This is a genomic window from Caulobacter sp. LjRoot300 (assembly GCF_964253875.1).
In the GTDB taxonomy this organism is placed as follows: Bacteria; Pseudomonadota; Alphaproteobacteria; order Caulobacterales; family Caulobacteraceae; genus Caulobacter.
The window spans coordinates 392,686-444,439 of the sequence record NZ_CAXUSA020000001.1; the positions used below are offsets into that span (position 1 = coordinate 392,686).

65 protein-coding genes (2 of these 65 running past the window's edge) are annotated in these 51,754 nt (G+C 68.5%); 12 read left to right on the forward strand and 53 right to left on the reverse strand.

The features are described 5' to 3' along the window. A protein-coding gene (locus ACSQ2G_RS01840; RefSeq protein WP_436027811.1) for a phytoene desaturase crosses the window boundary here: on the forward strand, positions 1-1,459 show its 3' portion. Its footprint begins 41 nt before the window's first position; the window shows 1,459 of its 1,500 coding nt (coding positions 42-1,500); the start codon falls outside the window, past its left edge; the stop codon is at positions 1,457-1,459. Next, complete coding sequence (locus ACSQ2G_RS01845) at positions 1,456-2,385, forward strand: phytoene/squalene synthase family protein (protein WP_436027813.1); 930 nt, start codon at positions 1,456-1,458, stop codon at positions 2,383-2,385. The genes ACSQ2G_RS01840 and ACSQ2G_RS01845 overlap by 4 nt, the downstream gene beginning before the upstream one ends. Positions 2,386-2,511: 126 nt before the next feature. Here ACSQ2G_RS01845 and ACSQ2G_RS01850 read toward each other — a convergent pair whose 3' ends face one another. From ACSQ2G_RS01850 to ACSQ2G_RS01875, 6 genes are all read right to left on the reverse strand, one after another. After that, a complete protein-coding gene (locus tag ACSQ2G_RS01850) occupies positions 2,512-2,952 on the reverse strand; it encodes a hypothetical protein (protein ID WP_436027815.1) in 441 nt (146 codons plus the stop codon). A 147-nt stretch (positions 2,953-3,099) separates the two neighbouring features. Then, positions 3,100-3,573, reverse strand: a complete 474-nt coding sequence (locus ACSQ2G_RS01855; RefSeq protein WP_436027817.1) for a sterol desaturase family protein — start codon at positions 3,571-3,573, stop codon at positions 3,100-3,102. 11 nt (positions 3,574-3,584) lie between these two features. Further along, positions 3,585-4,787 carry an ABC transporter permease gene (locus ACSQ2G_RS01860; RefSeq protein ID WP_436027819.1) on the reverse strand — a complete coding sequence of 401 codons (1,203 nt, stop codon included), beginning with the start codon at positions 4,785-4,787 and terminating at the stop codon, positions 3,585-3,587. Continuing rightward, on the reverse strand, positions 4,784-5,740 hold the full coding sequence (locus tag ACSQ2G_RS01865; RefSeq protein WP_436027820.1) for an ABC transporter ATP-binding protein: 957 nt from the start codon (positions 5,738-5,740) through the stop codon (positions 4,784-4,786). The genes ACSQ2G_RS01860 and ACSQ2G_RS01865 overlap by 4 nt, the downstream gene beginning before the upstream one ends. Then, positions 5,737-6,642 (reverse strand): polyprenyl synthetase family protein, encoded by a 906-nt coding sequence (locus ACSQ2G_RS01870; RefSeq protein WP_436027822.1) that lies wholly within the window; start codon positions 6,640-6,642, stop codon positions 5,737-5,739. Before ACSQ2G_RS01870 ends, ACSQ2G_RS01865 begins: the two co-directional genes overlap by 4 nt. Positions 6,643-6,759: 117 nt before the next feature. Beyond that, positions 6,760-7,152, reverse strand: coding sequence for a hypothetical protein (locus ACSQ2G_RS01875; RefSeq protein WP_436027823.1), 393 nt, complete (start codon positions 7,150-7,152; stop codon positions 6,760-6,762). 256 nt (positions 7,153-7,408) lie between these two features. On the opposite strand from ACSQ2G_RS01875, the gene ACSQ2G_RS01880 reads away from it, so the two are divergent. Beyond that, positions 7,409-8,254, forward strand: coding sequence for an RsiV family protein (locus ACSQ2G_RS01880; RefSeq protein ID WP_436027825.1), 846 nt, complete (start codon positions 7,409-7,411; stop codon positions 8,252-8,254). A gap of 28 nt (positions 8,255-8,282) precedes the next feature. Here the strand turns inward: ACSQ2G_RS01880 and ACSQ2G_RS01885 are convergent, their stop codons facing one another. From ACSQ2G_RS01885 to ACSQ2G_RS01895, 3 genes are all read right to left on the reverse strand, one after another. After that, the gene (locus ACSQ2G_RS01885) at positions 8,283-9,815 is read right to left on the reverse strand and encodes an acyl-CoA carboxylase subunit beta (RefSeq protein ID WP_436027827.1); all 1,533 of its coding nucleotides are present in this window, start codon (positions 9,813-9,815) and stop codon (positions 8,283-8,285) included. Between the two features lie 118 nt (positions 9,816-9,933). Next, entirely contained in the window at positions 9,934-10,260 is a 327-nt protein-coding gene (locus ACSQ2G_RS01890) for a YnfA family protein (RefSeq protein WP_436027829.1), read from the reverse strand. 8 nt (positions 10,261-10,268) lie between these two features. Next, on the reverse strand, positions 10,269-10,994 hold the full coding sequence (locus tag ACSQ2G_RS01895) for an ATP12 family chaperone protein (RefSeq protein WP_436027831.1): 726 nt from the start codon (positions 10,992-10,994) through the stop codon (positions 10,269-10,271). Between the two features lie 107 nt (positions 10,995-11,101). Here ACSQ2G_RS01895 and ACSQ2G_RS01900 point away from each other — a divergent pair, with 107 nt between their 5' ends. Together ACSQ2G_RS01900 and ACSQ2G_RS01905 are read left to right on the forward strand one after the other, a co-directional pair. Further along, positions 11,102-12,484, forward strand: coding sequence for a DUF1800 domain-containing protein (locus ACSQ2G_RS01900; protein ID WP_436027832.1), 1,383 nt, complete (start codon positions 11,102-11,104; stop codon positions 12,482-12,484). After that, positions 12,481-13,800: a DUF1501 domain-containing protein gene (locus ACSQ2G_RS01905; RefSeq protein ID WP_436027834.1), complete on the forward strand. Its 1,320-nt coding sequence runs from the start codon at positions 12,481-12,483 to the stop codon at positions 13,798-13,800. The genes ACSQ2G_RS01900 and ACSQ2G_RS01905 overlap by 4 nt, the downstream gene beginning before the upstream one ends. Before the next feature lie 33 nt (positions 13,801-13,833). Here ACSQ2G_RS01905 and ACSQ2G_RS01910 read toward each other — a convergent pair whose 3' ends face one another. Together ACSQ2G_RS01910 and crcB are read right to left on the reverse strand one after the other, a co-directional pair. Beyond that, positions 13,834-14,823 carry an RluA family pseudouridine synthase gene (locus ACSQ2G_RS01910; RefSeq protein WP_436027836.1) on the reverse strand — a complete coding sequence of 330 codons (990 nt, stop codon included), beginning with the start codon at positions 14,821-14,823 and terminating at the stop codon, positions 13,834-13,836. Further along, positions 14,820-15,206, reverse strand: coding sequence for a fluoride efflux transporter CrcB (gene crcB, locus ACSQ2G_RS01915; protein WP_436027838.1), 387 nt, complete (start codon positions 15,204-15,206; stop codon positions 14,820-14,822). Before crcB ends, ACSQ2G_RS01910 begins: the two co-directional genes overlap by 4 nt. A 278-nt stretch (positions 15,207-15,484) precedes the next feature. Here crcB and ACSQ2G_RS01920 point away from each other — a divergent pair, with 278 nt between their 5' ends. Beyond that, complete coding sequence (locus tag ACSQ2G_RS01920) at positions 15,485-16,729, forward strand: hypothetical protein (protein WP_436027840.1); 1,245 nt, start codon at positions 15,485-15,487, stop codon at positions 16,727-16,729. Here ACSQ2G_RS01920 and ACSQ2G_RS01925 read toward each other — a convergent pair. The 4 genes from ACSQ2G_RS01925 to ACSQ2G_RS01940 are packed head-to-tail and all read right to left on the reverse strand — an operon-like array spanning position 16,726 to position 20,160. Further along, positions 16,726-17,238, reverse strand: a complete 513-nt coding sequence (locus ACSQ2G_RS01925; RefSeq protein ID WP_436027841.1) for a CC0125/CC1285 family lipoprotein — start codon at positions 17,236-17,238, stop codon at positions 16,726-16,728. The two genes, ACSQ2G_RS01920 and ACSQ2G_RS01925, sit on opposite strands and share 4 nt — an antisense overlap. A gap of 20 nt (positions 17,239-17,258) precedes the next feature. Then, positions 17,259-18,092 carry an RluA family pseudouridine synthase gene (locus tag ACSQ2G_RS01930; protein WP_436027842.1) on the reverse strand — a complete coding sequence of 278 codons (834 nt, stop codon included), beginning with the start codon at positions 18,090-18,092 and terminating at the stop codon, positions 17,259-17,261. Next, on the reverse strand, positions 18,089-18,862 hold the full coding sequence (locus ACSQ2G_RS01935) for a hypothetical protein (RefSeq protein ID WP_436027843.1): 774 nt from the start codon (positions 18,860-18,862) through the stop codon (positions 18,089-18,091). The genes ACSQ2G_RS01930 and ACSQ2G_RS01935 overlap by 4 nt, the downstream gene beginning before the upstream one ends. Beyond that, entirely contained in the window at positions 18,859-20,160 is a 1,302-nt protein-coding gene (locus tag ACSQ2G_RS01940; RefSeq protein WP_436027844.1) for a replication-associated recombination protein A, read from the reverse strand. The genes ACSQ2G_RS01935 and ACSQ2G_RS01940 overlap by 4 nt, the downstream gene beginning before the upstream one ends. A 34-nt stretch (positions 20,161-20,194) precedes the next feature. Here ACSQ2G_RS01940 and ACSQ2G_RS01945 point away from each other — a divergent pair, with 34 nt between their 5' ends. Both ACSQ2G_RS01945 and ACSQ2G_RS01950 read left to right on the forward strand, forming a co-directional pair. Then, positions 20,195-20,611, forward strand: coding sequence for a VOC family protein (locus ACSQ2G_RS01945; protein ID WP_436027845.1), 417 nt, complete (start codon positions 20,195-20,197; stop codon positions 20,609-20,611). Positions 20,612-20,802: 191 nt separating this feature from the next. Next, complete coding sequence (locus ACSQ2G_RS01950) at positions 20,803-21,903, forward strand: alpha/beta hydrolase (protein WP_436027846.1); 1,101 nt, start codon at positions 20,803-20,805, stop codon at positions 21,901-21,903. A 141-nt stretch (positions 21,904-22,044) separates the two neighbouring features. Here ACSQ2G_RS01950 and ACSQ2G_RS01955 read toward each other — a convergent pair whose 3' ends face one another. The 6 genes from ACSQ2G_RS01955 to ACSQ2G_RS01980 all read right to left on the reverse strand — a co-directional run bounded on the left by ACSQ2G_RS01955 (position 22,045) and on the right by ACSQ2G_RS01980 (position 26,783). Beyond that, entirely contained in the window at positions 22,045-22,467 is a 423-nt protein-coding gene (locus tag ACSQ2G_RS01955; protein ID WP_436027848.1) for a GFA family protein, read from the reverse strand. Positions 22,468-22,567: 100 nt separating this feature from the next. Then, entirely contained in the window at positions 22,568-23,989 is a 1,422-nt protein-coding gene (locus ACSQ2G_RS01960) for a Do family serine endopeptidase (RefSeq protein WP_436027850.1), read from the reverse strand. Between the two features lie 120 nt (positions 23,990-24,109). Continuing rightward, on the reverse strand, positions 24,110-25,357 hold the full coding sequence (locus ACSQ2G_RS01965) for a TCR/Tet family MFS transporter (protein ID WP_436027852.1): 1,248 nt from the start codon (positions 25,355-25,357) through the stop codon (positions 24,110-24,112). A gap of 115 nt (positions 25,358-25,472) precedes the next feature. Then, on the reverse strand, positions 25,473-25,967 hold the full coding sequence (locus tag ACSQ2G_RS01970; RefSeq protein ID WP_436027854.1) for an SRPBCC domain-containing protein: 495 nt from the start codon (positions 25,965-25,967) through the stop codon (positions 25,473-25,475). Continuing rightward, on the reverse strand, positions 25,964-26,293 hold the full coding sequence (locus tag ACSQ2G_RS01975) for an ArsR/SmtB family transcription factor (protein ID WP_436027856.1): 330 nt from the start codon (positions 26,291-26,293) through the stop codon (positions 25,964-25,966). Before ACSQ2G_RS01975 ends, ACSQ2G_RS01970 begins: the two co-directional genes overlap by 4 nt. A gap of 37 nt (positions 26,294-26,330) precedes the next feature. Then, complete coding sequence (locus ACSQ2G_RS01980) at positions 26,331-26,783, reverse strand: VOC family protein (RefSeq protein WP_436027858.1); 453 nt, start codon at positions 26,781-26,783, stop codon at positions 26,331-26,333. Positions 26,784-26,904: 121 nt separating this feature from the next. Here ACSQ2G_RS01980 and ACSQ2G_RS01985 point away from each other — a divergent pair, with 121 nt between their 5' ends. Continuing rightward, positions 26,905-27,315, forward strand: coding sequence for a hypothetical protein (locus ACSQ2G_RS01985; RefSeq protein ID WP_436027860.1), 411 nt, complete (start codon positions 26,905-26,907; stop codon positions 27,313-27,315). A gap of 4 nt (positions 27,316-27,319) precedes the next feature. Here the strand turns inward: ACSQ2G_RS01985 and ACSQ2G_RS01990 are convergent, their stop codons facing one another. Continuing rightward, complete coding sequence (locus tag ACSQ2G_RS01990) at positions 27,320-28,570, reverse strand: ectonucleotide pyrophosphatase/phosphodiesterase (RefSeq protein WP_436027861.1); 1,251 nt, start codon at positions 28,568-28,570, stop codon at positions 27,320-27,322. 159 nt (positions 28,571-28,729) lie between these two features. Here ACSQ2G_RS01990 and ACSQ2G_RS01995 point away from each other — a divergent pair, with 159 nt between their 5' ends. Together ACSQ2G_RS01995 and ACSQ2G_RS02000 are read left to right on the forward strand one after the other, a co-directional pair. Next, positions 28,730-29,635: an ABC transporter ATP-binding protein gene (locus ACSQ2G_RS01995; RefSeq protein WP_436027863.1), complete on the forward strand. Its 906-nt coding sequence runs from the start codon at positions 28,730-28,732 to the stop codon at positions 29,633-29,635. Then, positions 29,625-30,440, forward strand: coding sequence for an ABC transporter permease (locus ACSQ2G_RS02000; protein WP_436027864.1), 816 nt, complete (start codon positions 29,625-29,627; stop codon positions 30,438-30,440). Before ACSQ2G_RS01995 ends, ACSQ2G_RS02000 begins: the two co-directional genes overlap by 11 nt. Positions 30,441-30,463: 23 nt before the next feature. Here ACSQ2G_RS02000 and ACSQ2G_RS02005 read toward each other — a convergent pair whose 3' ends face one another. From ACSQ2G_RS02005 to rpsJ, 28 genes are all read right to left on the reverse strand, one after another. Then, the gene (locus tag ACSQ2G_RS02005; protein WP_436027866.1) at positions 30,464-32,266 is read right to left on the reverse strand and encodes a methyl-accepting chemotaxis protein; all 1,803 of its coding nucleotides are present in this window, start codon (positions 32,264-32,266) and stop codon (positions 30,464-30,466) included. 167 nt (positions 32,267-32,433) lie between these two features. Further along, positions 32,434-32,847: a 50S ribosomal protein L17 gene (rplQ, locus tag ACSQ2G_RS02010; RefSeq protein ID WP_056437811.1), complete on the reverse strand. Its 414-nt coding sequence runs from the start codon at positions 32,845-32,847 to the stop codon at positions 32,434-32,436. A 198-nt stretch (positions 32,848-33,045) separates the two neighbouring features. Next, the gene (locus tag ACSQ2G_RS02015) at positions 33,046-34,062 is read right to left on the reverse strand and encodes a DNA-directed RNA polymerase subunit alpha (protein WP_056437814.1); all 1,017 of its coding nucleotides are present in this window, start codon (positions 34,060-34,062) and stop codon (positions 33,046-33,048) included. Between the two features lie 75 nt (positions 34,063-34,137). Beyond that, positions 34,138-34,527 (reverse strand): 30S ribosomal protein S11, encoded by a 390-nt coding sequence (gene rpsK, locus ACSQ2G_RS02020; RefSeq protein ID WP_007662706.1) that lies wholly within the window; start codon positions 34,525-34,527, stop codon positions 34,138-34,140. A gap of 12 nt (positions 34,528-34,539) precedes the next feature. Further along, positions 34,540-34,908, reverse strand: coding sequence for a 30S ribosomal protein S13 (gene rpsM / locus ACSQ2G_RS02025; protein WP_012285684.1), 369 nt, complete (start codon positions 34,906-34,908; stop codon positions 34,540-34,542). 174 nt (positions 34,909-35,082) lie between these two features. Further along, entirely contained in the window at positions 35,083-35,652 is a 570-nt protein-coding gene (locus ACSQ2G_RS02030; protein ID WP_310086970.1) for an adenylate kinase, read from the reverse strand. Between the two features lie 132 nt (positions 35,653-35,784). Beyond that, complete coding sequence (gene secY, locus ACSQ2G_RS02035; RefSeq protein ID WP_028041099.1) at positions 35,785-37,143, reverse strand: preprotein translocase subunit SecY; 1,359 nt, start codon at positions 37,141-37,143, stop codon at positions 35,785-35,787. Between the two features lie 282 nt (positions 37,144-37,425). After that, positions 37,426-37,911 (reverse strand): 50S ribosomal protein L15, encoded by a 486-nt coding sequence (gene rplO / locus ACSQ2G_RS02040; RefSeq protein WP_056759339.1) that lies wholly within the window; start codon positions 37,909-37,911, stop codon positions 37,426-37,428. A gap of 127 nt (positions 37,912-38,038) precedes the next feature. Then, entirely contained in the window at positions 38,039-38,227 is a 189-nt protein-coding gene (gene rpmD / locus ACSQ2G_RS02045; RefSeq protein WP_028041101.1) for a 50S ribosomal protein L30, read from the reverse strand. A 3-nt stretch (positions 38,228-38,230) separates the two neighbouring features. Further along, a complete protein-coding gene (rpsE, locus tag ACSQ2G_RS02050; RefSeq protein WP_018113050.1) occupies positions 38,231-38,836 on the reverse strand; it encodes a 30S ribosomal protein S5 in 606 nt (201 codons plus the stop codon). Between the two features lie 10 nt (positions 38,837-38,846). Continuing rightward, positions 38,847-39,203 (reverse strand): 50S ribosomal protein L18, encoded by a 357-nt coding sequence (gene rplR / locus ACSQ2G_RS02055; RefSeq protein WP_028041103.1) that lies wholly within the window; start codon positions 39,201-39,203, stop codon positions 38,847-38,849. A gap of 3 nt (positions 39,204-39,206) precedes the next feature. Next, entirely contained in the window at positions 39,207-39,740 is a 534-nt protein-coding gene (gene rplF / locus ACSQ2G_RS02060; RefSeq protein ID WP_310086977.1) for a 50S ribosomal protein L6, read from the reverse strand. 19 nt (positions 39,741-39,759) lie between these two features. After that, positions 39,760-40,158, reverse strand: coding sequence for a 30S ribosomal protein S8 (gene rpsH / locus ACSQ2G_RS02065; protein ID WP_007662733.1), 399 nt, complete (start codon positions 40,156-40,158; stop codon positions 39,760-39,762). A gap of 10 nt (positions 40,159-40,168) precedes the next feature. Further along, complete coding sequence (gene rpsN, locus ACSQ2G_RS02070; protein ID WP_018061186.1) at positions 40,169-40,474, reverse strand: 30S ribosomal protein S14; 306 nt, start codon at positions 40,472-40,474, stop codon at positions 40,169-40,171. A gap of 21 nt (positions 40,475-40,495) precedes the next feature. Then, positions 40,496-41,053, reverse strand: a complete 558-nt coding sequence (gene rplE / locus ACSQ2G_RS02075; RefSeq protein ID WP_310086980.1) for a 50S ribosomal protein L5 — start codon at positions 41,051-41,053, stop codon at positions 40,496-40,498. Next, positions 41,046-41,360 (reverse strand): 50S ribosomal protein L24, encoded by a 315-nt coding sequence (rplX, locus tag ACSQ2G_RS02080; RefSeq protein WP_056759341.1) that lies wholly within the window; start codon positions 41,358-41,360, stop codon positions 41,046-41,048. Before rplX ends, rplE begins: the two co-directional genes overlap by 8 nt. Beyond that, positions 41,360-41,728 (reverse strand): 50S ribosomal protein L14, encoded by a 369-nt coding sequence (gene rplN, locus ACSQ2G_RS02085; RefSeq protein WP_007662742.1) that lies wholly within the window; start codon positions 41,726-41,728, stop codon positions 41,360-41,362. Before rplN ends, rplX begins: the two co-directional genes overlap by 1 nt. Positions 41,729-41,745: 17 nt before the next feature. Next, positions 41,746-41,985, reverse strand: a complete 240-nt coding sequence (gene rpsQ / locus ACSQ2G_RS02090; RefSeq protein ID WP_436027871.1) for a 30S ribosomal protein S17 — start codon at positions 41,983-41,985, stop codon at positions 41,746-41,748. Between the two features lie 10 nt (positions 41,986-41,995). After that, entirely contained in the window at positions 41,996-42,190 is a 195-nt protein-coding gene (gene rpmC, locus ACSQ2G_RS02095; RefSeq protein ID WP_012285673.1) for a 50S ribosomal protein L29, read from the reverse strand. Beyond that, the gene (gene rplP / locus ACSQ2G_RS02100) at positions 42,187-42,627 is read right to left on the reverse strand and encodes a 50S ribosomal protein L16 (RefSeq protein WP_012285672.1); all 441 of its coding nucleotides are present in this window, start codon (positions 42,625-42,627) and stop codon (positions 42,187-42,189) included. Before rplP ends, rpmC begins: the two co-directional genes overlap by 4 nt. A gap of 12 nt (positions 42,628-42,639) precedes the next feature. After that, positions 42,640-43,389 carry a 30S ribosomal protein S3 gene (gene rpsC / locus ACSQ2G_RS02105; RefSeq protein ID WP_028041108.1) on the reverse strand — a complete coding sequence of 250 codons (750 nt, stop codon included), beginning with the start codon at positions 43,387-43,389 and terminating at the stop codon, positions 42,640-42,642. Then, positions 43,389-43,769 carry a 50S ribosomal protein L22 gene (gene rplV / locus ACSQ2G_RS02110; protein ID WP_012285670.1) on the reverse strand — a complete coding sequence of 127 codons (381 nt, stop codon included), beginning with the start codon at positions 43,767-43,769 and terminating at the stop codon, positions 43,389-43,391. The genes rpsC and rplV overlap by 1 nt, the downstream gene beginning before the upstream one ends. A gap of 3 nt (positions 43,770-43,772) precedes the next feature. Next, positions 43,773-44,051 carry a 30S ribosomal protein S19 gene (rpsS, locus tag ACSQ2G_RS02115; RefSeq protein WP_012285669.1) on the reverse strand — a complete coding sequence of 93 codons (279 nt, stop codon included), beginning with the start codon at positions 44,049-44,051 and terminating at the stop codon, positions 43,773-43,775. Positions 44,052-44,054: 3 nt separating this feature from the next. Then, entirely contained in the window at positions 44,055-44,891 is an 837-nt protein-coding gene (gene rplB / locus ACSQ2G_RS02120) for a 50S ribosomal protein L2 (protein ID WP_028041110.1), read from the reverse strand. Between the two features lie 4 nt (positions 44,892-44,895). Further along, the gene (locus ACSQ2G_RS02125) at positions 44,896-45,192 is read right to left on the reverse strand and encodes a 50S ribosomal protein L23 (RefSeq protein WP_007662755.1); all 297 of its coding nucleotides are present in this window, start codon (positions 45,190-45,192) and stop codon (positions 44,896-44,898) included. Next, the gene (gene rplD, locus ACSQ2G_RS02130; protein WP_056759343.1) at positions 45,192-45,830 is read right to left on the reverse strand and encodes a 50S ribosomal protein L4; all 639 of its coding nucleotides are present in this window, start codon (positions 45,828-45,830) and stop codon (positions 45,192-45,194) included. The genes ACSQ2G_RS02125 and rplD overlap by 1 nt, the downstream gene beginning before the upstream one ends. Continuing rightward, a complete protein-coding gene (gene rplC / locus ACSQ2G_RS02135) occupies positions 45,830-46,597 on the reverse strand; it encodes a 50S ribosomal protein L3 (RefSeq protein WP_436027876.1) in 768 nt (255 codons plus the stop codon). The genes rplD and rplC overlap by 1 nt, the downstream gene beginning before the upstream one ends. Before the next feature lie 14 nt (positions 46,598-46,611). After that, positions 46,612-46,920, reverse strand: coding sequence for a 30S ribosomal protein S10 (gene rpsJ / locus ACSQ2G_RS02140; RefSeq protein WP_004616952.1), 309 nt, complete (start codon positions 46,918-46,920; stop codon positions 46,612-46,614). Between the two features lie 667 nt (positions 46,921-47,587). Here rpsJ and ACSQ2G_RS02145 point away from each other — a divergent pair. Further along, complete coding sequence (locus ACSQ2G_RS02145; RefSeq protein WP_436027878.1) at positions 47,588-48,352, forward strand: hypothetical protein; 765 nt, start codon at positions 47,588-47,590, stop codon at positions 48,350-48,352. Between the two features lie 105 nt (positions 48,353-48,457). Here ACSQ2G_RS02145 and ACSQ2G_RS02150 read toward each other — a convergent pair whose 3' ends face one another. From ACSQ2G_RS02150 to ACSQ2G_RS02160, 3 genes are all read right to left on the reverse strand, one after another. Then, a complete protein-coding gene (locus ACSQ2G_RS02150; protein ID WP_436027880.1) occupies positions 48,458-49,456 on the reverse strand; it encodes a glycoside hydrolase family 43 in 999 nt (332 codons plus the stop codon). 82 nt (positions 49,457-49,538) lie between these two features. Next, positions 49,539-50,378, reverse strand: coding sequence for a GIN domain-containing protein (locus tag ACSQ2G_RS02155; RefSeq protein ID WP_436027882.1), 840 nt, complete (start codon positions 50,376-50,378; stop codon positions 49,539-49,541). Between the two features lie 137 nt (positions 50,379-50,515). Beyond that, a protein-coding gene (locus ACSQ2G_RS02160; protein WP_436027884.1) for an FdhF/YdeP family oxidoreductase crosses the window boundary here: on the reverse strand, positions 50,516-51,754 show its 3' portion. It continues 1,056 nt past the right edge of the window; the window shows 1,239 of its 2,295 coding nt (coding positions 1,057-2,295); its start codon lies off the right edge, out of view; its stop codon occupies positions 50,516-50,518.

A 51,754-nucleotide genomic window follows, 5' to 3' on the forward strand; every position in this document is an offset into this window, starting at 1 on the left:
GGGATTTGGCGGCCTGGCCCTGGCGATCCGCCTGCAGTCCTCGGGCTTCGACGTCACCGTCTTCGAGGGCCGCGAGAAGCCGGGCGGCCGGGCCTATGTCTGGCATGACGAGGGCTTCACCTTCGACGCCGGCCCGACCGTGATCACCGACCCTGACTGCGTGAAGGAGCTGTTCGCGCTGAGCGGCCGCAAGATCGAGGACTATGTCGAGCTGCTGCCGGTCGATCCCTTTTATCGCCTGGTCTGGGAGGACGGCGACGTCTTCGACTACGTCAACGACCAGGAGAAGCTGGACGCCCAGATCGCCGCCCGCAACCCCGCCGACGTCGAGGGCTACCGCCGCTTCCATGCCTATTCCGAGGAGCTGTACCAGAAGGGCTATGTCGAGCTGGGCGCCGTGCCGTTCCTCGACTTCGGCGCCATGCTGTCCAACGCCCCTGCCCTGATGAAGCTGCAGGCCTGGCGCAGCGTCTATGACAAGGTCGCCGGCTTCGTGAAGGACGAGCACGTGCGCCAGGCGCTGTCGTTTCACAGCCTGCTGGTCGGCGGCAGCCCGTTCGCCACCTCGTCGATCTACGCCCTGATCCATGCGCTGGAGCGGCGCGGCGGCGTCTGGTTTCCGCGCGGCGGCACCCACGCCCTGATCCGGGCGCTGGTGAAATTGTTCCAGGATCTGGGAGGGACGATCCATCTGTCGGCGCCGATCCAGAAGATCACCACCAAGGCCGGTCGGGTCACCGGGGTGATCCGCGCCGACGGCCAGTTCGAGGCCTTCGACACGGTCGCCTCCAACGCCGACGTCATGCACACCTACCGCGCCCTGCTGGCCGACGATCCGCGCGGCCGCAAGGTCGGCAAGGCCCTGGAGGCCAAGCGCTGGAGCCCGTCGCTGTTCGTGGTCTATTTCGGGCTGAAGACCACCCATCCCGAGATCCGCCACCACACCATCTGCTTCGGCAACCGCTATCGCGAACTGATCGGCGAGATCTACGGCAAGGACGGCCTGGCCGACGACTTCTCGCTCTATCTGCACCACCCCACCGCCAGCGATCCGTCGATGGCCCCGGACGGCTGCTCGGCCTTCTACGCCCTGTCGCCGGTGCCCAATCTGAAGACCGCCAACATCGACTGGGCGGTCGAGGGGCCGAAATACCGCGACAAGATCCTGGCCTATCTGGAAAAGCACTACATCCCCGGCCTGACCGCCGACATGGTCACCTGCCGCTTCATCACCCCGGACGACTTCGTGACCGACCTCAACGCCTGGCAGGGCGCGGCCTTCTCGCTGGAGCCGATCCTGACCCAGAGCGCCTTCTTCCGCACCCACAACCGCGACGACGTCATTCCCAACCTCTATTTCGTCGGGGCCGGGACCCACCCGGGCGCCGGCATCCCCGGCGTGGTCGGCTCGGCCAAGGCGACGGCGGGGCTGATGATCGACGACTACGTCCCCGCATGAGCGCGCTGGAGCAACAGAGCCGCGAGGCGATCCAAAAGGGCAGCAAGAGCTTCGCAGCGGCCGCGGCCCTGTTCGACGCCCAGACCCGGGCCGACGCCGAGATGCTGTACGCCTGGTGCCGCCATTGCGACGACGTGATCGACGGCCAGACCCTGGGCCACGGCATGAGCCCGGTGGCCGACGCCCCGGCCAGACTAGAGGCGCTGTACGCCCAGACCCGAGCCGCCCTGGCCGGCGAGACCCCGACCGATCCGGTGTTCGCCGCCTTCCAGACCGTGGCCCTGCGGCGAGGCATTCCCGAACGCTACGCGCTCGACATGATCGACGGCTTCGCCATGGACGTGGCCGGCCGGTGCTACACCACCCTGGACGAGCTCCTGGAATACTGCTGGGGCGTGGCCGGCGTGGTCGGGACGATGATGGCCCTGGTCATGGGCGTGAAGCCGCACGCCCTGCCCACCCTGCGCCGCGCCCAGGACCTGGGCCTGGCCTTCCAGCTGACCAACATCGCCCGCGACATCGTCGAGGACGCCCGCAACGGCCGGGTCTATGTTCCCGGCGACTGGCTGGCCGAGCTGGGCGTGCCCAAGGACGCCGTGGCCGATCCGGCCCACCGCGGAGCCGTGGCGGCGCTGGCGCGACGCCTGGTCGACGCGGCCGAGCCCTACTACGCGTCCGCCCGCTGGGGCCTGCGCGACCTGCCGGTCCGCTGCGCCTGGGCGATCGGCGCGGCGCGCGGGGTCTATCGGCAGATCGGGCTGGACGTCGTCAAGGCCGGTTCCGGCGCCTGGGACGAGCGGGTGGTGGTCAGCGGCCGGATGAAGGCCTGGCGGGCGCTGGAAGGCGGCGTCGTGGCCCTGCGCTCGGCGACGCTGGACCGTTGGGGCGCGCCGCCCGAACGGCCGGCGATGTGGTCGCGGATATAGGTCCTCCCCCTGTGGGGGAGGTGTCGGCGCAGCCGACGGAGAGGGGCGTAATCGGCCGGTTCCGCAAACTCCCCCCACCGGCCTTCGGCCGCCTCCCCCATAGGGGGAGGATCTGGAACGGCGGCCCTACCGCAACACCCCGCGCCGGGTCATCCACCAAGCATACCCGACGAAGAACGCCAGCAGCGCCGCTATCACCGCGCTGGTGATCGCCATCTGCTGGCCCATGATCTTGCCGCCGTCGGTCAGCAGATAGGTGTAGGCCAGGCTCAGCAGGAAGGCCGCCAGCGACACCGCCAGCACCGGCCAGGCCAGCCGGTGGCGCAGCAGGATCAGCACCGAGCCCGCCAAGGCGCCGAACACCCCGACGGCCCAGTCCACCGTCATCCAGGCCGGCATCTGCTGGTAGTGGTCGATCTGCTCGGGGGTCATGCCGGCGCTGGCCATGTAGGCCGCGCCCCGCGTCATGCTCATCACGAAGTCGAAAACGCCGATGCTGTTGAACAGCACGGCGACGACGCCCACCAGCCATAGATGCCAAGGCGTCTTGATCGTTCTCTCGGTCATCGCCCCCTCCCCAGGAGCGCCGACGGACATGTTGCGCTTGTCTTGCCTAGAGCCGGTCGCGCGATATAAGAATCACGCGACCGGCTCTAGCTTTTTGTTTTCGCATCGTTTTGCGGAAAACCGGCTGCCACTTTTCCGCACGATGCCCTAGGCGTCGACACCCCGCGCCCGCAGCTTCGCCTTCAGCTCCCGCACCGGCCGGGCCAGCAGGAATCCGAACGACACCGCCCCTTCCTTGGTGTGCACCGCGTGGTGGATCCGGTGGGCCTGGATCAGCTGCTTCCAGTAGCGCGACTTGCCCACCGGCACCCTGAACCGCCGGTGCACCATGCCGTCGTGGAACACGAAATAGATCGCGCCGTACGCCGTGATCCCCAGCCCGATCGGCAGCAGCCACGGAACCCCGTTGGCGCCGAAATAGATGGCCACGATGGCCGGCGCGGCGAACACCACCGCGAACAGGTCGTTGAGTTCGAAGATCCCGGTGCGCGGCTCGTGGTGCGAGCGATGCCAGGCCCACAGCCAGCCGTGCATCACGTAGCGGTGCATGACCCAGGCGAAGCCCTCCATGAAGGCCAGGGCCGCCAGGAACAGGGCCAGGTGCAGACCAAGGGTCGCCATCGTCTTCCCGTCTATCGCCGGATGCGGCGCGCCAGCACGTGCGCCAGCGCCAGGCCGGCCAGGCCGGCGGCGGTCAGCACGCACCAGGCCTTATACACCGCCCCGACCCCGGCGTCGCGCCAGAGGATCGCCTGGTAGGCCTCGATGGCCCAGGCGTGCGGGGTGAACCAGCCCACCGCCTGCAGCCACGGCGGCATCAGGAAGCGCGGCACCATGCTGCCGCCGATCGCCGCCAGGACCAGGATCACGAAGGTCGACAGCATCTGGGCCTGCTCGCGCGTGCGGCACACCGACACCAGCCCCAGGGCCACGCCCGCCGCGCAGGCGCTGGCCGCCAGGGTGGTCGGCAGCCACAGGCCCGCGCGCTGGATCGCCGTCACGCCGTAGACGACCTGGGCGGTGGCGAAGATCAGCAGGGCCTGCACGGTCCCCTGCCCGACCAGGAACAGGAATTTGCCGCTGACCACTGGCCCCATGCCCGCCGTGCCGGCCAGCAGGCGGTCGGCCACGCCCGTGCTCTGTTCGTCCATCAGGCCCAGCGCCCCCTGCATGGCCGAGAACAGGGCGAACAGGATCATCACCGCCCCGGCGTAATAGGCGATCACCCCGCCGCCGACCTTGGCGTCCTTGACCGCCTCGCGTTCGAAGAAGCCGCCGTCGTCGTGGGTCGGGTCCTGGCGCATCAGGGCCGCGGCGCTGTCGGCGTTCTCGACCTGCTCGTCGGTGAAGCCGCCCAGGGCGGGCTCCAGCTGGGTGATCGTCCGGCGCAGGGTGACGTCCGGCAGGGCGTCGGCCAGCACCTGCTGCACGCGGGCCTGGGCCAGGGGCGCGGCCACCGCGCGGCTGGGATCGGCGACGATCAGGAACGGCTTGTCGGCCGAGGCCGGGTCGGCGCGGATCACCAGGCCGGCGTCGGCCTGGCCGGCCTTGACCCGCCGCCGCACCTCAGCCGCCGTCGGCGCGATCTCGGCGCGGACCTCGGCCGAGCGAACCAGCGCCGCCGCCAGCCGGGCCGAATCCGCCGTACGGGCCGTGTCGGCCACCGCCAGCTTCAGCTGGATGGCGTCGCCCGTCGTCCCGGCGAACACCGAGGCGAAGATCAGGAACACCAGCGGCGGCAGCAGGAAAGTCATCAGCAGGGCGCCGCGGTCGCGCCACAGGTCCAGCGCCATCACCCGCACCATGGCGGCGATCTTCCAGGCCGACCGCCTCACGCCGCCTGCTTCCGGTCGGCGACCAGGGCGAACAGGTTGGCCAGCGAGGGTTCGCGCACCCGGATCTCGCGCGGGATCAGCCCCGCCTGGCGCAGGCGCTTGTCCAGCCGGCCCGCCGCCGCATAGCCGTCGGCGTCCAGCCGCGTCCAGACGGTCGGCCGGTGGGTGGGCTCCAGCCCCTCGGCGGTCAGGTGGACCTCGTCATCGGCGGCGACCGCCTCGGCCAGATGGACCAGGATCTCCATCCGGGCGCCGAACGCCTCGGCGACCAGGGTCCGGGGCGCGCCCTCCAGCACCAGTTCGCCCTCGCGCAGGAAGCCCACCCGGTCGGCCAGGGCTCCGGCCTGGTCCAGGTCGTGGGTGGTCATAAGCACCGCCACGCCCAGGTCGCGCAGCCCGCGGATCACGGCGTCCAACGCCTCGCGGGCGTCCTGGTCGACCCCGACCGTCGGCTCGTCGAGGATCAGCAGGCTGGGCTGGTGGACGATGGCGGCGGCGATGTTGGCCCGGCGCTGATAGCCGCCCGACAGATGCCTGACCTGGACCTGGGCGCGATCGGTCGTGCGGGTCAGGGCCAGGGCGCGGGCCACGGCCGACGCCAGGCCGGCGCGCGGCACATCGGCCAGCACCGCGAAGGTCTCGACGTTCTCGGCCACCGTCAGGTTCGGATAGAGGGCGATCTCCTGCGGGACCAGGCCCAGTCCGGCGCGGGCGGCGGGGATCCGGGCGGGGTCGCGGCCGTTCAGCCGCACCGCGCCGCCGTCGGGCCGAATGCGGCCGCAGATCGCGCGGATCAGGGTGGTCTTGCCGGCCCCGTTCGGACCCAGCAGGGCGTAGATCTCGCCGGGGCGCAGCGCCAGGTCGACACCGCGCAGCACGGGCTGGCCGCCATAGGCGTGGACCACGCCGCCGACCGTCACGATGGGGGCCGGCGAAACCGTTTCGGCGGTCACGCCGCCGCCTTGCGGCGGGCGAACAGCTCGCCGACATAGCGGCCCAGCAGGTCGCCGCAGCCGACCTGGGCCAGGGCGGCGGAGGCCTTGGCCAGGTGCTCCTCCATGACTTGGCGGGCGCCCGCCGGACCCAGGGTCGAGACCACGGTGGCCATGGCCGCGTCCTTGCCGACGTCCTTGCCGGCCGCCTCGGGCGAGCCCTGGACGTCGATCAGGTCGTCGCGGATCTGGAAGGCCAGGCCGACATGGCGGGCGAAGACGCCCATCGCCTCGACCGCCGCCTCGGGAGCCCCCACGGTCGCCTGGGCCACCAGCGCCCCGCCCTGGGCGGCGGCGATGATCAGCACGCCGGTCTTTTCGTGGTTCAGCCGGTCCAGCGCCGCGGGGTCGCGCAGCTGGTCGCGGTCGAACAGGTCGCGGGCCTGGCCGGCGATCAGGCCGGAGAACCCCACGGCCTGGGCCGCGCGGCCGGCCAGATCGGCGCGCAACGGCGCCGGCAAACCCTGGTCGGCGGCGATCACCGCATAGGCCTGGTTCAGCAGCCCGACCCCGGCCAGGATCGCCGTGGCCTCGTCGAAGGCCCGGTGGATGGTCGGCAGGCCCCGGCGCAGACCCGCGTCGTCCATCGACGGCAGGTCGTCCAGGATCAGCGAAGCGGCGTGGATCATCTCGAACGCGCAGGCCGCGTCCAGCGCCGCCCCTTCGGGCGCGCCCAACTCGGCGGCGGCCAGCAGGGTCATCATCGGGCGGAAGCGCTTGCCCGGAGCCAGCAGCGAATAGCGCACCGCCTCGACCAGGCGGTCGGGCGCCGAGCCCACGGCCGGCGCCAGTTCGGCCAGCCGCCGGTCCACCCCGGCGCGCAGGGCCTCGACTCTCTGCAAAAATGCGGCGTGGTCGTCCATTTCGCGGGTCGCGACCTGCTGTCCACCCCGACGCGGGCGGGGGCATTTGAAGTGCGCCCCCGGCGGGCGTCAACCGAAAGCTCCGCGCCCGGCCCCGGATGGCGCCATCGGCGTCGGTCAGCCCCGGCAGAAGCCGAAGAAGCGCTTGATGTCCGCCCGTTCGGCCGGCGTGCGCGCGTCCTGTGGATAGGCCTTGTCCTCGACCTGGCTGATCAGGCCAGTCTTTTCGAACGCGGCCAGCACCGGATCGGCCAGGGGGATTCGCCCGATCGCGTCCAGGCCGTCGGTGATCTCGGAGGCCGTCAGCGTGGCGGCGTACCGTCCCTGGGCCTTGCCGGACCGAAAGCGCACCGTCCCGGACCCCGGCTTGCCGTCGGCCAGGTTGGTGAAGAAGCCGACGCTCGTCGTGTTGCGGCGGCACGAGAAGATGATGCCGACCACGTCGCTGTCGGGAAGGCCGTAGGCCAGTCGCTGCTCGGCGTCGGGTGTGGCGAACGCGTTCCATTTCATGCCAACCGGCGCCGTCGCCGGTTCCTGCGCCGGACCCAGGGTCGAGCAAGCGCCCAGCAACACGGCGCTCGTCGCCAGCAACAACCATGATCCCCGCTGCTTCATGCTCCGTCCCTCGCCTGGTCCGCCGTCGATCTAACCCTGTTCGCGCCGGATGGCGACGGGGGCCGGGCCAGGCAAAGCGCGCATGGACGGCTCGGGTTGTGCCAGGCAGGGTGGAGCCAGCCGGCGAGGGCGGCGTTCAGGAGGGATGTCCATGCTGTCCATGAAAGCCTTCGCCGTCCTCGGCCTGGTCGTCGCGCTGGCGGCCTGCGAGCGCAAACCCGCCACGCCGCCGAAGGCGCCCGTCGAAGCGTCCGTCACCACGCCGAAGGCCGCGGCGCCCGCGCCGATGGCGCGGCCCCTGAGCTTCGACCAGTCCGACGAGGCGGCCAAGGTCGCCCTGCGCCTGCCGGCCGAGATCGCCAGCCATCCCGCCCTGCACGCCCTGCTCTACGACCGCGAAACCGCCGGCCTGAAAACCTTCGCCGCCAAGGCCGCGGCCGACCGCAAGGCTTCGGACGGCAAGTTCCCCTGGCGGCCCTACGCCCGTCAGAGCCAGTGGTTCCTGGCCGCCGACAGCGCGCCGCTGGTGGGCCTGCGCGCCCTGTGGTTCGAGGACACCGGCGGCGCCCACCCCAACCACGGCGGCTCGGCCCTGATCTGGGACGGCGCCGCCAACCGCGAGATCCAGCCCAACGCGCTGTTCCGGCCGGACGCCGATATGGCCATCCTCGACAAAGCGATCTGCGACGCCGTGGTCCAGGCCAAGACCCATCGCGCCGGCGCCACGCCCCTCAACGACATGTTCGCCTGCCCCAAGTGGAACCAGACGGTGCTGGTCCTGGCCCCCTCGACGATTTCCGGCAGGATCGGCGGGCTGACGGCGCTGATCGACCCCTATGTGGTCGGCCCCTATTCCGAGGGCGACTACGAGGTCGTCGTCCCGGCTTCGACGTTCCAGGCCTTGCTGGCCCCAGCCTATGCCGGCGCGTTCGGCGGCGCCCCCAAGTCGCCGGGCAATCCGGACGGCACGCTGAGCGTGAGGATGGACCTGAAGTAAGGCCAAGCCTCTCCCGCCAGACGAGGCCTCACAGCGGGATGTTGTCGTGCTTCTTCCACGGGTTGGACAGCTGCTTGCCCTTGAGGCTCTTCAGCGCGCGCACGATGCGCTTGCGGGTGCCGTGGGGCATGATGACGTCGTCGATATAGCCGCGGGAGGCGGCTACGAACGGGTTGGCGAAGCGGTCCTTGTACTCGGCCTCGCGGGCGGCCAGGGCCTGCGGGTCCTTGGCCTCCTGGCGGAAGATGATCTCCACCGCCCCCTTGGCGCCCATGACCGCGATCTCGGCGGTGGGCCAGGCGTAGTTGAAATCGCCGCGCAGGTGCTTGGAGCTCATCACGTCATAGGCCCCGCCATAGGCCTTGCGGGTGATCAGGGTGATCTTCGGAACCGTGGCCTCGGCGTAGGCGAACAGCAGCTTGGCGCCGTGCTTGATCAGCCCGCCGTACTCCTGCTTGGTGCCGGGCATGAAGCCGGGCACGTCCACCAGGGTGATGATCGGGATGTTGAAGGCGTCGCAGAACCGCACGAAGCGGGCGGCCTTGCGCGAGGAGTCGATGTCCAACACCCCGGCCAGCACCTGGGGCTGGTTGGCGACGACGCCGACGCTGGTCCCGTCCATGCGGGCGAAACCGCAGACGATGTTCCTGGCCCACTCGCTGGAGATCTCGAAGAAGTCGGCCTCGTCGACGATCTTCAGGATCAGCTCCTTGATGTCGTAGGGCTTGCCCGGATCGGAGGGGATCAGGCTGTCGAGGCTGGGCTCGGCGCGATAGGGATCGTCGAAGCTCTGGCGCTCGGGGGCGGGCTGGCGGTTGGACGCGGGCAGGAAGTCGACCAGCCGGCGCACCTGGGTCAGGGCCTCCAGGTCGTTGTCGAACGCCCCCTCGGCCACGCCCGACTTGGCCGCATGCACCCGCGCCCCGCCCAGCTCCTCGGCTGTGACCACCTCGTTGGTGACGGTCTTGACCACGTCCGGCCCGGTCACGAACATGTAGCTGGTGTCGCGGACCATGAAGATGAAGTCGGTCATGGCCGGCGAATAGACGTCGCCGCCGGCGCAGGGGCCCATGATCACGCTGATCTGCGGGATCACGCCCGACGCCATGACGTTCTCCAGGAAGATGTCGGCATAGCCGGCCAGGCTGTCGACGCCCTCCTGGATGCGCGCTCCGCCCGCGTCGAACAGGCCGATGATCGGCGCGCCCACCTTCATGGCCTGGCGCTGGACCTTGACGATCTTGGCCGCGTGCGCCCCGCTCAGCGAGCCGCCGAACACCGTGAAGTCCTTGGAGAAGACGTAGACGACCTTGCCGTTGATCGTGCCCCAGCCGGTGACCACCCCGTCGCCGGGCACCTTCTGCTCGGCCATGCCGAACTCGGTGCCCCGGTGCTCGACGAACATGTCGAACTCCTCGAACGAGCCTTCGTCCAACAGCAGGTCGATCCGTTCCCGCGCCGTCAGCTTGCCCTTGGCGTGCTGGGCCGCCACCCGCCCCTCGCCGCCGCCGGCCCGGGCGTGATCGCGACGACGATCCAGTTCCTCGAGAATATGCTGCACGCGGACGCTCCCCTGCTCTTTCACTGGGCGGTTTTTCCACCTTATGGGCCGAGCCCTAATGGCGCGAGCTTTCCGTGGCAAGGCTCCCTTGGACGCCCTGAGCGCGTTCGACCTTCACCTAGGCGGCGCGCGGACCGCAGAGAATGATTCCGGCCCCGAGCAGGCACACGGCCGCCCCGGCCAGATCCCAGCGGTCCGGCCGCAGGCCTTCCACCACCCGCATCCAGACCAGGGAGGCCGCGATATAGAGACCGCCATAGGCCGCGAAGGTCCGCCCCGCCGCCGGGCTGTCGACCCGGGTCAGCAGCCAGGCGAACACGGCCAAGACCACGATCCCGACCACCGCCCACCGCATCGATTGGCCCTGCTTGAGCCAGCGCCAGAAGGCGTAGCACCCGCCGATCTCGCAGGCGGCGGCCAGGACGTAGAGGACCAGGGTTCTCATCGCGCCCCTCAGCGCCGCAGCGCGGCGAACCAGCGCTCCAGCACCTGGGCCTCGACCGCCAGGGCCTCGGCGCGGGCGGCGGCCTCTGCGTCCTGTCCCCAGGTCTGCGCCTGGAAGATCTCCTCCAGCCGCGACAGGTCCAGGGCCTTGCGGCCGGTGACCTTGCCCGCGCGCAGGGCCAGGGCCAGGACCGTCGAGCCGAACAGGCCCGCGCCGTAGGCGACGCCGGCCAGGGCGAAGTCGTCCAGGGTCAGGGCCAGGGCCTCGACGGTGGCCAGGGCGGCCGGCGGTTGCGGCGTGTGGATCACGCCTGAGGCTGGCTTGAGGTGAACGTCCAGTTCGGCCCTGGCCCAGTCCAGCAGGGCGCCCCAGTCGCGCTTCTGAAGCTCGACCAGGGGCGTGGGATGGTCGGCCCAGTAGCACAGCAGGTCCGAACCGGCGTAGGCCGCGACCTCGGCCGCCACCTCGGCGCGGGTTTCGCGGATCCGGTCGATGGCGGTGAAGGCCAGGCGGGTGGCGGGCATGGCGGTGGAATCGATCACCCCGACCTGGGCCTCCCATTCGGCCGCGACCAGTTGGGCGAGGGCTTGGTTCGGCAGGACCAGGGGCGACTTGGCCGGCGACTTGGGCGTGCGGCCGTCCAGCAGCACGGCGAAACCACCGTCCACGGCCCCCGCCGTGGCGATCTTGTAGAAGCGGCGGGGACGTTGCAGCAGATCGGGCTTGTCGACCAAGGCGGAACTTCTTTTCAGTCCAGACATCAAAACATCGGTTTCAGGCCGTTGAATGAGCAATCAACGCGCCCAAGGCAAGAGCGGGCGATGCAAGGGAGAGTAGCGGCGTGAGCCTGCCTTCCAACGACATGATGGCGGCCATCGCCGCGACCCGGTTCGGCCTGGGCGCGCGCCCCGGCGAGATCGACGCGGCGCGGGACGACCCGCGCGGCTTCCTGACCGCCCAGATCCGCTCCGAAGGCGCCGACCAGCCGCAGGGCGGCGAAGGCTCGGCCCAGCGCCTGGCCGAGGTCGCCGACTATCAGATGCAGAAGCGCGACGCCAAGGCGATGGGGGATCCCAAGAGCCCGCCGGTCAAAGACCTCCAGAAGGACCTGCGCGACCAGGCCGGCGACGACTTCCTGGCCCGGGCCCGGCTGGCCGCCACGACCGACGCCGCGTTCCGCGAGCGCTGGGCCCTGTTCTGGGCCAACCATTTCACCGTCTCGTCCACCAGCCTGGCCGTCACCTCGGTGGCCGGACCGTTCGAGCAGGAGGCCATCCGACCGCACGTCTTCGGCCGGTTCGAGGACCTGCTGATCGCCTCCTCCACCCATCCGGCCATGCTGCTCTATCTCGACCAGGCCCAATCGGTCGGTCCCGACAGCAGGGCCGCGGCCTACCAGCGCAAGAACGGCAAGAAGGCCGGCGGGCTGAACGAGAACCTGGCCCGCGAAATCATGGAGCTGCACACGGTGGGGGTCGACGCCGGCTACAGGCAGGCCGACGTCACTGAGTTCGCCCGGGCCATGACCGGCTTCAGCGTCGGCCGGCCGCAGGATCCGGTCCCGCACCAGTTCCTGTTCCGCGACAACGCCCACGAGCCCGGCGCGCGGACGGTGATGGGCCGGCGCTATCCGCAGGAGGGGCAGGCCCAGGCCCTGGCGGTGATGCGCGACCTGGCCGCCAGCCCTCATACCGCCCACCACGTCTCGATCAAGCTGGCCGCCCACTTCGTCAGCGACACGCCGCCGCCAGCCCTAGTGGCCCGGCTGCAAAAGACCTATCTCGACAGCGGCGGTCGTCTGGACGAGCTGGCCCGCGCCCTGGTCGCCGCCCCGGAGGCCTGGGAGCCCGCGGCCGCCAAGTTCAAGACCCCCTACGAGTTCGCCATCTCGACCTGGCGGGCCGTGGACGCCCAACCGTCGGGGATCGACAAGCTGGCGCCGGTGCTGACCGGGCTGGGCCAGAAGCCGTTCTCGGCCCCCTCCCCCAAGGGCTGGGCCGACGAGGCTCAGGTCTGGTGCGCGCCCGACGCCCTGATCAAGCGTCTGAGGTTCAGCGAGGGCTTCGCCGCCGTGGTCGCCGACCGCCTGGATCCCAACCTGCTGGCCCAGACCGCCCTGGGCGCGCGCCTGAGCCCGTCGGTCGCCAAGGCCGTGGCCCGGGCCGAGACCCGCCGCGAGGCCATGGCCCTGCTGTTGATGAGCCCGGAGTTCCAACGCCGATGAACGCCCCGATTTCGCGTCGCTCGCTCCTGGCCCAGGCCGCCGGCCTGGGCGTTTCCGTCAGCTTCCTGGGCGGCTCGGCCTTCGCCGCCGAAGACGGGCCGATGGCCAGACGCAAGATGGTGGTGGTCATCTGCCGGGGCGGCATGGATGGCCTGACCGTCAGCCCGCCGGTCGGCGATCCCGACTACGCGGCCCTGCGCGGCGCGGTGGCGGTGACACCGGACCAGGCCCTGAAGCTGGACGGGACCTTCGGCCTGCACCCGGCCCTGGAGTCGGTGCATGCCCTGGCGCTGAAGGGCCAGGCCCGCATCGCCCCGGCCATCGCCAGTCCCGACCGGGCCCGCTCGCACTTCGAGGCCCAGGACGTGCTGGAGACCGGCGCGGCCCAGGTCTACGGCGTCAATACCGGCTGGTTGAACCGCACGCTGGAGGTCATGGGGCCGTCGAAGGTCGAGGGCCTGTCGGTGGGCGCCACCGCGCCGCTGATCCTGCGCGGCAAGGTCCAGGCCGCCAGCTGGTCGCCGGGCAAGGGCGTCGACGAGACCGCCCGCCTACCCACCCTGCTGCAGGACATCTACAAGGCCGACCCGCTGATGGGTCCGGCCTTCGCACGCGGCCTGGAGACCGAGGCCATGGCCCAGGCGGCGATGACCGCGCTCAATCCCACGCCCACGCCGGTGTCGGCCGACGCCGCATCGATGGCGCCCAAGGCGATGTGGAAAAACGCGGTGAACACCTCCGGGACGCCGCAGGTCATGGCGCCGCCGGCCGTGGCCCCCGGCGCCCAAGCCATCGCCGGCCAGCGCCAGGCGCGCGAGGCGGCGCGCAAGCTGGGCTCGACCCTGGCCGGGTTCATGGTCCAGCCGGGCGGGCCGCGCATCGCCGCCATCTCGCTGGACGGCTGGGACACCCACGCCGGCCAGGTCGGCCAGCTCAACAGCCGCCTGTCCTATCTGGACGCCGTGCTCGACGGGCTGAACACCGGCCTCGGCGACGAATGGCGCAACACCGTCGTGGTGGCCGCCACCGAGTTCGGCCGCACCGCCCGGGTCAACGGCACGGGCGGCACCGACCACGGCACCGGCTCGACCGCCCTGGTCCTCGGCGGCGGCCTCAAGCCGGGCGGGATCATCGGCGACTGGCCCAGCCTGAAGCAGGAGGCCCTGTTCGAGAACCGCGACGTGCGCCCCACCCTCGACATGCGCGGCCTGTTCAAGGGCGTGCTGGCCGATCACATGGGCGTCGACCGCGGGGCCCTGGAGACCAGGGTCTTCCCCGACAGCGCCGACGCCAAGCCCGTGACGGGCCTGGTCTGATCGTTCTTCCTCCGGCGCCGAGCCGAGGCCGCCTCAGCGACGCCGGGTCTGGCGCCGCGCGAACGGGTCGTATTCGGCCTCGTCCTCCGAGAAGCCGAACTTGGCGAAGCCGGCCTTCATCTCGGGGCTGAGCGGGGCCTCGATGGCCAGGGTGCCGACCGTCGGGTGCGGCAGGATGATCGAGCGGGCGTGCAGCTGCAGCTTCAGGCCTTCCGACAGCGGCGTGGACTTGTCGTCGCTGTACTTGGGGTCGCCCAGGATCGGGTGGCCGATGGCCTTCATGTGGGCGCGCAGCTGGTGGGTGCGGCCGGTGTGCGGGCGCAGGGCCATCCAGGTGACGCGCGGCCCGGCCCGGCTGATCGAGACGTACTCGGTCTCGGCCGGCTGGGCGTCCTGATCCTTCGGCTCGGCCGGCACCACCAGTTCGCGGTCGCCGACGCCCCGCTTGGCCAGATGCAGCTCGATCACCCCCTCGGTGGGGTGCGGATTGCCGGCGACGATGGCCCAGTAGGTCTTCTGGGCCCGGCGTTTGGCGAAGGCGCCGGACAGCCGCGCGGCGGCGCCGGGGGTCTTGCCCAGCAGCAGCACGCCGGAGGTGTCGCGGTCCAGGCGGTGGACCAGCTTGGGGCGGTCCACGCCCTCGCCCCAGGCGCTCAGCAGCTTGTCGATGTGGTGGGTGGTCTTGGTCCCGCCCTGCACGGCCAGGCCCGCCGGCTTGTTCAGGGCCAGGACTTCCTCGTCCTCGTACAGCACCAGCGACTTGGCGAAGGCGATGTCGCGCGGCGACAGCTTGCCCTTGTCGGCCGGATCGGGCGCGTCGGGCAACGGCGGCACGCGGATCTGGCTGCCGGCCGCCAGCTTGGTGTCGGCCTTGGCGCGCGAACCATCGACCCGCACCTGGCCGGAGCGGAACAGCTTGTTCAGCTGAATATGGTTCAGGTGCGGCCAGCGGCGCTTGAACCAGCGGTCCAGGCGGACGCCGTCTTCACCGGCGTCCACATAGATCGTACGTACTTCTTTCATGCCGAAAAGATCCTGCGGGCGATCAAGAGGCCCGCGAAAACGGCCGTCACGGACAGGATCACGCTGGCGGTCGTATAGGTAAAGGCCTGGGCGTAGGCGCGCTTCTCGATCATCAGCGCGGTCTCCAGCGAAAAGGCCGAAAAGGTGGTGAAGCCGCCCATGACGCCGACACCGAGCATGACGCGCCATTGCTCCTGGTTGGCGTCGCCACGATGGGCCAGCCAGCCGACCAGCATCCCCATCAGCAGGCCGCCCGCCAGGTTGACGATGAAGGTGCCGTACGGCCAGTTCGACCCGAACAGGCGCAAGGCCTGGATTCCCACGAGATAGCGAGCGACGGAGCCCAAGGCGCCGCCGGCGGCGACAAGGAGGAGTTTGGTCATCGCGCCCTTATGCGCCGCGCGGCCGCGAACGCCAAGCCGCGCCGCAAACCGGTTTCGCCAGCAAGTTCAGCGAAGGGTTAACGCCGATCCGCCGTCATCATGGTTTACGCTGCCCCGGAGGGCCTTAAAGCGGCCTTCGAATGTCGGCAAAAGGCCCGGAAAATGGGCATCTTAACGTTTGAGCGCGTTACGGTAACCTCGTTTGCACACCGTGTTCCTGCACCGACCATTAAGGCTGTAAAATGCATCCTATGGGCTCCTCCCGCGCCAAGGCGAACATGCCCTTCGATTCGATGCATAGTGACGACCGAAACGAGCATCTGGCTCTCAGCGGCCCCGTACTCCAGCGCCTGGCGGGGTCGGAGCTGATCGCCCGCGGCTCGGTGAACGTCATCAGCGTCAAGGCCATCCGCCGCTGGGCCGGCGACTGGTGGGACAAGAAGCGCGTCGACGTCTGGACCTATGTCGAGCGCAAGCTGGCCGAGCACCTGGACCGCAGCGACCTGCGGGCCCGGATCGGCGAGGAAGACTTCCTGATCGCCATGAACAACGACCACGGCTTGGCGGCCCAGGCGACCAGCGTGCGGATCCTGGAAGACGTGCTGACCCACCTGCTGGGCGCGGCCGAGCCCACCGACCTGGGCGTGCGGTCGGTGATCGGCCTGGAGGCCGGCGGCCTGGTCTGCCGGCCAGTGGACGCGGCCGTGGTGCTGGCCGCGCGGGCCCGTCGCGACTCGACCCGCTCGCCCATCCGCTTCGACATCGATCCGCTGGAAGAGACCCGACGCACGCCCGTGGCCTTCACCACCGCCGGCGGCGCGGCCCTGCGCGTCGATTTCACGCTCGAGCACGTGATCAGCCTCAAGCGCAACATCGCCACCGCCGTGCGCATCGAGCCGGTGGTCACCCACCTGGGCTCGGGCAAGCAGATCAGCGCCCGCGCCGTCTCGCGCCTGCCCGACCGCGACGCCGCCTTCATCGACGAGGCGGCCCTGAAGTACGCCGCCGTCTTCGCCCGCGCCTCGCAGGGCCACGACCGGCCCGACCTGATCGTGCCGGCCTCGTTCCGCACCCTGGGCACCCAGCGCGGCCGCGACATGCTGACCGGCACCTCCGGCCTGTCCCTGGCGCTGCTGCGCGGCGGGGTGATGATGGAGTTGGTCGACGTCACGCGCGGCACGCCCGCCGGCCGCCTGCTGGAAGTGGTCGGCCTGCTCAAGGCCCTGACCCGGGGCGTCATCGCCCGCGTGCCGCCCGAGAAGGAAGCGCTGCGGGTGCTGCGCGACGCCCGCCTGCACGGCCTGACCCTGGACGCCAGCGACCTGGCCGGCCCGGCCGAGAAGATCGCCGCCGACATCATGGCCTTCGGACGCGACGCCCGGGGCCTGGCCCCGATGGTCGCCCTGCAGGGCCTGCCGGCCGAGGGCTACTTCGCCGCCGCCGAGACCGCCGGCCTGACCCACGCGGCCCTGCGCGCGGCCTATCCGGTCGCGGCGACCGGGACGAAGAAGGCGGCGGGCTAAACCGCCGCCCGTCCCTGCCCCACCGTGCGGACGATGGCGCGGGCGTCGTAGACGTCGGCCCCGCTCGGCGGCTTGCCCTTGCCGAACACCACCTCCATCGAGCTGCTGACCGCCGGGCCCGGGCCCAGGTTGAAGCTGGTGCCGACGCCCAGCCCTACCCCGCTGCGCCGGCCATAGCTGCCCGAGCCGCCGCCGATCGACAGGCTCGAGCCGCCGCCCGACCCGGTCTGCTGGGTCACGCGGTCGGCCACCCGGAACCAGTCGTAGCCATCGCGCAGGGCCAGCTCGGCCGAGCGCAGCAGGGCGTAATCGGAGACCTGGTTGACCGGCGCGCCGGGATTGCCCTGGAAAGTGACGCGGTAGCGGCCGGCCTCCAGGCGATACTCCGAATAGCCGGCCCCGCGCGGCCCCGTCTGCGGCGCGTAGAGCGTCGGCGTGGTGGCGCAGGCGGCCAGCAGGACGGCGGAAAAGGCGAGTGCGATCAACCCCTTGGTCTTGTGGCGCTTCATGGCGAATTCTCCTGCCAGGCTTAACGGCTTTCCGGGCGCCCCTGTTCCGGAACGGCCCGGTCGGGAAGCTCAAGGCCCAGCTTATCCAAAACCGCGCGCATGTCGTCAGGGATCGGCGCGCTGATCCGCCGCTCGCCGCCTTCGGGATGCGGGAAGACCAGCTGGACGGCGTGCAGCATCAGGCGCGGCACGGGCGCTCCGCCCAGCATCAGCGCCCCGCCATAGCGGCTGTCGCCGGCGATCGGCCGGCCGATCGAGGCCATGTGGACCCGCAGCTGGTGCATGCGGCCGGTGTCTGGCGAGAGCTCGACCAGGGCCGCGCCCTGCGTCGAGGCCAGGGTGCGATAACGGCTACGGGCGGCCTCGGCGTCGGGATGGTCGGCCGCGCAGACCCGCATATAGGCCTCGCGGCCGATCGACTCTCGGCGCAGGGGCGCGTCGATCTGGCCGCCGCGCGGCTCGGGCGCGCCTGGCGTGACCACGGCCAGGTAGGTCTTGCGGAACCGCTTGCCCATCAGGGCCTTGCCGAGGAAGGTAGCGGCCGGCTTGGTGCGGGCGGTCAGGATCACGCCCGAAGTGTCGCGGTCCAGGCGATGGATCAAGCGCGGCCGCGGGCGGTCGCGCCGGGCCAGGGCCCACAGCAGGTCGTCCAGCGTATGGGCCCGGATGCGCCCGCCCTGGCTGGACAGGCCGGCCGGCTTGTTCAGCACGAAGACGCTGTCGTCCTCGTGGATCACCAGCGACTTGGTGAATTCGATCTCTTCGGGGGTCAGGGCGACCGGTGTGTCGGACGCCTTGGGCTTGGCGACGCCGGGCGGGCGCCTGTCGGGTTTGCCGGGGGGCGGACGGCTCATGCGGCCTCTCCTTTCGGCGCGATCCACAGCGCCCGGCCATTCAGGAACAGCCACAGCAGCATCAGCCCCGCCGGAGCCAGGGCCCAGCCGCCGCGCGAGGCGAAACTGGTCAGCAGGAACACCGCGAAGGCCAATGGCAGGGCGTAGACCGCGTTGGCGACGATCGACGGCCAGTGCGGCGGTCGGGTGAAGACCAGCAGCGGCCCGCTGGCCCGGCGGCGGAAGATCAGCGGCGGCAGGACCAACAGCAGGGTGATCGTCGCGATCGGGATCATCGCCACCAGCGCCCCGGCCAGCGGGATCTCCAGGGCGTCGGACCATTCGGGCAACTGCTCGCGGTAGAACCGGTGCAGCGGGTCGGCCGCCAGCCCGGCCAGGGTGGCGATCAGGGCCAACAGTGTAACGCCCAGCACGACCCACGCGCTCTTCTGGGTCCGCAGCAGCCGCGCCCCGAACCGCATCGCCAGACCGGCGACGACGGCCGTGCAAACGCCAAGGCTGAAGCAGGCGTAGGCCAGGTCGGCGTACAGCCATTTGCGGGTCGCGTACTGGCTCTGCAGCGCCCCGAACCGAAGGGTGGCCGCCTTGAACGCCTCGGCGTCGGGCTGGCCGAAATAGAGCGTGGCGCGCAGCTTCCGCAGGTCGGCGAAATAGGCGCTGGAGTCCGTATGCCAGGGCGTCGCCGCCGCCAGCCACAGCAGCACCGCCCCGGCCAGCAGCAGGACCAGGGCGATCGCGGCGGTCACGCGGACCGCGGGGGTAAGCTTCACTTGCCGTCTCTCCGCAGGCGGTTCCAGGCGTCCAGCCGTTCCTTGACCTTGGCCTCGGCCCCGACCGGCTTGGGGTCGTAGAGGGTCGGACGCTCGATGCCGTCGGGGAAATAGTTCTGGCCCGACACCCCGCCTTCGACGTCGTGGTCGTAGGCGTAGCCGTCGCCATAGCCCAGCGATTTCATCAGCTTGGTCGGGGCGTTGAGGATGTGGGCCGGCGGCGTCAGGCTGCCGGTCTCCTTGGCCAGCCGGCGGGCGGCCTTGTAGGCGTTGTAGACGGCGTTGGACTTGGGCGCGCTGGCCATGTGCACCACCGCCTGGGCCAGGGCCAGCTCGCCCTCGGGGCTGCCCAGGAAGTCGTAGGCGTCCTTGGCGGCCGTGGTCAGCAGCAGGCTCAGGGGATCGGCCGCGCCGATGTCCTCGCTGGCCATGCGCACCAGGCGCCGGGCGATGAACAGCGGGTCCTCGCCGCCCTCCAGCATCCGCGCCAGCCAGTAGAGCGCCGCGTCCGGATCGCTGCCGCGCACCGATTTGTGCAGGGCCGAGATCAGGTTGTAGTGCTCCTCGCGGTTCTTGTCGTAGGCCGGGCGGCGCTTCTGCAGGAACTGGCCCAGCTGGGCGGGGTTCAGCGGCGTGTCCGTGCCGATGGCCAGCAGGGTCTCGGTCAGGGTCAGCAGGTAGCGGCCGTCGCCGTCGGCCATCGCGATCAGGGTCGAGCGGGCGTCGCCGTCCAGCGGCAGCTTGCGGTTCTCGGCGGCCTCGGCCTTGACCAGCAGGGCCTCCAGCGCGTCCTCGTCCAGCCGCTTGAGCACGAAGACCTGGCAGCGCGACAGCAAGGCGCCGTTCAGCTCGAAGGACGGGTTTTCGGTGGTGGCCCCCACCAGGGTGACGATCCCCTCCTCCACGAACGGCAGGAAGCCGTCCTGCTGGGCGCGGTTGAAGCGGTGGATCTCGTCGACGAACAGCAGGGTGCTCTGGCCGGCCGAACGGCGCACGCGGGCCTGCTCGAAGGCCTTCTTCAGGTCGGCGACGCCGGAGAACACCGCCGAGATCTGCATGAACTCGTAGCCGCCGGCCTTGGCCAGTAGCCGGGCGATGGTGGTCTTGCCGGTGCCGGGCGGCCCCCACAGGATCATCGAGGCCAGGCGGCGGGCGGTCGCCATCCGGCCGATCGGGCCGTCGGGGCCCAGCAAGTGCTCCTGGCCCACCACCTCGTCGAGGTTCTGGGGTCGCAGGCGGTCGGCCAGCGGCGACGGCGCGTGGGGCGTCAGGCCAGCGGCTTGGAAAAGATCGGACATGGGGTAGGTTTACTTAATCGTGGGAGGAACCACCATGACCAACGAAGGCGATCCCGCCCGGGGTCCGACCAGCGGCGTCACCCCCTATCTTTCCGTCGTCGGCGGCAAGGCGGCCGTGGACTTCTACAAGCGGGCGTTCGCCGCCGAGGAGGTGTTCCGCAACACCGCCGACGACGGCGAGCGCCTGCTGCATTCGCGGCTGCTGATCAACGGCGACTGGGTAATGCTGTCGGACCACTTCAGCGAAATGGCGCACGGCGACTATGTTCCACCCTCGGCCGTCACGCTGCACCTGGAAGTCGATGACGCCGACGCCTGGTGGAACCGGGCCGTCGAGGCCGGGGCGACGGTGCGCTTCCCGCTGGCCGACCAGTTCTGGGGCGACCGCTACGGCCAGCTCGTCGACCCGTTCGGCCACACATGGTCGGTGGCGTCGAAGATCAAGGGTTAGGGGCGTATCTACATTCTACGCTCCGGGAGTCGAACCGCCCGCGACCTAATCTCTCTCAACTGTCATTCCTGCCCTTGGCCAGCGCTCCACACCATATAATCGTCGGGTTAGCGCCACCTTTCAGACACTGGAGGCCTCCAGCTTCACCTTAGGATGCGGGAGGGGCTATGCACCGGACTTTGGCGACATGCTTGTCGATCGTCGTTGCCGCGCTGGCGTCAACGGCGGTCGCCGATCCCCTGACGGTCGTCTCGGAAGCGCCCATAACCCAGCAGGGCGCAACGAGGTTCGTCGTCCACTCTGACCGCCTGGGGCGAGACTACGAGGTTACCGTCCAACTCCCTGAGGCCAAGGTCTTCCTGCCCGGCCAGAAGCTCGCAGCGATATATGCGCTGGACGGCGGCTACGGGCTGGCCGGGTCGAACAGCGTCTTTCTCGGCGGGCGGGCCATGATGGCGCCGGCGATCGTCGTCAGCCTGCGCCTCGCCCCCGGCCAGCCGTCCTCCCGCAACCAGGACTTCACGCACCATCCCTTCACCGTGGACGGGAAAACCTTGGGCGGCGGCGGCGCGGTCTTCGAGGCGTTTCTGCTTCAGGACCTGAAACCGTTCATCGAGGCGAAGTACCCGGCCGATCCTGCGAGCGCCGTGCTGTTTGGTCATTCGCTGGGCGGCGTGTTCGCCGCCAACGTCTTCGCGGACAATCCCAACGCCTTCGCCGGCTATATCATCGGCAGCGTGGTGGTTCCGCGAGATCCCGGCCTCGTGGACCGGATCGCCAAGGCAACAGCCAGGGCGCATGGCCAGAGGGTCTTCCTGGCCGTCGGCGGCGCAGAGGATTCCACGGTCTCCGAGAAGCGCTTCATGGGGCAGGGCTTCACCGCCTTGACCGCTGCGTTCAAGGCAAGTCCGGGCGTCACATTGCAAGCCAAGTCCTATGCGGGCGAGAACCATCTCTCCTACTATCCGAACCTGATGCTCGACGGCTTCCGCTTCGTGTTGCCGCCCACCGTACCGGTCGACTTGCCTTACGTGCCGTTGTCGCAAAGCGCGCTTGCGCGCTACGTCGGGGCATATGCACTGCCGGATGGCCGCACCCTGACCGTCAAGCCAGGGTTCGACAATCTTTTGGCGGCCCAGGTCGATGACCAGCCATCAGTCTATTGGCTGCCGAACGGCACGGACCGCTTCTACGCCTTTACGGGCGACCTCGACGTCACCTTCGACCCGAGCGGACTGACTCTGACCGGGCGCGGCGCGAAAGTCCGTGCGGAGCGCAAGCCGGCGCAGTAGGCGTCTCCGGGGCTTCAAATTGCCAAGGCCAACAACTGTCGGTCTCGCGTGACCATGCCCTTGTGGCGGGAACACCCGATTCAACCGACGATGAAGAGCCTTGGCGATCAGGCTTGAATGTCGACGCGCCCCAAGCGCCGCCTACTCCGCCATCGCCTCGCCGGAACCGCCGAACTCGGCCGGGAAGTCCTTCAGCTTGGGCAGGCCGTCGCGCATCGGCAGCACGGTTTCGGCGTAGTTCACGTGCACGCCCGGCGCGAAGGCCAGGGTCGGGAGCGTGGCGGCGAACACGTCGACCAGTCCCAGGGTTGGATGATCGGTCATCAGGTGGCCGCCGCACTTGGCGCAGTATCGCCGCTGGCTGAACGCGGTCTTCTGGTAGGTCGCCAGCTCGTCGGAGCCCGACGTGACCCGCACGGCGTCCGGTTTCCACAGGCTGAAGGCGTTGACCGGCCCACCCGACCACGCTCGGCACGAGCGGCAATGGCAGTAGCCCATGGCCTCGGGCTCGCCGACGGCCTCCAGTTGGACCGCGCCGCAGAAGCAGCTTCCGACATAGGTCATGACACGTTCCAGGGTTCGCGTGACCAGCCGGGAGACGGTAACGCTTCCGCCGGCCCGCAACAAGCGTCGTGACGGCCGCCCTCGCGGCCGCCGCGCTCGCCTAAGCCCTGAGCCGCGCCGTAATCCGCTGGCCGTTGCGCTCGATGGTGATGGTCCAGGTCGCGGCCCCGGCGTTGGACGCCGCCGCCAGGTCGGCGGTGGTGTTGATGGCCCGACCGCTGACCTCGCGGATGAAGTCGCCCGGACGCAGGCCCGCGTTCAGCGCGAAGCCCTGGCCGATCTTGGTGACCAGCACGCCGCGCCCGGCGAACGGGTCGACGCCCAGCTCCTGGGCCACGGCGGGCGACAGGTTGACCACGGTGGCGCCGTCGAACGGATTGCGGCCCTTGATCACCCGCTCGTCGCGGGGGGGACTTTCCGGTGCGGCCTCGGCGCGCAGGGTCAGGGTCTGTTCCTTGCCGTTGCGATTGATCAGCACCTGGACCCGGTCGCCGATCTTGTGGGTGCCGATGGCGAAGGCGCCGCCGCCCTCATCGTTCACCGCCCGGCCGTCGATGGACAGGATCACGTCGCCGTCGCGGATGCCGGCCCGCTCGGCCGAGCCGCCGGGATAGACGTCGGAGATCACCAGGCCGCGGGGCGTGGCCAGGCCCAGGCTGCGGGCGATGTCGCCGGTCACCGGCTGGCCCTTCACGTCCAGCCAGGGCCGCACCACGCTGTGGCCGCCGCCCAGGGCCGCGTTGACCACCTGGCGCACCACGGCGGCGGGAATGGCGAAGCCGACGCCGCTGGACGAGCCCGAGCGCGAGATGATGAAGGTGTTCACCCCGATCAGGTCGCCGTCCATGTCGACCAGAGGACCGCCGGAATTGCCTGGATTGATCGCCGCGTCGGTCTGGATGTAGCTGCCGAACTCGGCCGCCCCGACGTCGGTGCGGGCCAGGGCCGAGACGATGCCGTTGGTCACCGTCTGGCCGACCCCGAACGGGTTGCCCATGGCCAGGACCAGGTCGCCGACCTCCAGTTGCTCCTGGTCGTCGATGGCGATCACCGGCAGGCGCTCGCCCTTGGTGTCGATCTTCAGCACCGCCAGGTCCGAGCGCGGGTCGTCCAGCAGCACCGTGGCCGGGAACTCCCGGCGGTCGGCCAGCTGGACGGTGACGTCGCTCATGTTCTCGATATTGTGGTGGTTGGTGATGATCACCCCGTCGGCGCGGACGATGGCGCCCGAGCCCAGCGAGCCCTGCACCTGCTCGCGCGGCGCCCCGCCGCCGCCGCCCATGAAGAAGTCCCAGAACGGGTCGGCCTGCTGGCGCACCACGCGCTTGCTGGCGACGTTGACGATGGCCGGGGCGGTCTTCTTCACCACCGGCGAGAACGAGGCCTTCATCGACCCCGGGTCGGTGGGGACCCGGCGGGTCGGCTGGGCCAGGTCGGGGAGGGTCTGGGCCTTCGACGGCCCCTGCGGCGAGCAGGCGGCCAGCAGGGCCAGGGCGGGAAGCACGACGCGATAGGATCGCATGGTTGTTGGGCGACTCCGTGAATTGCAGCCCGCGAGATCAGCCGAGCTTTCGGGCGCATTGATGGCGGCCAAGGTCCGGGATTTCGACGTCAGGCCCTTCCCGCCGCTATTCAAAGACGATCAGGCGACGCTCGGTTCCACCGCCACGGGCCGCGCCACGCGGATGGCCAGCACCGTGGCCGCCAGCAGCAGGGCCGCGGCGATCAGGGCCGGCAGGCCGGGCAGGTGCACAGTGGCGTCGTGACGGACCGCCCAGGAGAACGGCAGCAGGTAGAGCGAGGGCCCGACGATGGCTGTGACGCCCATCATGGCCGAGTTCGCCCCCTGCAGCTGGCCCTGCTCCCATGGCTGGACCCGGCGGGTCATCAGCCCTTGCAGCCCCGGCTGGATCAGGCCCGTGAAGGCGAAGATCGGCAGGCCGCACAGATAGAGCCACCCCGTCGGCGCCAGGCCGTAGATCATGAAGCCGACGCAGCCGCTGAACAGGCCGATCAGCAGGGCCCCGCGCTCGCCCACCCGCTTGACCACCGGCCCGACGACGAAGCTCTGCAACAGGATGCCGGCCACGCCGCTGCCCATCAGGGTCAGGCCGATCACCGCCGTCGACCAGTGGTAGCGGAAGCCCATGTACAGCACGAAGACGCTGGGCAGCACGTTGTGCGACAGCTGGAACAGGAAGCCCACGCCGGCCAGGCCCAGCAGGTCCGGCTTGCTCCGCAGCAGGTTCAGCGAGCCCAGCGGGTTGGCCTTGCTCCAGTCGAAGCGATCGACGCGCTTCTCGGGCGGCAGCGATTCCGGCAGCACGAAGAAGCCGTACAGCCAGTTGCACAGGGCCAGGCCCGCGCAGACCAGGAACGGCAGCCGGTGATCGAACTGCCAGAGCCAGCCGCCCAGGGCCGGGCCGAAGGTGAAGCCCACCCCGAACGCCGCGCCCATCAGGCCAAAGCCCTTGGCCCGCTCCTCCGGCTTGGTGACGTCGGCGACATAGGCTCCGGCCGTCGAGAAGCTGGCCGCGGTCATGCCGTTGAACACCCGGCCGACGAACAGCCACCACAGGGTCGGAGCGAAGGCCATGAACAGGAAATCCACCCCCAGGCCGAAGATCGAGGTCAGGATCACCGGGCGGCGGCCCCAGCGGTCGGACATCAGCCCCAGGATCGGCGAACAGAAGAACTGCATCACGCCCCAGGTGGTGGCGAACAGCACCACCCACAGGGCCGTGGAGGCGGTGTCGCCACCGTTGAAGCGCTTCATCAGCTCGGGCAGCACGGGGATCATCACCCCCAGCGACAGCACGTCCAGGCAGGCGGTGACGAAGATGAAGCCGAGCGCGGCCTGTCGGTGGTTTCGGCTGATGGCCTTGGTCATGACGCTTCCCCTTGAACCTTGTTTTGCCGCCTGGCGTGGAGCCGGGCAAGCCGTGCGTCCTTCGAGGCCCGCTCCGCGGGCGCCTTAGGATGAGGAATTCTGTGCGCGGGCTTCCTCATCCTGAGGTGCGAGCCGCAGGCGAAGCCTCGAAGGACGCAAGGCTTTGCAGCAATCCCCGCCACCATTCGGCGTGGCGTTGCAGGAACACCGCGTCCGGGAAGCGATGCCGGGCCACGTGCTCGATCGGCACGGTGTCCCAGCCGCGATGCTCGACCGTGACCCGGGTCTCGTCTCCCACAGCTTCGAAGCGGACCTCGACCTCGGTGTCCATACCCGGCGCGAAGCTGGCCTGGCGCCAGCCGAACACCAGCCGCTCGCCGGGCGCCCAGACGCGGACAGGGCCGATCTCGAACACCTTGCCCGACGGCAGGCGCTCGACCAGGCGGGCGCCCTGGCCGGTCCCCTCGAACGCCAGCACGCCGGGCGAGCGCGGGGTGAACGAGAACAGGGGGTTGGGCTTCCACCAGGCGCCGATGTCGGCGGTGAAGGCGTCGAACACTCGAGACGGCGCGGCCTTGATGCGCAGGGCGACCAGGATCTTGGAACTCACCCGCCGCCTCCCTCGACATGCGCTTTCAGCGCCAGCATTTGGTCGCTCCACAGGCCCTCGGCGGCCTCGGCCCAGGCCTTGAGCTCGGCCATCGGCGCGGCGCGCAGGGCGTAGACCCGCACCCGGGCGTCGAACGGGGGATGGCTCTCCTCCACCAGGCCCGCCTGGCGCAGGGCGCGCAGATGACGGCTCATGGCCGGGGCCGACAGGCCGGCGGCCTGGGCCAACTCGCCCGCCCGGCGCGGTCCCTGGCGCAGCAGGTCGACGGTCGCCCGCCGATGCGGGTCGGCCAGGGCCGCCAGAGTGGCGTCGAGCGAGGCGCTCATGCCGAGGTCGCCTCCAGGCGGCGGAAATCGTCGGGGTTCACGCCCAGCCCTTCACCACCTTCAGGCCGGACTCCGCCTCGGCCTCTTCCACGCTGACCGCGCGGACCGGCGCGCCGACCGTCCAGAAATGGCCCTCGGGGTCGCGGCAGCGATAGGTGCGGTCGCCGTAGAACTGGTCGGCTGGCTCCATCAGGATCTCGGCCCCCGCCGCCCGCGCCCGCTCGCAGTGGGCGTCGATGTCGCCCTCCAGGTGGATGTGGACGCTCTGGGTGTTGAACCCGTCGATCGAGACCGGGCTCTTGTGCTGCGCGGTCCACTCATTGCCGATCATCACCAGGCCGTCGCCGAAGCTCATCTCGGCATGGGCCAGGTTTCCGTCGTTGTCCTCGATCAGCATCGCCAGATCGAAGCCGAAGGCGGCTTCGAGGAACTTCAGCGCGGCCTTGGGGTCGCGATAGCAGAGGGCCGAGGTCAGGGCGCTGCGGATCATGGCGGAGCTCCGTTTTCCGATTTCCGCAATATTTAACGCATATTGAAACTATTTGCGCAAGCGGCGCCACAATCCTGCCGAGAGCACGCCCCAAGGTTGTTTGGATCAGGAGGTTGCCATCATGATGCTCACTGACGCGCCCGCCGCTTCGCCAGCCGTTTGCCAACTGATCGCCGGCGCGGAACCGATCGCCGATCTGGCTGGCCTGCCGCCAGCGATGACGCGCGCGCTCGACGCGCGCCAGATCCAGCTTTCACCCGCCGGCGGCTCGTTCAACGCGTCCGACATTGGTCCGGGCCCCTGGCGGCGTTTCGCCTCGGCCGCCCGTCTGTCGGACCGCTATGTGATGATCTACGAGCACGGCGGCCGCGGCTATCACCTCGACGTTCTGACCTATGACGGCTCGCCTCGCGCCCCGCGTCCGGATGCGGTGGTCCACGACGTCAGCATGGGGAAACCTCCTTGTGAGGTCTTGAACCTGGCCCTGACCATCGCCCTGCCCAGCCGGGCGCCCGACAAGATCGAGTGGTGATCGCCTACCGCAGCGCCGCCTTCACCGGGCCCAGCTCGCCGTCGCCCTTGTCGCCCTTCACGCCGATCAGCCGGGTCAGCAGCGGATAGACGTCGACATTGTCGAACACCGGCAACACCACGCCCCTCCGAAAGGCCGGACCGCGGGCCACGAAAACCGCGCGCATGGTGGGGTCGAACGGGTCGTAGCCATGGGCCCCGCCGTCGCGCGGGTGCTCCTCCAGCCGCTTCTTCAGGGCGCTGGCGGTGACGAAGTACCAGCCCAAGTCGGCCAGGCAGACGATCGGCGGCACGCGCGGATTGGTCCCGTAGCCGTAGCGGGCCGGGATCTTACCCTTCTCCCAGCAGGTCAGATGCGGATGGGCCTTCAGCATCGCCGCCGCGACCTCGGCCTCGAACCCGGGCAAGGGGCGCACGCCGACGATCGAGCCGGTGCTGACGAACTTGACCTTGGCCGGATCGACCAGGGTCGAGACCTCGACCAGGCCGCTCAGCGGCTGGGGCGCCATGCCGTGGTCGGCGACGACGACGAGGTTGGTGGTCCGGTACAGTCCCCTCGCCTTCAGCCCCGCCACCAGCCGGCCGATCGCGGCGTCGACTTCGGCGGCGGCGGCGTTCACCTGCGGCGAATCCGGGCCGTAGTGGTGGCCTTCGGTGTCGGTGCGGTCGAAATAGAGGGTGGCCAAACCCAGCGGCGGGGCCTTAGCGTCGATCCACGACAGCAGGGTGTCGACCCTGTCGTTGGACGAGACCTTCATGTCGAAGACCTTCCAGCGGCTGGGCCGCACGCCGTCGATCCGCGCTTCCGAGCCCGGCCAGAACAGGATGCCGGCGTGCACGCCCTGTTGCTCGGCGCTGACCCAGATCGGCTTGGCCTGGTCCCACCAGCGCCCGTCGCCGACCGCCGCGTGGTTGGACATGCTGAAGCTGACGCCGGGGATGGCCTCGTCCTCCAGCGTGTTGTTGACCATGCCGTGGTGGTCGGGCCGCTTGCCGGTGACCAGGGTGTAGTGGCTCGGATAGGTCAGGGACGGGAACGACGGCCGCATGGCCCCGCGCGCGCCGTCGGCCGCCAGGGCGTTGAGGACCGGAGTGTTCCCCCGGTCCAGATAGTCGGGCCGGAAGCCGTCCAGCGAGATCAGGATGGTCAGCCCCGGCTTCGACGGCCTCTTGGCCGCCTCGGCCCGCGAGGACGTGGCGAAGGTCGCCAGCATCAGGGCCGCGGCCAGGACCATCCACCGACACACAATGACCATCACGCACACCTCGTACTGGGACGCTCGCCTATAGCCCAGGCTTGTGACGGCTCGCCATGTCTGTCGGCGACTTAACTTGGCGAGGGAGGCCCGCCCGGCCATAGTCGCCGCAACTTTCAGGGAGTCGCCCCGCATGATCGCCGCCGGAACCTGTCGCGCATGAGCTTCGCCCTGGAGGCCGAGAGTCTCGTCAAGACCTATGGCGCGGTGCGCGCGCTGGACGGCCTGTCGCTGCGCATCCCGGCCGGCGGGGTGTTCGGCGTGCTGGGTCCGAACGGCGCGGGCAAGAGCACCCTGTTCCGGATCGCCCTGGGCCTGGTGCGGCCGACCAGCGGGACGGCGCGGCTGTTCGGCGCTCCGGCCGGCCAGGCCTCGTCCCTGCGCCGGGTCGGGGCGATGATCGAGACCCCGCGCTATCCGCCCTACCTGACCGCCCGCGACGTGTTGCGGATGCTGGCCATGGAAAGTGGCGCGATAGGCTCGGCCGACGTCAACTACTGGCTCGAACGGGTCGGGCTGGGCGGCGCCGCCGACCGCAAGGCGGGCACCTTCTCGGTGGGCATGAAGCAGCGCTTGGGCCTGGCCGCGGCGTTCTTCACGCGGCCGGAGCTGGTGATCCTGGACGAGCCGACCAGCGGCATGGACCCGGCCGGCATCCAGGAGATCCGCGCCCTGATCCGCGACCTGGCCGCCAAGGAGGGCGTGACGATCATCCTGGCCAGCCATCAGCTGGACGAGGTCCGCCGGGTCTGCGACCGGGTGGCGATCTTCTCCAAGGGCAAGCTGGCGGCGGAGGGCGACGTCGAGGCCCTGACCGGGGGCAAGCCGCGCCTGCGCCTGACCGTCTCGCCGGTCGCCAAGGCCCTGGCGGTGCTGGGCGCCAAGGGCGAGGCCGACGGCCAGAACGCCGTGCTGGCCGACGTGCTGCGCGCCGAGACCCCCGCCCTGATCCGCGCCCTGGTCGAGGCGGGCGTCGAGATCACCGAGGCCCGCTGGCGCGAGGGCGACCTGGAAAGCGCCTATCTGGGCGCCCTCGAACCGAAGGATCTGGTCGATGCTCGCTGACGCCATCGCCGCCGAGCGCTTCCGCTTGTCGCGCGACCGGACCGCCCTGTTCTGGGGTTTCGGCTTCGCGCCCCTGGTCGCCATGCTGTTCAGCATGGGGATCGACGTCTTCACCCGCGCGGTCCTGCACCGGACCATTCCCGGCGAGACGACCGACCTGGCCAACCGGGCCATGGGCGCTGTGGCCGGGGCCTCGGGGCCGTTCACCGCCCTGTTCCTGCTGATCGGCGCGGCGGCGATCTTCGCCGGCGACTATCGCTGGGAGACCTGGCGCCTGCTCACCCCGCGCAACAGCCGCGTCAATCTGCTGGCCGCCAAGCTGATCGTCTTCGCCGAGGTCGCGGCCTGGAGCCTGCTGCTGACCGCCTTCACCTCGGTGCTGGCGGGCCTGTTCGGCAGTGTCGTCAACCACGCGACCCTGGTCGCCCCGCCCAACGGCTCGGCCTTCCTGGGCCACTTCGCCGGCGTCTTCGTGATCACCTGGCTGGAGGTGATGCTGATCGGCGCCTTGGCCGGCCTGATCGGCGTCGTCACCCGCTCGACGATGGGCGCTGTGATCGCCGGCCTGGTGGTGGTGTTCGTGCAGTCGACCCTGGCCGCCACGATGCAGGCCACGACCTGGAAGAGCCTGGCGATCCCGGCCTATGCGGGGCGTATCCTCAAGGGCTTCGTCGCCGCCCCCGACGAGGTGCGGCCCGAGGCGGGCCCCGCGGGCCTGGCGCTGGTGCTGGTGCTGGCCTGGCTGATCGTGCTGGCAGCCGGCGCGGTGGCGCTGTTCCGCCGCCAGGACCTGACCAAGGAATAGGTCGTCCTCGGCGACGGGTCGGCCTAAGCCGCCGCCCAGGCCTCCTGCCCGCCCGACACCTGGAAGTGCTCGACCTGGGCCTCCAGGCGCACGGCGTCGTCGGCCAAGCCGCGGCTGGCGGCGGTGGCCTGCTCGGCCATGGCGGCGTTCTGCTGGATCACCTGGTCCATCTGGCCGACCGCCTGGTCGATCTCGGCCAGGCCCGCGGCCTGCTCGCGGCTGGACTGGGCGATCTGCTCCATCAGGCCGCCGATCAGCCCCACCCGCTCGACGATATCGCCGAGCGCCTCGCCAGCCTGGCCGACCAGGGTCACGCCGCAACGGACATGGTCTGAGGACTCCGAGATCAGCCCCTTGATCTCCTTGGCCGCCTCGGCCGAGCGCTGGGCCAGCGCCCGGACTTCCTGGGCCACGACCGCGAAGCCGCGGCCGGCGTCGCCCGCGCGCGCGGCCTCGACCCCGGCGTTCAGGGCCAGCAGGTTGGTCTGGAAGGCGATCTCGTCGATCACGCCCAGAATCTGCGAGACCTTGGCCGACGAGCTTTCGATCTGGCTCATGGCCTGGGCCGCGCGGCCGACCACCTGGCTGGAGCGGTCTGCGACCGCGCGGCTGTCGGTCACGGCGGCGTTGGCCTCGGTCGCGCCCTCGGCGGTGCGCCTGACGCTGGCGCTGACCTGGCCCACGGCGGCGGCGGTCTCGGCCAGGCTGGCGGCCTGGCGTTCGGTGCGGGCCGACAGGTCTTCGATCGCGCCCCGGATCTCGCCGGCTCCGGCCCGCAGGCCGCCCGCGCCCTCGACCACCTCGACCATCGCCGCCTCGAGCCCGGCGATCGCCCGGTTGAAGTCGCCGCGCAGCCTCTCATAGGCGCTGGGGAACATCGTCTCCAGGCGCGCCGTCAGGTCACCGGCCTTCAGCCGGGTCACCGCCGCGCCCAGGGCTTCGACAACCTGCAGGCGCCCTGTCTCCTCGGTCCGCCGCTCGGCGTCGTGCCGGGTCTTGGCGATCTCGGTCTCGTCGCGTTCGACCGCGATCCGGTCCTCGGCCGCTTGCCGCGCGACGATCGCTTCGCGGAACACGGCCACCGAATTGGCCATCTCGCCGATCTCGTCGCCTCGCCCGGCGAACGGCACGGCCCGATCGTAGTCGCCGGCCGCCAGCCGGCCCATGAAGCCGGTCATGGCCTGGATCGGCTTGACGATGCGGCGGCTCATCAGGACGATCCCGCCGCCGACCACCACCAGCATCAGCGCGCCCGCCCCGGCCAGCAGGGCGAAGGCCAGACGGGTCTGGGCCGCGGCGCGCGCCTCGACCGCCGCGGCGTCGTGGTTGGCCATGACCACCACCTTGTCGATCACGGCGCGATGGGCCTCATAGGCGGTGTCGGCCCGGGCCAGGCCCCGCCGAGCGCGCTCCAGGTCGCCGGACCGGACGGCGGGCAGGATCTCCTGGTCGATCTCGCGCCAGAATTCCATGGCCGGGGCCGCGGACTGGTCGACCAGAAGCGCGCGCATGGCCGGATCGATCGGCGCGGTCGTCCAATAGGCGCGGCGGTTGTCGTAGTCCTTGCGCAGGGCCGCCAGCTTGTCGGCGGCGGCGTCCACCGTCTCGGGATGGGCGACCAGCTTGGTGGCCACCAGGTCGGCCTCGACCACGTAGAGGGGCGGCGGCAGGATGTCGGCGACGATGTCCTTGTTGTCGACGATCTGGCGGAACAGCGGCCCGCCGACCCTCAGGCCCTCGATCGCGAACAGGGCCAGCCCACCGGCCAGGATCAGGCCCGCGGCGAGCGCGCCGCCGAACGTGCGCATGACGCCGGAAATTTTCATCGTGATCCCTCCCCCGAGAGCCTTAACGGCGAAGGATGGGGCGACGAGGTGAACAAACCTCTACCGGAAGCGACAACGGAGCCCGCTGCAACCTGGCGCGGCGGCCCGGGCGCAAAAAAGGCCCCGGATCGCTCCGGGGCCTTTTCCGTCAGCCGAGGCTGAAAATCCTAGTCGTCCGAGTCGTTCGAGAACACCGGGCCGGAGTCCTTGCCCTTGGCCGAGACGTCGCGATCGACGAACTCGATGACGGCCAGCGGAGCGTTGTCGCCGTAGCGGAAGCCGGCCTTCAGGACGCGGATGTAGCCGCCCTGGCGGTCCTTGTAGCGGGGACCGATGGTGGCGAACAGCTTGCCGACTTGCTCGACGTCGCGGACGGTCGAGATGGCTTGGCGGCGAGCGTGCAGGTCGCCGCGCTTGGCCAGGGTGACCAGCTTTTCGACGAACGGACGCAGTTCCTTGGCCTTGGGCAGGGTGGTGACGATCTGCTCGTGCTTGATCAGCGAGGCCGACATGTTGGCGAACATGGCGGTGCGGTGAGCGGACGTACGACCGAGTTTACGGTGAGCCTTACCGTGACGCATTGTAGTGTCTCCTGGGCCGTGGCCCGCTGAAGCGCGGAAAAGTGCGCTGATTGTCACCAATCCCAGCGGCGTCCCGGCCGGGTTCAGAACGAAGCGCCGGGGCCCTCCACCGCTGTTGCGGCTTCAAAAGGCCCAGGCCGCCCCCAAAATTCCGAGGAAAATGGGAGAGCGGCCCGGATTAAGCGCGGTACTTAGGTACTAGATCTGGTCTTCGAACTTCTTGGCCAGGTCTTCGATGTTTTCGGGCGGCCAGTTCGGCACGTCCATGCCCAGGTGCAGGCCCATGCCGGCCAGCACTTCCTTGATCTCGTTCAAGGACTTGCGGCCGAAGTTCGGCGTGCGCAGCATCTCGGCTTCGGTCTTCTGGATCAGGTCGCCGATATAGACGATGTTGTCGTTCTTCAGGCAGTTGGCCGAGCGGACCGACAGTTCCAGTTCGTCCACCTTCTTCAGCAGGGCCGGGTTGAACGGCAGTTCCGGCTTGGCCTCGTCGGCGGTCTTGGCCTTGGGCTCTTCGAAGGTGATGAAGATCTGCAGCTGGTCTTGCAGGATGCGGGCGGCGTAGGCCACCGCGTCCACCGGCGTGACCGCGCCGTTGGTTTCCACTTCCAGGATCAGCTTGTCGTAGTCCAGCGACTGACCCTGGCGGGTCGGCTCGACGCGATAGGCGACGCGCTTGACCGGCGAGTACAGGGCATCGACGGCGATCAGGCCGATCGGCGCGTCTTCCGGACGGTTCTTGTCGGCCGGGACGTAGCCCTTGCCGGTGTTGACCGTGAACTCCATGCGCACCGAGGCGCCGTCGTCCAGCGTGCAGAGCACGTGGTCGGGGTTCAGGATCTCGATGTCGGCCGGGGTTTCGATCTGACCCGCGGTCACCGGGCCGGGGCCCGTGGCGCGCAGGGTCATGCGCTTGGGGCCTTCGGCGTGCATGCGCACGGCCAGCTGCTTGATGTTCAGAACGATGTCGACGACGTCTTCGCGGACGCCTTCGAGCGAGGAGAATTCGTGTACGACGCCATCGATCTGGATGGCGGTGACGGCGGCGCCCTGAAGCGAGGAGAGCAGGACGCGGCGGAGAGCGTTGCCGAGCGTCACACCGAAGCCGCGTTCGAGCGGCTCAGCCACGATGCGAGCCTTGCGGGTCGCGTCGGCGCCAGTCTCGATTTGCGGCTTCTCAGGACGGATCAGCTCGTTCCAGTTTCTTTCGATCACGTGGTCGATCCCTTGAACGCGGCTCGCCGGCCGCGAATCTCGCAGCCGGCGATGGAGAATTGGGTCTTGATAGTACTAGACGCGACGACGCTTGGGCGGACGGCAGCCGTTGTGCGGGATCGGCGTCACGTCGCGGATCGTCGTGATGGTCATGCCCGCGGCCTGGAGAGCGCGCAGGGCCGACTCACGGCCCGAACCCGGACCCGACACGTTGACCTCGAGGGTCTTCACACCGTGTTCGGCGGCCTTCTTGCCCGCGTCTTCCGCAGCCATCTGAGCGGCGTACGGGGTCGACTTGCGCGAGCCCTTGAAGCCCATCGCGCCGGCGCTGGACCAGGAGATGGTGTTCCCTTGCGCGTCGGTGATGGTGATCATGGTGTTGTTGAACGAGGCGTTCACATGCGCCACGCCCGAGGTGATGTTCTTGCGTTCGCGCTTTTTAACGCGAGCCGGTTCCTTGGCCATCGTCAGGCTACCTTATTTCTTCTTGCCGGCGATCGGCTTGGCCGGACCCTTGCGGGTACGAGCATTCGTGTGCGTGCGCTGACCGCGGACCGGCAGGCCCTTACGGTGACGCAGGCCGCGATAGCAGGCCAGGTCCATCAGGCGCTTGATGTTCATCGAATTTTCGCGGCGCAGGTCGCCTTCGACGGTGAAGTCCTTGTCGATCGTTTCACGGATCGCGAGCACTTCGGCGTCGGTCAGCTGGTTGACCCGGCGGGCGTCATCGATGCCCACCTTCGTGACGATGTCACGAGCGGACTTCTGGCCAATGCCATGAATGTACTGAAGCGCGATCAAAACGCGCTTGTTCGTCGGGATGTTGACGCCTGCGATACGGGCCACGTCTAATGTTCTCCTAGTCACGCACTAAAGACGCGAACGGCGCGCCCGGCCCGGTCTTTCGACCCAGTCCGGCGCGCACAGATCGCGCCCTTTCGCGGAAGCGCCCCGTTATAGGGATAGTTGCGCATCCGTCAATGGCGGAATCCGCTCAATCGAGAGGATTCCAACGAAGTCTCAAGCCACGACCGAAAGCGCGGCGTCGATGGAGCCGGCCACCGCTTCCACGGTGCCCATGCCGTCGACTTCCGACAACTTGCCCTGCTCCCGATAGTACGGAAGCAGCGGCGCGGTGTCGGCGTTGTAGCGGTCCAGGCGATTCACGAAGGTTTCGGGATTGTCGTCCGACCGTCCCTGCTCGGCGTATCGCTTGGTGATGCGTTCGATCAGGGCGGGCTCGTCTACCTTGAGTCGGAGAACAGAGTCGATCTTCTGACCCCGCTTGGCCAACATGGTGTCCAAGGCCTGGGCCTGGGCGATGGTGCGCGGGAAGCCGTCGAAGATCGCGCCGCCGGCCGCCTCGGCCTCGGGCAGGCGCTCCTCGATCAGGGCGATGACGATCTCGTCGGTGACTAGGTCGCCGCGGTCCAGGACACCCTTGACCTTCTGGCCCAGGTCCGAGCCCGAGGCGATGGCGGCGCGCAGCATGTCGCCGGTCGACAGCTGGACCATGCCCCGCTGCTCGACCAGGCGCTTGGCCTGGGTCCCCTTGCCCGCCCCAGGCGGCCCGAACAGGATCAAGTTCATCAATGCGCTTCCTGCGTTTCCGCGGGTCTGCCGCCCGCGTCCGCCCAGACCTAGAGTGGGTTCGACGAAAACGGAAGCCGGATTGTGACAAACCGGCTTCCGTGTTCCTGCCTTACGTCGCGCCGGAAGGGGTTAGCGCCCCTTGCCGCCGCGAAGCTTCGATTTCTTGATCAGGCCTTCGTACTGGTGGGCCAGCAGGTGGGACTGGATCTGGGCGACGGTGTCCATGGTCACGGTCACGACGATCAGGATCGAGGTGCCGCCCAAGGCGAACTTGGTCGGCCCCATGCTGCTCATCAGCAGTTCGGGCAGGATACAGACGGCGGTGATGTAGGCCGCGCCGATCACCGTCAGGCGGGTCAGGACGTAGTCCAGATACTCCGCCGTCCGCTTGCCCGGACGGATGCCCGGCATGAAGCCGCCGTACTTGCGCAGGTTCTCGGCCGTCTCGTCGGGATTGAACACAACCGAGGTGTAGAAGAACGAGAAGAAGATGATCAGGGCCGCGTACAGCACCATGAACAGCGGCTGGCCGTGCTGCAGGGCGCCCACGACGCTGGGCAGCCATTGCAGCCAGTTGGGCAGGTTGGCGGTGGCCAGGAAGCCCATGGCCGTGGTCGGCAGCAGCAGCAGGCTGGAGGCGAAGATCGGCGGGATGACGCCGGCGGTGTTCAGCTTCAGCGGGATGAACGAGGTGTCGCCGCCGATCATCCGGTTGCCCTGCTGGCGCTTGGGATAGTGGACCAGCAGCCGGCGTTGCGAGCGCTCGATGAACACGATGAAGAAGATCACGGCCACGGCCAGCACGGCCACGGCGAACAGGGCGAAGCCCGACATCGCGCCAGTCTGCACCTGGGTGAACATCTGCACCACGCCCAGCGGCAGAGCGGCCACGATGCCGGCGAAGATGATCAGCGACACGCCGTTGCCGACGCCGCGGCTGGTGATCTGCTCGCCCAGCCACATCAGGAACAGGGTGCCGCCCGTCAGGGCCACCACGGTCGACAGGATGAAGAAGGCCGGGGCGATGCCGCCGACGATCATGTTGGGCTGGCTCTGCAGGCCCACGGCGATCGAGAACGACTGCACAATGGCCAGGATGACCGCCAGGTAGCGGGTGTACTGGTTGAGGGTCTTGCGGCCGGCTTCGCCGCCTTCCTTCTTCAGCTTCTCCCACGGCGGATACACCGAGCCCATCAGCTGCACGATGATCGAGGCGCTGATGTAGGGCATCACGTTCAGCGAGAACACGGCCATGCGCTGCACGGCCCCGCCCGAGAACATGTTGAACATCCCCAGGATGCCCTTCGACTGCTGCGAGAACGCCGCGGCGAAGGCTTCCGGATTGATCCCCGGGATCGGCACATAGGTGCCGAGCCGGTAGACGATCAGGGCGATGAGCGTGAACCAGATGCGCTTGTGAAGTTCGGTGGCCTTCTGGAAGGACCCGAAGTTCATGTTGGCTGCGAGTTGTTCGGCGGCCGAGGCCATTCAAATCCCCACGTCGAGAGCGCGCGCCGCATCCGCGGCCTTGGTCGCGCTCCAAGCATAAATCCGAGCCAGGTCCGGTCGGCGGTGAATCGCCGGGGCTGGACAAGGCCCGAGTACGGAGCCGTACATAGGTGAGGCTCGCCGCGATGTCACGGCGAGCCTCGTTATTCTGTCATCCCGATGGGAAACTGCGCACCTGGCGGGGTCTCCCCTGCCCTGTCCGCGATCCCGGCGACGGCGTCCAAGAGCTTGGCGCGCCGGATTCGGGATGACGCTATGGACTTAGGCTTCGGCTTGCGCCTTGGCCTTCTTGGTCACGGTCACCGAACCGCCGGCGGCTTCCACGGCCTTGATGGCGGCTTCGGTCGCCGAATAGACGGTCAGCTTCAGGGCGGTCTTGATCTCGCCCTTGCCCAGCAGCTTCACGCCGTCCAGTTCGCGGCGGATCACGCCGGCGGCGACTAGGTCAGCCGGAGCCAGCTCGGCGCCGGCCTTGAACTTGCCAGCGGCCACGGCCTGCTCCAGGCGCCACAGGTTCACTTCGGCGAACTCCAGGCGGAAGGGGTTGTTGAAGCCGCGCTTGGGCATGCGCATGTGCAGCGGCATCTGGCCGCCTTCGAAGCCGGCGATGGCGACGCCCGAGCGCGCCTTCTGGCCCTTCACGCCGCGACCACCGGTCTTGCCCTTGCCCGAACCCGGGCCGCGGCCGATGCGCATGCGGCCCTTGGTCGAGCCGGGAGCCGGAGCCAGTTCATTCAGCTTGGTCATGTGTGCCTCTCCTTGGAGATCTGCGCCCGGCCAGCGGCCGGACTCGGCTTTTGAAAACAAAGAAACTTCAAACGAAAACCACCCCGGCTTTCACCGGGGGTGGCGATTTCGACGTCTCGTAGCAGACCTACTCGACGATTTCCAGCAGGTGCTGGACCTTGCGGATCATGCCGCGCACCGAGGGGGTGTCTTCCAGCTCGGACTCGCGGCCCAGCTTGTTGAGACCCAGGCCAGCGAGCGTGGCGCGCTGGACGGCGTTGCGGCGGATCGGGCTGCCGGTCTGGCGAACCTTCACGGTCTTGGTTTGCGTAGCCATGTCTTAGCCCTCGATGGCGTCCGGAGCCGAGGCTCCGTCGGCGCGGCGGCCGAGAATGTCGCCGACCTTCTTGCCGCGCTTGGCGGCGATCTGGCGGGGCGACGATTGAACCTTCAGGGCTTCGAACGTAGCGCGGACCATGTTGTACGGGTTCGAAGAACCCGTCGACTTGGCCACGACGTCCTGGACGCCCAGGGTTTCCAGAACCGCGCGCATCGGACCACCGGCGATGACGCCCGTGCCGGGAGGGGCGGCGCGCATCATGACCTTGCCAGCGCCCCAACGGCCGTAGCCGTCGTGGTGCAGGGTGCGCGACTCGCGGAGCGGGACGCGGACCATGGTCTTCTTGGCTTCTTCGGTCGCCTTGCGGATGGCTTCGGGCACTTCACGCGCCTTGCCATGACCGTAGCCGACGCGGCCCTTCTGGTCGCCGACGACCATCAGAGCGGCGAAGCTGAAGCGACGGCCGCCCTTAACGGTGGCGGCGACGCGGTTGATGTGGACGAGCTTTTCGACGATGTCGCTGTCGACCCGCTCTTCGGGGGCGTTGCGGTCGCGACGGTCCCGGCGTTGGCCGCCTTCTCCGCGCTGTTGGTCACCACGAGCCATGATGTTTCCCTTAGAAGTTCAGGCCGGCTTCGCGCGCGGCGTCGGCCAGGGCTTTCACCCGTCCGTGGAAGATGTAGCCGCCGCGATCGAAGACGACGTCCTTGACGCCCTTTTCGATGGCGCGTTCGGCGACGAGCTTGCCGACCAGGGCGGCCGCGTCCTTGTCCGCGCCCTTGGCCGAACCTTCACCCTCGAGGGTGGAGGCCGAAGCCAGGGTCACGCCGCGTTCATCATCGATGACCTGGGCGTAGATGTTCTTGGACGAACGGAAGACCGACAGACGCGGGCGACCGTTGGACAGGGCCTTGAGGCGGGTGCGGGTGCGTTGGGCACGACGCACGGCGGATTCGCGAGGTGAGAGCGCCATGGCTTACTTCTTCTTGCCTTCCTTGCGGCGAACCTTCTCGCCAGCATACCGCACGCCCTTGCCCTTGTAGGGCTCCGGCGGACGAATGCGACGGATCTTCGCGGCAATCTCGCCAACCGCCTGCTTGTCAGCGCCGGCGATCTTGATTTCGGTCTGCTTGGGCACCGCGAAGGTGACGCCGGCCGGAGCCTCGACGTCCACATCGTGGGAGAAACCGAGCTGGATGGAGAGCGCGGTGCCCTTCATCGCGGCGCGGTAACCGACGCCCACCAGCTCGAGGGTTTCCTCGAAGCCCGTGGTGACGCCTTGCACCATGTTGGCCACCAGCGTGCGGGACAGGCCCCACATCGACTTGGCGCGCTTGCTCTCATCGCGCGCCGCCAGCAGGAGGTCGGAACCTTCCTGCGAAACGGCGATCTCTTCGGCGATGGTCCAGGCGAGTTGCCCCTTGGGGCCCTTCACCGTGACCGTCTGCCCGTCGATCGTGACTTGCACGTTCGAGGGGATCGCGACGGCCTTCTTACCGATACGTGACATGCTCTGTTCCCTCCCGCGCCTAGTAGACGCGGCAGAGGACTTCGCCACCGACGTTAGCGTCGCGTGCGGCGGAGTCCGACATGACGCCCTTCGGCGTCGAAAGGATCGAGATGCCCAGGCCGTTCTTGATCGGCTTCAGGTCCTTGATCGACGAATAGACGCGACGGCCAGGCTTGGACACGCGGCTGATCTCGGCGATCACGGGCTCACCGTCAAAATACTTGAGCTCGATCTCGAATTCGGGGAACGCGCCGGGCTTCTCGACCAGCGAGTAGCCGCGGATGTAGCCTTCGTCGGCCAGCACGTCCAGGACGCGGGCGCGCAGCTTGGAAGCCGGCGTCGCGACCTTGGCGCGCTTGCGCGTGGCGGCGTTCTTGATGCGAGCGATCATATCGCTCAGGGGATCGTTCATCGACATCTGATCGTCCTCACCAGCTCGACTTGACGAGGCCGGGGATCTGCCCTTGCGAACCCAGTTCGCGCAGAGCAATCCGGCTCATCTTCAGCTTGCGATAGTAGGCGCGCGGGCGGCCGGTCACTTCGCAGCGGTTGCGAATGCGAACGGCCGACGAGCTGCGCGGAAGCTTCGCGAGCTTCAGGCGGGCTTCGAAGCGTTCTTCCAGCGGCAGGCTTTCGTCGTTGGCGATCGCCTTCAGCGCGGCGCGCTTGTCGGCGTATTGCTTGACGAGGGCCTTGACCGCGAGATTACGGTTAACGGCGCTTTTCTTGGCCATGGTGTGTTTCCCTGCCCGCTCTTAATTCGTGAACGGGAACTGGAATTCCTTCAGGAGAGCCTTGGCTTCCTGATCGGTCTTCGCAGTGGTGCAGACGATGATGTCCATGCCCCAGATCTGTTCGATCTGGTCATAGTTGATTTCCGGGAACACCAGGTGCTCCTTCAGGCCCATGGCGTAGTTGCCACGGCCGTCGAAGCTCTTGCCGTTCAGGCCGCGGAAGTCCTTCACGCGCGGCAGCGCGATCGTGACCAGGCGGTCGAGGAATTCGTACATCCGGTCCTTGCGGAGGGTCACCTTGGCGCCGACCACCATGCCCTCGCGCAGCTTGAAGCCGGCGATCGACTTGCGGGCCTTCGTGGCGACCGGCTTCTGGCCGGCGATGGCCATCAGATCCTTCAGCGCGGTCTGGGCCTTCTTGGAGTCGGCCACCGCCTCGCCGATGCCCATGTTCAGGACGATCTTGTCCAGCTTGGGGATCTGCATTTCGTTGGTGTACGCGAACTGCTCCTTCATCGCGGCGCGGATGCGCGCGCGATATTCGGTCTTCAGCCGCGGCTCGTAAGCTTGATCAACCATTGATCACCTCGCCCGTCGTCTTGGCGACGCGCACCTTCTTGTCGCCTTCGATCTTGAAGCCGACGCGGGTGGGCTTGCCGTTGGAATCGACCAGAGCCACGTTCGAGACGTGCAGGGTCGCTTCCTTGCTCTTGATGCCGCCTTGCGGATCAGCCTGGGTGGCCTTGGTGTGGCGTTGAACCAGGTTCACGCCTTGCACCAGGACGCGGTTCTCCTTGGGGAGAACCTGGGTCACGGCGCCTTGCTTGCCCTTGTCCTTGCCGGCCAGGACGACAACGCGGTCGCCCTTCTTAATCTTGGCAGCCATTACAGCACCTCGGGGGCGAGGGAGATGATCTTCATGTGGTTCTTGGCGCGCAGTTCGCGGGGAACCGGGCCGAAGATCCGCGTGCCGACCGGCTCGCTCTGCTTGTTGACGATGACCGCGGCGTTCTTGTCGAAACGGATCAGCGACCCGTCCTTACGCTTCATGCCTTGGTTCACGCGAACGACGACGGCGCGAAGCACGTCGCCCTTCTTCACGCGGCCGCGCGGAATGGCTTCCTTCACGGACACGACGATCACGTCACCGACGCTGGCGTAGCGACGACCTGCGCCACCCAGCACCTTGATGCACATGACCCGGCGGGCGCCGGAGTTGTCGGCGACTTCCAGGTTAGTTTGCATCTGGATCATGGTTCAAACCTTCCAGATTAAGCTGAAGCCTTGGGAAGGACTTCCCAGGTCTTCAGCTTGGACTTCGGAGCGCACTCAACGATGCGAGCAATCTCGCCCGCCTTGTACGCATTGCTCTCATCATGCGCGTGGTACTTCTTGGACCGACGCACGATCTTCTTCAGCAGCGGGTGAACGATGGTCCGTTCAACCTTGACCACTACGGTCTTGTCGCCCTTATCGGAGACGACAACCCCTTCGAGGATACGCTTGGGCATATCGTTCTCCTTAAGCCGCAGCCTTGGCGCGCAGCACGGTCTTGATGCGGGCGATTTCCTTGCGGATCTCGCCGACGCGGTGGGTCTTTTCCACCTGACCGGTCGCCGCCTGGAAGCGCAGATTGAACTGCTCCTTCTTCAGGTTGAGCAGCTGCTCGGCGAGTTGGTCGGGAGTCATGCCCCGGATGTCTTGGATCTTGGTCATGCCGCTTCGGCCTCCAGAGCCGCACCAGCGTCGATGCGGGTGACGACGCGGGTACGGATCGGCAGCTTGGCGGCGCCAAGGCGCAGGGCTTCGCGCGCGATATCGTCCGGCACGCCGTCGATTTCGAACATGATGCGGCCCGGAGCCACGCGAGCGGCCCAGTGGTCCACGGCGCCCTTGCCCTTACCCATCCGCACTTCGGCCGGCTTGCCGGTGACCGGCACGTCCGGGAAGATACGGATCCAGACGCGGCCTTGACGCTTCATCTGGCGGGTGATGGCGCGACGAGCAGCTTCGATCTGGCGAGCCGTGATGCGCTCCGGCTCGACGGCCTTCAGGCCGTACGAACCGAAGTTCAGCAGGGTGCCGCCCTTCGAGGTGCCGTGGATACGGCCCTTGAACTGCTTGCGATACTTGGTTTTTTTCGGTGACAGCATAGCGCTCTATCCTTAGCCCCGATCGCGACGGCCGCGGTCGCCCCGGTCGGGACGATCGCCGCGCTCGCGTCCGCCACCTTCGCCGGCCGGGCCGGATTCAGTGGCCAGACGCTTGTCGAGCGCCATCGGGTCATGCTCCAGCACTTCGCCTTTGAAGATCCAGGTCTTCACGCCGATGATGCCGTAGGTGGTCTTGGCTTCCGCGAAACCGTAGTCGATGTCGGCGCGCAGGGTGTGGAGCGGCACGCGACCTTCGCGATACCATTCCATCCGCGCGATTTCCGCGCCGCCGAGGCGGCCCGACACGTTGATGCGGATGCCCTTGGCGCCGAGACGGACGGCCGATTGGATCGACCGCTTCATGGCGCGACGGAACGCGATACGACGCTCGAGCTGCTGGGCGATGGACTCGGCCACCAGCTGCGCATCGGTTTCGGGCTTGCGGATTTCGACGATGTTCAGGTGAACCTCGCCTTCCGTCATCACCGACAGGTCCTTGCGGAGCTTGTCGATGTCAGCGCCCTTCTTGCCGATGATGACGCCCGGGCGGGCGGCATAGATCGTCACGCGGCACTTCTTGTGCGGACGCTCGATGATGATGCGCGAGACGCCGGCTTGATACAGGCGCTTCTTCAGCATCGCACGGACCGCGAGGTCCTGGTGCAGGAGCTTGCCGTACTGCTCGCCGTCGGCGAACCAACGGCTGTCCCAGGTACGGTTTACGCCGAGCCGCAGCCCGACCGGATTGACTTTCTGACCCATCAGGCGGCCTCACCCAGTTCGCGGACCACGATGGTGATCTCGGAGAACGGCTTTTCAACGCGCGTGGCCCGACCGCGAGCACGCGGCGAGAAGCGCTTCATCACCAGGTTCTTGCCCACATAGGCCTCGGCGACGACCAGCGAGTCGATGTCGAGGTTGTGGTTGTTCTCGGCGTTGGAGATGGCCGAGTACAGCGCCTTGCGGACGTCCTGAGCGATACGCTTGTGGCTGAATTCGAGCTCGTTCAGAGCGCGCTGGACGTTCAGGCCACGGATGGACTGAGCGACCAGGTTCAGCTTGCGGGCGCTGGTGCGCAAGGTGCGAACCTTGCACATCGCTTCATTGGCCGGCAGGCGGCGAGGTTGTTTAGCTTGGCTCATGGCCTACTTCCTCTTCGCCTTCTTGTCGGCGGCGTGGCCGGGGAAGTTGCGGGTGGGTGCGAACTCACCGAACTTCATGCCGACCATGTCTTCCGACACGGAGACGGGAACGTGCTTTTGACCGTTGTGCACGCCGAACACCAGGCCGACGAACTGCGGCATGATGGTCGAGCGGCGCGACCAGGTCTTGATGACGTCCTTGCGGCCCGACGCGAGAGCGGCGTCGGCCTTCTTCAGGAGGTACCCGTCGACGAACGGGCCTTTCCAGACGGAGCGGGTCATGGCTTAGCGGCCCTTTTTCGCTTTGTGGCGCGAACGGATGATGAACTTATCCGTGGCCTTGTTGACGCGGGTCTTGGCGCCCTTGGTCGGCTTACCAGCCGGGGTCACCGGGTGACGGCCGCCCGAGGTGCGGCCTTCACCACCGCCGTGCGGGTGGTCGACCGGGTTCATGGCGACGCCGCGGACGTGAGGACGACGGCCCATGTGACGAACGCGCCCGGCCTTGCCGAGGTTTTCGTTCATGTGGTCCGGGTTCGACACGGCGCCGACGGTGGCCATGCAGCTGTCCAGCACCATGCGCAGCTCGCCCGAGTTCAGGCGGATCTGGGCGTAGCCGGCGTCACGACCCACCAGCTGGGCGTAGGCGCCAGCCGAACGCGCGATCTGACCACCCTTGGCGGGCTTCAGCTCGACGTTGTGGATGATCGTGCCGATCGGCAGGGTGCGCAGCGGCGAGGCGTTGCCCGGCTTCACGTCGACCTTGTCGGCGGTGACGACTTCGTCGCCGGCCTTCAGGCGTTGCGGGGCCAGGATGTAGGCCAGCTCGCCGTCCTGATACTTGATCAGGGCGATGAAGGCGGTGCGGTTCGGGTCGTACTCGAGGCGGACGACCGTGGCCGTGCCTTGCTTACGACGCTTGAAGTCGACCAGACGGTAGAGGCGCTTGGCGCCGCCGCCGCGGAAGCGGACCGCGATGCGGCCGTTGCCGCCGCGACCGCCCGACTTGGTCAGACCTTCGACCAGCTTCTTTTCCGGGCGGCCCTTGTGGAGCTCGCTGCGGTCGATCAGCACCAGGCCGCGCTGGCCGGGGCTGGTCGGGTTAAAGTGCTTCAAGGCCATCTGATTAGAGCCCCGTCGTGATGTCGATCGACTGGCCTTCGGCCAGGGTCACGATGGCTTTTTTGACATCGGAACGGCGTCCGATGATGCCACGGAAGCGCTTGGTCTTGCCCTTGGTGACCAGGGTGTTGACCTTGGTGACCTTGACCTTGAACAGCTCTTCGACGGCGGCGGCGATTTCGTCCTTCGACGCATCGGCGGACACGCGGAAGACAACCTTGTTCTGCTCGCTGAGCAGGGTGGCCTTCTCGGTGATCACCGGCGACAGGATCGTGTCGTAGTGGCGGGCGGTTGCGGCCATCAGGCGGCTTCCTTCTCAGCGAAACGGGCCGAGATCGCCTCGATCGCGTCCTTGGTCAGGACGAGCGTTTGGCGACGCAGCACGTCATAGACGTTCAGGCCGGCGTTCGGCAGCACGTCGATGTTCGGAATGTTGCGGGCGGCGAGCTTGAAGTTGCCGTCCACTTCCGGACCCGCGATGACCAGGGCGTTCTTCAGGCCGATCTTCTCGAAGTTGGCGCGCAGGGCGGCCGTCTTCGGATCGGTCAGAACGGCGCTGTCCAGCACGACCAGCGAACCGGACTTGGCCTTCGACGAGAGCGCGTGGCGCAGAGCCATGGCGCGGATCTTCTTGGGAAGATCGAACGCGTGGCTACGGACGACAGGGCCGTGGGCCTTGGCGCCGCCGACGAACTGAGCCGCACGGCGCGAACCGTGACGAGCCGAGCCGGTGCCCTTTTGCTTGTACATCTTCTTGCCCGTACGAGAGACCTCGTTGCGGACCTGAATCTTGTGGTTCCCGGAGCGGCGCTTGGCCAGCTGCCAGGTGACGACGCGCTGCAGGATGTCGCCGCGGATGTCGGCGATGCCAAAGATGGCGTCGTCGAGATCAACGGAACCGGCCTTGCCGCCGTCCAGTTTGATGACGTCGAGTTTCATTAGCCTTCGCCCTCTTCGGTGGTCACCGCGGGGGCTTCCTCAGCGGGGGTTTCAGCGGCGGCGGCCGGAGCCTCGCCAGCCTTGCGGAAGGCGCCCGGACGCGGCAGGTCGGCCGGAGCGGCCTTCTTGATCGCGTCGCGAACCTTGACGTAGCTGCCTTCCGAGCCGGGGACGGCGCCCTTGACCAGGATCAGGCCGCGTTCGACGTCCACTTTCCAAACGGTGACGTTCAGGGTGGTGACGGTTTCCTGACCCAGGTGACCGGCCATCTTCTTGCCCGGGAACGTACGGCCCGGATCCTGGCGGTTGCCGGTCGAGCCGTGCGAACGGTGCGAGACCGAGACGCCGTGGGTGGCGCGCAGACCGCCGAAGTTCCAGCGCTTCATGGCGCCGGCGAAACCCTTGCCGACGGTGATGCCTTGGATGTCCACCTTCTGGCCAGGAACGTAGTGGTCGGCGGTGAATTCCGCGCCCACATCGATCAGAGCGGCTTCATCGACGCGGAATTCGGCGACGATCCGCTTGGGCTCGACCGAGTTCTTGGCGAAGTGGCCGCGCAGGGCCTTGGAGGTGTTCTTGGGCTTCTTGGCGCCGGCGCCGAGTTGCAGGGCGGTGTAACCGTCCTTCTCGACCGTGCGCTGGCCCGTGACCTGGCAACCATCCAGCGACAGGACGGTGACCGGGACGTGCTGTCCGGTTTCATCGAAGAAGCGGGTCATGCCCAGCTTCTTGGCGATCACGCCAGTACGATTAGCGGGGAGAGTCATCTGTTCGGCCCTCCTTACAGCTTGATTTCGACGTCGACGCCGGCCGACAGGTCGAGCTTCATCAGCGCGTCCACGGTCTGCGGAGTCGGATCAACGATGTCGAGGACGCGCTTGTGCGTGCGGATCTCGAACTGCTCGCGCGACTTCTTGTCGACGTGCGGCGAGCGGTTGACCGTGAATTTCTCGATAAGCGTGGGCAGGGGGATCGGGCCCCGTACCGTCGCACCCGTGCGCTTGGCCGTATTGACGATCTCGCGCGTGGAATGATCCAACACGCGGTGATCGAAGGCCTTGAGCCGGATGCGGATGTTCTGACGATCCATATCGCTCGGTTTCCTAGTGGGCTGCGCCCGCGTCTCGAACCATTTCAAAGACCAACTCGGTCCCCGCGAGGGGTCCGAACGCAGCGTCCGCAAAACAAATTGGCCCGCCCGGTCTCCCGAGAGGGCCTGTGACTGAAAACTGCGCCCCAAAAGGCGCGATCGGCAGTCGTTCGCGAACCGCGTCTGAGCTCGAAAGCTCACAGCCGGTCCAACAGAGGGGGGCTTTTACGTGCGGGAATCGGTTTCGTCAAGCGGTTCGGCGCGGGTTTCGGACGGGCCGCCGGACCTCCTCGCCCTCCCCTGTCGATCCGCTCGTCCCGGTCGAAGCCCGGCGCCGGCCGCGCCTGATCCCGCGCCCGAGGCGGCGCCCACTTCCTCGGCTTTCACCGGATGAGCGGAGTTGGCAGAGCTTAGTCGAATATAACACCGTCATGCGAAACAAGCTCAAAACACGGCGCATGAACATGATCGGGCGAGTGCGCGCGGTAGGCACGTTAACCCGGTCGCGCAAGTGTCATAAAACTGCATCAATGCTCTAGCGACCGTTCCGTCCGGTCTTGCCGCCTTGGCCGAAGCTCCATAGATCCGCCGCTCCTCGACGGACAGGCGGCCCTCCCCAAAACGACCGCCCGCCGATCGAGGCCACACAGTAAGGGGATTACCCACTATGAAGACCCAACTCTTTGCCGCCGCCGCCGTCCTGGCGCTGGCCGTCTCGGCTCCCGCCTTCGCCCAGAACGTCGGCTCGATCGGCGCCGCGGTGAACTACAGCGACGTCAAGGCCACCGGCATCGACGCCGACGGCACCTCGGTGAAGGTCGACGGCAACGTCGCCATCCCGACCGGCGCCTGGACCGTCACCCTGAACGGCAACGTCTCGGTGAACGACAACGACCTGAGCGACGAAACCGTCGCCTCGACCGCCGCTCACGCCACGACCCTGGTCGCCGGCGACACCGTGCGCGTCGGCGGCTTCGCCGCCCTGTCGCGTCCGTCGAACGACACCCTGTGGGCCGTCGGCGCCGAAGCCTCCAAGTACTTCGACAAGGTCACCCTGAACGGCCTGGTCGCCTACGGCCAGTCGAACGACCTGGACGCCGACCTGTACGCCGTGCGCGGCGAAGCCCGCTACTTCGTCTCGGACGACTTCCGTCTGGACGCCGGCGCCGGCTACTCGAAGCTGGACGCTGACGCCGGTCTGGAAGCCGACATCTGGGACATCAATGTCGGCGGCGAATACAAGTTCGCCAACACCGGCTGGTCGACCTTCGGCAAGTACACCCACACCGAGTCCAAGGACCTGGCCGACCTGAACGCCGAAGCCGTGAAGGTTGGCTTCCGCTACACCTTCGGCGGCAGCCTGAAGACCCGCGACCGTTCGGGCGCCGACCTGATCGACGCCGACACCCTGTTCGGCTTCGGCGTCCGCTAAGCGGCCGCCGTTCGCCCTAGGGTGAACAAAGGAACGCCCCGGAGCTCAGGCTTCGGGGCGTTTCACTTTATATATATGGCGTAGGCACGGTTCGCCGAACCCGGCTCACTTCGGCGCGACCAGCCCCTGCTCGACCAGCGCCTCGCGGTCGACCGACAGCACGCCGTCCGCTTCCTTCAGCTCCGCCACCTGGATGACGGTCCGCTGGCCGTAATAGGGGTCGGTCTTGGCCCGCGGTTCATTGGATTGGTGGACGAAGTAGTAGAGGAAGGCCCTGCCCCCGCTGACCACCACGTCGGGGTGCTGGCCCATGGCGGTATCGGTGGCCTGGGTTCCCGGCTGCTCCAGCAGGCGGGCCGGCTGCAGGGTCCAGGTCTTGGCGTCGTCCGAGCGCAGGACGATCAGGCCCTTCCAGGCGTCGGCGACCATCCACCAGGCGTTCTTCCAGCGGAACACCTTGGGCCCCTCGGCGCCCATGTCGACCACAGGCTTGTCGCCAAGCGGCGCCCAATGGACGAGGTCGGGGCTTTCGGCCGCCACGATCCGGCTGCCCTTGTGTTCGTCCTTGTACCAAAGGCGATAGCGGTCGCCGACCTTGACCACACTGGCGTCGATCACCCGGTCCGAGCCCAGGTCCAGCGTGTCGCCGCAGGTCCAGGCCTTCAGGTCCTTGCTGGTCAGGTGGACGATCCGCGCGGTCGCCCCGGCCTCGCCCCAGCGGTGGAAGACACCGGGCACCACGGTCAGCCACATGTGGTAGACGCCAGCTTCGGCGTACAGCTCCGGCGCCCACAGGGTCTGGCCCGTGCAGGCGGCGGGAATCTTCGCCACGCCCTTGTAGGCCCAGGCCAGGCCGTCCTTCGACACCGCCATGCCGATCGGCGTGGCGTGGACCCAGGCCACGTCCTTGGGGTCGGGGCTCTTCATCGTGGCGCGGCGGTTGGTGTAGAACATCACCCATTCGCGGTGGGCCTGGTCGAACACGATCGACACGTCGGCGGCGCCGTCGGTGACGGGATCGCGATAGAGCGGCTTGGGGGCCGCGGCCTGCGCGACCGCCGGCAGCGCCAGCGCGCCGATCAACACCAACGTCCGCAGGATCATGCCGCTTCCCCATCAACACGGCGGCCAGCCTAGCCCGGAGAGGCCAGGCCGATCCACCATGTTGACGAGGCCGGGCGCCGCCCTAGCGGCCGATGTTCACCTCGCCGGAGCCGGCGACCGACTTGTGGACCGGACCGTTGACCTTGGCGATGCTCACGTCGCCGGAGCCGGCGACCGACACCTCGGCCGTGTCGGCCTCGCCGCCGAAGTCGACATTGCCCGAGCCCATGATGCTGACCTCGACCGACCGCGAGCGGCCGCCGTTGACGGTCACGTCGCCGGAGCCGGCGATATTGGCCTCCAGCTTGCCGTTGACGCTGGCGGCGGTGACGCCGCCCGAGCCGGCGATGTTGACCTCCAGGTCGCCGCCGATCTCCTGGGTCTTCACGTCGCCGGAGCCGGCGATGTTGATCTCGGCCGAGCCGGCGCTGCCGGTCTTGGTGTCGCCCGAGCCGGCCTGGCTCAGCTCGAGCTTGCCCCTGACATTGGCCACGGTCCAGTCGCCGCAACCGGCGTTGGACAGCTCCAGGTGGTCGGTGCGGCCGACGCTGCCGAACACCGCGCCGGCGGCGCCCACTTCGGCGTCCATCGGCACGCGGACCACGATCTGCGGGATGTCCTCCCATTTCACGTCGCCGATGCCACGCACGTGGACGACGGTCTTGCCCATCACCGTGTTGCAGCCGTTGATGCGGTTGCGGCGCAGGCGGCCGTCGACCGTCACCTCCGAGCCGTTCTTGCGGATGTCCAGCGGCAGGCTCTTGTTGGTGGTCAGGAATTCAACCTTCACGTCGCCACGCGCCTCGGGCACCACGACCACACGGGCCACGGCGTCCTTGATCTTCACGGACGGATCGGCGGCGGCGGTTCCGGCGAAGCCCAGGGCGGCGGCCGCGGAGGCCAGGAGCAGAAGAGCGCGCATCGGTATTCCCTCGAAGCAAAGCGTTTGTTGAGGGAAAGCTAGCCGCGCCCTTATCGAGAAACGACTTAATTCGAGGTCATGACCCGGTTGTCATGATCCGGCCGCAATCGAAGCGGCGCCGTCGACGTCCGCCGCTTTCAACCCGCGTGGGCGGCCAGCCGCACGGGAACCGACTTGTAGGCCGGCGTGCCGCTGCGATGGTCATGGTCCTCCAGCGCCACCAGCACGTTGGCCTCCGGATAGTAGGCCGCCAGGCAGCCGCGCGGGATGTCGCGCTCAATCAGGGTGAAGCCGCGCACCGCCCTGCGGCCGGTGTCGTCGAAGGCCGCCGTCAGGTCGATGCGGTCGCCGGCCCTCAGGCCGCGGGCGGCGATGTCGTCGGGATGGGCGAACACCACGTCGCGGCGGCCGAACACCCCGCGATAGCGGTCGTTCGTCCCATAGATGGTGGTGTTGTACTGGTCGTGGCTGCGCAGGGTGGTCAGCAGCAGGACGTCGGCCTGGCCACGCCGGGCGTCCTGGCCGTCGTGGCGATGGGCCAGGAACTGGGCCTTGCCGCTGGGCGTCTTCCAGACCCGGTCGGACGGCGGGACCGGCAGGCGGAAGCCGCCGGGCTGGCGCACCCGCTGGTTATAGTTGGCGAAGGCCTCGGGAAAGACCGCCTCGATCAGGTCGCGGATCCGGTCGTAGTCGGCGGCCAGGCCCGGCCAGTCGACGATGTCGTCCGGCCCGAACAGCGCCGCCCCGATCCCCGCGACGATGGCCGGCTCCGACTTCAGCTGGTCCGAAGCCGGGGCGTTCAGGCCGCGCGAGGCGTGGACCATCGACATCGAGTCCTCGACCGTCACCGCCTGGCGGCCGCCGGCCTGGACGTCGATCTCGGTGCGGCCCAGGCACGGCAGCAGCAGGCTCTCGCCGCCGTGCAGCAGGTGGGTGCGGTTGAGCTTGGTGGCGACGTGGACCGCCAGTCCGACCTTCCGGATCGCCGCGAAGGTGCGGGTCGGATCGGGGGCGGCGACCGCGAAATTGCCGCCCAGGCCGACGAACACCTTGGTCCGCCCAGCCTCCATGGCCGCGATCGTCTCGACGACGGTATGCCCGTGCTCGCGCGGCGACTTGAAGGCGAACACCCGGTCCATGGCGTCCAGGAACACCGCCGAGGGCTTCTCCCAGATCCCGACCGTCCGGTCGCCCTGAACGTTGGAATGGCCCCGCAGCGGACAGATCCCCGCCCCCGGCCGGCCGATATTGCCCTTCAGCAGCAGCAGGTTGACCAACTGCTGCACGGTGCTGGACGAGGAGCGATGCTGGGTCAGACCCATGCCGTAGCAGAGGATCGTGGCCTTGGCGCCGGCGTAGGCCCGGGCCGCGTCCTC

Excerpts from the sequence above, each read along its gene's own strand:
- ACSQ2G_RS01845 (WP_436027813.1), top strand. The coding sequence starts at position 1,456 with ATGAGCGCGCTGGAGCAACAGAGCCGCGAGGCGATCCAAAAGGGCAGC.
- ACSQ2G_RS01850 (WP_436027815.1), bottom strand. The coding sequence starts at position 2,952 with ATGACCGAGAGAACGATCAAGACGCCTTGGCATCTATGGCTGGTGGGC.
- ACSQ2G_RS01855 (WP_436027817.1), bottom strand. The coding sequence starts at position 3,573 with ATGGCGACCCTTGGTCTGCACCTGGCCCTGTTCCTGGCGGCCCTGGCC.
- ACSQ2G_RS01870 (WP_436027822.1), bottom strand. The coding sequence starts at position 6,642 with ATGGACGACCACGCCGCATTTTTGCAGAGAGTCGAGGCCCTGCGCGCC.
- ACSQ2G_RS01875 (WP_436027823.1), bottom strand. The coding sequence starts at position 7,152 with ATGAAATGGAACGCGTTCGCCACACCCGACGCCGAGCAGCGACTGGCC.
- ACSQ2G_RS01880 (WP_436027825.1), top strand. The coding sequence starts at position 7,409 with ATGCTGTCCATGAAAGCCTTCGCCGTCCTCGGCCTGGTCGTCGCGCTG.
- ACSQ2G_RS01890 (WP_436027829.1), bottom strand. The coding sequence starts at position 10,260 with ATGAGAACCCTGGTCCTCTACGTCCTGGCCGCCGCCTGCGAGATCGGC.
- ACSQ2G_RS01905 (WP_436027834.1), top strand. The coding sequence starts at position 12,481 with ATGAACGCCCCGATTTCGCGTCGCTCGCTCCTGGCCCAGGCCGCCGGC.
- ACSQ2G_RS01910 (WP_436027836.1), bottom strand. The coding sequence starts at position 14,823 with ATGAAAGAAGTACGTACGATCTATGTGGACGCCGGTGAAGACGGCGTC.
- crcB (WP_436027838.1), bottom strand. The coding sequence starts at position 15,206 with ATGACCAAACTCCTCCTTGTCGCCGCCGGCGGCGCCTTGGGCTCCGTC.
- ACSQ2G_RS01920 (WP_436027840.1), top strand. The coding sequence starts at position 15,485 with ATGCCCTTCGATTCGATGCATAGTGACGACCGAAACGAGCATCTGGCT.
- ACSQ2G_RS01925 (WP_436027841.1), bottom strand. The coding sequence starts at position 17,238 with ATGAAGCGCCACAAGACCAAGGGGTTGATCGCACTCGCCTTTTCCGCC.
- ACSQ2G_RS01930 (WP_436027842.1), bottom strand. The coding sequence starts at position 18,092 with ATGAGCCGTCCGCCCCCCGGCAAACCCGACAGGCGCCCGCCCGGCGTC.
- ACSQ2G_RS01940 (WP_436027844.1), bottom strand. The coding sequence starts at position 20,160 with ATGTCCGATCTTTTCCAAGCCGCTGGCCTGACGCCCCACGCGCCGTCG.
- ACSQ2G_RS01945 (WP_436027845.1), top strand. The coding sequence starts at position 20,195 with ATGACCAACGAAGGCGATCCCGCCCGGGGTCCGACCAGCGGCGTCACC.
- ACSQ2G_RS01955 (WP_436027848.1), bottom strand. The coding sequence starts at position 22,467 with ATGACCTATGTCGGAAGCTGCTTCTGCGGCGCGGTCCAACTGGAGGCC.
- ACSQ2G_RS01960 (WP_436027850.1), bottom strand. The coding sequence starts at position 23,989 with ATGCGATCCTATCGCGTCGTGCTTCCCGCCCTGGCCCTGCTGGCCGCC.
- ACSQ2G_RS01965 (WP_436027852.1), bottom strand. The coding sequence starts at position 25,357 with ATGACCAAGGCCATCAGCCGAAACCACCGACAGGCCGCGCTCGGCTTC.
- ACSQ2G_RS01975 (WP_436027856.1), bottom strand. The coding sequence starts at position 26,293 with ATGAGCGCCTCGCTCGACGCCACTCTGGCGGCCCTGGCCGACCCGCAT.
- ACSQ2G_RS01980 (WP_436027858.1), bottom strand. The coding sequence starts at position 26,783 with ATGATCCGCAGCGCCCTGACCTCGGCCCTCTGCTATCGCGACCCCAAG.
- ACSQ2G_RS01985 (WP_436027860.1), top strand. The coding sequence starts at position 26,905 with ATGATGCTCACTGACGCGCCCGCCGCTTCGCCAGCCGTTTGCCAACTG.
- ACSQ2G_RS01990 (WP_436027861.1), bottom strand. The coding sequence starts at position 28,570 with ATGGTCATTGTGTGTCGGTGGATGGTCCTGGCCGCGGCCCTGATGCTG.
- ACSQ2G_RS01995 (WP_436027863.1), top strand. The coding sequence starts at position 28,730 with ATGAGCTTCGCCCTGGAGGCCGAGAGTCTCGTCAAGACCTATGGCGCG.
- ACSQ2G_RS02000 (WP_436027864.1), top strand. The coding sequence starts at position 29,625 with ATGCTCGCTGACGCCATCGCCGCCGAGCGCTTCCGCTTGTCGCGCGAC.
- ACSQ2G_RS02005 (WP_436027866.1), bottom strand. The coding sequence starts at position 32,266 with ATGAAAATTTCCGGCGTCATGCGCACGTTCGGCGGCGCGCTCGCCGCG.
- rplQ (WP_056437811.1), bottom strand. The coding sequence starts at position 32,847 with ATGCGTCACGGTAAGGCTCACCGTAAACTCGGTCGTACGTCCGCTCAC.
- rpsK (WP_007662706.1), bottom strand. The coding sequence starts at position 34,527 with ATGGCCAAGGAACCGGCTCGCGTTAAAAAGCGCGAACGCAAGAACATC.
- ACSQ2G_RS02030 (WP_310086970.1), bottom strand. The coding sequence starts at position 35,652 with ATGAACTTGATCCTGTTCGGGCCGCCTGGGGCGGGCAAGGGGACCCAG.
- secY (WP_028041099.1), bottom strand. The coding sequence starts at position 37,143 with ATGGCCTCGGCCGCCGAACAACTCGCAGCCAACATGAACTTCGGGTCC.
- rplO (WP_056759339.1), bottom strand. The coding sequence starts at position 37,911 with ATGACCAAGCTGAATGAACTGGCTCCGGCTCCCGGCTCGACCAAGGGC.
- rpmD (WP_028041101.1), bottom strand. The coding sequence starts at position 38,227 with ATGGCTACGCAAACCAAGACCGTGAAGGTTCGCCAGACCGGCAGCCCG.
- rpsE (WP_018113050.1), bottom strand. The coding sequence starts at position 38,836 with ATGGCTCGTGGTGACCAACAGCGCGGAGAAGGCGGCCAACGCCGGGAC.
- rplR (WP_028041103.1), bottom strand. The coding sequence starts at position 39,203 with ATGGCGCTCTCACCTCGCGAATCCGCCGTGCGTCGTGCCCAACGCACC.
- rplF (WP_310086977.1), bottom strand. The coding sequence starts at position 39,740 with ATGTCACGTATCGGTAAGAAGGCCGTCGCGATCCCCTCGAACGTGCAA.
- rpsH (WP_007662733.1), bottom strand. The coding sequence starts at position 40,158 with ATGTCGATGAACGATCCCCTGAGCGATATGATCGCTCGCATCAAGAAC.
- rpsN (WP_018061186.1), bottom strand. The coding sequence starts at position 40,474 with ATGGCCAAGAAAAGCGCCGTTAACCGTAATCTCGCGGTCAAGGCCCTC.
- rplE (WP_310086980.1), bottom strand. The coding sequence starts at position 41,053 with ATGGTTGATCAAGCTTACGAGCCGCGGCTGAAGACCGAATATCGCGCG.
- rplX (WP_056759341.1), bottom strand. The coding sequence starts at position 41,360 with ATGGCTGCCAAGATTAAGAAGGGCGACCGCGTTGTCGTCCTGGCCGGC.
- rplN (WP_007662742.1), bottom strand. The coding sequence starts at position 41,728 with ATGATCCAGATGCAAACTAACCTGGAAGTCGCCGACAACTCCGGCGCC.
- rpsQ (WP_436027871.1), bottom strand. The coding sequence starts at position 41,985 with ATGCCCAAGCGTATCCTCGAAGGGGTTGTCGTCTCCGATAAGGGCGAC.
- rpmC (WP_012285673.1), bottom strand. The coding sequence starts at position 42,190 with ATGACCAAGATCCAAGACATCCGGGGCATGACTCCCGACCAACTCGCC.
- rplP (WP_012285672.1), bottom strand. The coding sequence starts at position 42,627 with ATGCTGTCACCGAAAAAAACCAAGTATCGCAAGCAGTTCAAGGGCCGT.
- rpsC (WP_028041108.1), bottom strand. The coding sequence starts at position 43,389 with ATGGGTCAGAAAGTCAATCCGGTCGGGCTGCGGCTCGGCGTAAACCGT.
- rplV (WP_012285670.1), bottom strand. The coding sequence starts at position 43,769 with ATGAGCCAAGCTAAACAACCTCGCCGCCTGCCGGCCAATGAAGCGATG.
- rpsS (WP_012285669.1), bottom strand. The coding sequence starts at position 44,051 with ATGACCCGCTCCGTCTGGAAAGGCCCGTTCGTCGACGGGTACCTCCTG.
- rplB (WP_028041110.1), bottom strand. The coding sequence starts at position 44,891 with ATGGCCTTGAAGCACTTTAACCCGACCAGCCCCGGCCAGCGCGGCCTG.
- ACSQ2G_RS02125 (WP_007662755.1), bottom strand. The coding sequence starts at position 45,192 with ATGGCCGCAACCGCCCGCCACTACGACACGATCCTGTCGCCGGTGATC.
- rplD (WP_056759343.1), bottom strand. The coding sequence starts at position 45,830 with ATGAAACTCGACGTCATCAAACTGGACGGCGGCAAGGCCGGTTCCGTT.
- rplC (WP_436027876.1), bottom strand. The coding sequence starts at position 46,597 with ATGACTCTCCCCGCTAATCGTACTGGCGTGATCGCCAAGAAGCTGGGC.
- rpsJ (WP_004616952.1), bottom strand. The coding sequence starts at position 46,920 with ATGGATCGTCAGAACATCCGCATCCGGCTCAAGGCCTTCGATCACCGC.
- ACSQ2G_RS02145 (WP_436027878.1), top strand. The coding sequence starts at position 47,588 with ATGAAGACCCAACTCTTTGCCGCCGCCGCCGTCCTGGCGCTGGCCGTC.
- ACSQ2G_RS02150 (WP_436027880.1), bottom strand. The coding sequence starts at position 49,456 with ATGATCCTGCGGACGTTGGTGTTGATCGGCGCGCTGGCGCTGCCGGCG.
- ACSQ2G_RS02155 (WP_436027882.1), bottom strand. The coding sequence starts at position 50,378 with ATGCGCGCTCTTCTGCTCCTGGCCTCCGCGGCCGCCGCCCTGGGCTTC.